This window comes from Solibacillus sp. CAU 1738 (genome assembly GCF_039888725.1).
Taxonomy (GTDB): Bacteria; Bacillota; Bacilli; order Bacillales_A; family Planococcaceae; genus Metasolibacillus.
This window is the reverse complement of the sequence record NZ_JBDQQN010000003.1, coordinates 486,483-544,153: the sequence shown is the minus strand read 5'-3', so window position 1 is coordinate 544,153 and position 57,671 is coordinate 486,483. Positions and strand designations below refer to the sequence as shown.

Sequence of the window (57,671 nt, the reverse complement as noted above, 5' to 3'; positions counted from 1 at the left end):
TCCAGCACTTGCAATAATTAGCTTTTGCTCAACAAAAATATGATCAGATTTTAAATTATTCCATCGTTTTAATTGTTGAATTGTCGTGTTGTGAGCTTTCGCAATCTTCGATAAAGTATCGCCTTTTTGAACTGTATACGATGCTGCGGCGTCTGCTACTGGTGCAACAAGTGCAGATGTTAATAATACACTCGCTAATGCAAATTGCCATTTCTTTTTCATATCGAAAACTCTCCTTTTCTCTAGCAATTATTTAAGAAGTCCCACTAAAAATATTACTATTATAGTAGAAGGCTCATAAATTTAGAATGTATAATAGATGAAGCACTCCGTTAACAACAACTAATCGAATTAGCGTCTTTCTTTGCCAACATTGACATTTAGGACGATTAATCTCAAAGGCTGAAGAAAGTATAAGCTATAAAAATACAGAATCTTTCTATTCACTGTTTCTCGTTATTAAATACCCTCTATCTATTATTCTTTCTATTATTATTTTACCGAAATCTAGCACTTGTCTGCAATGGGCTATTATCCTGTATTTCTAGCTTTTCCGTGATTTTCCAAAAGCAATCAGTCTATTTTCCTAGCTTATTTTCAATGTTGTAACAAAAATAAAATTATTACAAAGTATTTTCGCGAAACTTATATGATTTAACTAAAAATTATGTTAAAATGCATCTCTGTGTACTACAAAATATTGTTCGAAAGTTTCGGCTTTTTAATCTTGAAGGAGTTAGTTTTCATTTATGAATAACACCAAAAGTTTTATCCGTGAAAATCTTGCTGTAGGATTTATGTTATTTGCGCTATTTTTAGGAGCTGGGAATATTATATTTCCACCTTTATTAGGTCAACAGGCAGGAGAACATATATTTATATCAATGCTTGGCTTCCTCATCACTGGAGTAGGTTTACCATTAATCGCAATTATTGCAGTAGCAAAAAATGGTGGCGATTTACAAGTTCTTGCAAGTAAAGTCCATCCCCTTTTCGGCATAGTGTTTACTTCTATTGTTTATTTATCAATCGGCCCACTTTTTGCTATTCCTCGAACTGCTGCTGTTTCGTATGAAATCGGAGTTGCCCCATTTTTAACCGAGGCAATGAGAGATAGCTGGCTACCATTATTTATTACATCTATTATTTTCTTTAGTATTACGATGTATTTAGCGTTTAATCCAACGAAACTTGTAGACCGAATCGGCAAATTTTTAACGCCTACATTGCTAATCATTATTTCATTATTAGCGGTGAAAAGTGTTATTACGCCTATGGGGCAAATTGGTGAAGCACAAGGAGTCTATAAAACAGCAGCATTCTCTGAGAGCTTTATCCAAGGTTATTTAACGATGGATGTGCTTGGTGCTTTAGTTTTCGGTATTGTAATTGTCCAAGCATTGCGCGCACGCGGTGTGACTAATAGCGCTCAACAAGTAAAAATCGCCATTTTCTCTGGTATTGTTGCAGCGATTGGATTAGCGTTCGTATATATTTCGCTTGCCTATATCGGTGTTACAAGCACTAATGCAATCGGTTATTATAATGACGGTGGAATAATTATTGCCGAGGCAGCAAAAGTGTTATATGGTCAAGCTGGTAGTATCATTTTATCGGCAACTATTATTTTAGCCTGTATAACGACTGCTGTTGGTTTGCTTTCAGCGAATGCAACATTCTTTGCTAAAAACCTTCCAGGAGTGTCATACCAAGCATATTTAATCATTTTCACGCTATTCAGCTTAATCATTTCAAACTTTGGATTAGAGGATATTATTGCGTATTCATTACCAATATTATTAGCTATTTATCCAGTTGCCATTGTGCTTATGGTACTAGCATTATTTGCGAATCTCTTTAACCACAATCCATTAGTATACAGCTTAGCGTTAATTGCAACAGCTTTGGTTAGTATTTATGATGGCTTGAAAAAAGTTGGTATCGAAATTCCCGCATATGAAAAAGCACTAAGCTATTTACCTTTTTATGAGCATAATTTAGGCTGGCTAGTTCCTGCCATTATTGGTTTTGCAATTGGTTATATCGTTTATCGCAGTCGAAAATAACATGTCTAAATGCTTCACGTGCTGTATATAGTGTAAAGGGAGAGCTATAAACCTAGCTCTCCCTTCTTTTTTTGATTTATTATTTTGTGAAAATTTTACATTTTATTAATTTTCAAATGATGTATATAATAATATCAACTCAAAAAAAGGTGTGGATGAAATGAAATTTATTAAAGGTATACTTTTTTGCTTCGCATTCTTACTTTTATTACCATCAGGTGCAAATGCTGAGATTTTAGATGAACTAAAATCGTATATACAGTCTGATTATGTTGGAACAATTAATGGTGATTTAAAAAAAGCAAAATCAATTGATGAAGTAATGGAGATGCTCGATGCATATTCTACTTACTTTACCGCTGAGGAATTTGAAGCGTATATTAATTCTATAGAAATGACTTCAGTAGGAATCGGCGTTGTTATTGAAAAACACGAGCAAGGCATAGTAATTATGCAAGTCATTGAAGGTGGAAGTGCCTATAAAGCTGGCATTAAAACTGGGGATATTATTGTGAGCATTAATGGACAATCAGCTGTCGACATGTCTGTACAGGAAGCATCTTCACTTATTTTAGGTAAAAAAAATACAGCAGTTAAAATAGATCTTTTGCAAAACGGACAAACAACTTCGAAAACACTTGTACGTAAATCTTTTACTGTGCCAAATGTTACAACAGAATTATTTTATGGAAATGTCGGCTATATTCATTTAAGTTCCTTTTCAGAAGATGCTGCACCATTAGTCAAAAAAGCATATGACAAGTTAAAAAAGGAAGGCGCAAAAACATTTATTGTTGATATACAAAATAATGGCGGAGGTTACGTATCAGCTGCTGAAGAGCTAATTGGTATGTTCCCGAATACTCCTCTTGCCTATAAATTACAAATGGCAGATGAAACATCTGTTCACAAGGCGGTAAAGCAATCCGTGCAATTTCCTAGCAATACGCGTGTTTTAGTAAATCGTTTTAGTGCAAGCGCCTCCGAAATGATGGCAGCAGCACTTGTCGATCAAGAGACAGCAATTCTTTATGGAGAACAAACGTATGGTAAAGGCTCTATGCAAGGCTTTTATGAATTATCTGATGGAAGCTATTTAAAGCTAACGATTGGAAAATTTACTGGGCCAAAAGGAAGCCAAATAAATGAAGTTGGTGTGAAACCTCAAGTGTCAACTGCTAAGCCAATTATGACTGCCCATTTCGATGCGCTTGTAAGTAAATTTAGTTCATATAAAGCTTTGTCACCAATCACTGTGCAAGCAACGAAATCATTTACAGTTGCTTTTAGTAAGGATGTTTCAAGTGATCAGCTTGCAAATGCGATTGAACTCGTAACACTTGGTGGCGATACAGTGCCGTTCACAATGAAACAACAAAAAAACAAGTTGCTCATTACACCGAGTAAGCCGTTAACAGAAGGTGCACAGTATATGCTTCTTGTTCACCCTTCTGTAAAAGATGAGGCCGGCAAAAAATTGAAAAGTGGTCGCTACGTACATGTAACTGTCAAATAAAGAGTATGTCTTCAAAAATAAAAATACGAGGTGGCTTACGCCAACCTCGTATTTTTTTATGTAGTCACTAGCACACGTTCTTCTACAAAGTAAATATTGACTATATCATCTGCTAATTGTTGTGGCTCACGCTCATGTGTTAATAAATTTGTTAACGTTAAACGTTCAATTGTGCCCATTAAGCTTTGCGCTAGTGTACAATTATCGACTTGTTTTTGCACTATAAGTTGATTTGACTCATTATTTAATATATCCACTAAAATCTTTACTAAATTTGCTTTTAAGTTTGTTGCCTGCTCGGAATCATAAAAGCCAATTTTCGATAAGTTCGGGTTCTTAACAAAGTATGTAAAAATTTTCGTTAAATTACTATGTATTATTTCCTTTACACTAATCACATCACGCTGTAATTCCGCTTCTTTGTTTGAAAGAATCGCATATAAATTTTTTTGGAAATTTTCATGTAAATCATTAAATAAAGATTCTTTGCTTTGGAAATACAAATAAAATGTCGGCTGAGTTAAATCAGCAGCTTTTACAATATCGCTAATTTTAGTCTGATGGTAACCATTTGATGAAAAGAGTTCCATCGCCTTTTCTAATAATAACTGTTTACTTTTTTCACCACTCGAATTTACTCTTCTTCCTCTTGCCATATTCATCCACCTTTATTTCTCTTTATAGATGTATTTTCATTACCATATATTTCACATTCATTATATATTAATTTTTTTTCAAAATAAAGGATTCCGTCACAAAAATAACAAATACCCTAATATTTAGTAGTTCCAATATATTAATACGTAGTAATTTCCAAATAAACAAACAAGCTAGAATTCGCATTAATATACGGAATCCTAGCTTTTATAATGTGTTATTTACAAAAAAGCTTTCATTATAAACTTATTTCTTCATTATCTTTTTCTTCACTTTATTGAATATACTATCCAGCTCTGTGAATTTCATGACGAATAAGAGTGTAATATAGCCTATTACTGTCAATAGGAATGTGACGATAACATGAAGCCATTTATAATCAATCGTGATATACGTTGACACGAGCCATGTTACAGCGACAAAACCAATTGTTAATAACCCAAACTTCATAAACTGGAAAGCATTCTTATTAATAAGCAATAGCTTGTACTTTAATTGTAACCAAGCAACGAGCAGTACAAAATTTACTATCGCACTAATTAATGTTGCCCATGCAATTGCATCCGCTCCGTAAGCATCTATCATCGCATAAATAACGGCTATATTAACACCAAACACTGATATTAAACTAAATAGTACAGGCGTCATGGAGTTCCCTTTAGCGTAGTAGAAACGCGTTACATACATATTTGCAGCTAAGAAAAACATCGTTAAGCTGAAAATTTTCACGAGCGGTGCTGTTATAGCTGTTGATGCTGCGCCGAATTTTCCATATTCATAGACGATACGGACAATCGGCTCTGCCTGAAAGTAAAAATACACCGAAATCGGCATAACAAGAATGTACAGCAATCTTAAACCGCGCAAATATAACTCTTTGACAGCAGCAGTATCGCCCTCTCCTTCTTTTTTACTAAGGAGCGGGAAAATAACCGTTGTGACAGCTGTCATTAAAACTGCTTGCGGGAACTGTGACATTTTCGTAGCATAGTTCATTGCTGACACGACACCTTCTGCTAATCCGTTCGTAAAGAAACGCTGAATTAATATATACATTTGTGCTGTTGCCCCACCAAGCATAATCGGCAATGCGACTTTCCATAATTCCTTTTGATCATCAGCATTTGGAAGCATCGGCTTAAATGACATATGTGGGATATTTCGTACCCCAAATACGAGGAAGAAAAACATACACGCAGCACCGATTAACGCACCAACTCCGTATCCAATCGGCCCAATAATTAGAGAAAGTCCTACTGAAATAATGAGGAACGATAAGTTATAAACGAGTACAGAGAAACTTGATAAATGGAATTTCCCTTGTACATTCAGCACACCACTTAACCAAGTAGATAGCACAAGCATAATTGTTGAAGGCATCATCCATATGTACAATGATTTTAATAAATTATATTCCTCTTGGAAGTTCTCAATATTTTTACCTTGAAAGAAATACCATTGTAAAATCGGATCAGCTAGTACAATAAATAATATCGAAAGTATCGAAATAGAAACTAAAATAGTCGTAAACGTACGGCGAATATAATGTTCTATTTGTTCATTCGTTTTATGATAAATCGAAATAAAGGCAGTAGTAAACGCTCCACCAATAACTAAATACAATAAATTTGGGATTGTATAAGCATTCACAATACTATCAGCAAGTGTTGTCGTACCGTATTGCACACCAATAATTATTTCACGTAAAAATCCCAAAAGTCGTGCGAGCATATTAACAACAACTACTGCCCCGACAATTTTAATAATACGGTTCAAACTAAATCACAATCCTTTTGCTGTTCATTTTGCAAATTTGTATACCTCAACAATGTGAGGTGGAAGTTGTTACTCATTTTGCAATCTGTTTATAAAGCGTAGTTAAACGCTGTACAATATTTTTTGCATCATGTGTCTCAAGTAGTTGCTGCACTTTTGCTTCATCTACTTGGATGCCTTGCAATGCACTAGACATCGCCTGCTCGAGAGCTGACGCGTCTTTCGGTGATACAAGCACACCTGTGTTATTTGCTAGTATATATTTTAAGCCACCCACTTCGGAAGCAATGACTGGCGTGCCACAGCTCATTGCTTCAAGTGCCACAAGTCCAAGTCCCTCAATGTATGATGGCAAGACGAAAATGCTAGCCGCTTGGAAATATCGTGCCAGCTCTGTTTGTGGCATTGGCTCAATAAAGTGGATATTATCGCTTGTTTTGAGTTGCTTCACTTTAGTTGTAAAGTTTGCATCCTTCGTTGATCCAATACAATATAATGCAGATTTATTCGGATGTTGTGCATCTAGTGTGTTAAATGCGGTTACTAGTTCCTCAACACCTTTTTCTTGAATAATATTGCCGACAAATAAAAAATTCGTACGTTCCGGATCCATCCCGAGTGCCAGCTGTGCAGTGCGTTTGTCTGTTTCTTTAAAAACCGTACGATCAATGCCCATACTCATTACGGTAATGCGATTTTCCGGCACATCGTATTCTGATTGAATCGTTTGCGCAAGCTCTTCTCCAACAGCAATGACATGATCTGCGTTTTGCAATATATTTGCCGTATAATTTTTAATACGTGAATTTTTTTTCGCCATTTTATTAATATCGCCGCCATGTGCTGTTACAATATACGGTACATTATAACGCTTTTTCAAGTAATAGCTAAACAACCCACTAGGAAATACATAATGCGCATGCGTAATACTTATATCACGCTTATTTTTTCGAAATGTGGACCACACATTGAGCGCCCATTTCGAATATTTTTTTATGACATTTTTCTTCCCTGTTGCCGGATCATTATTTACTGCCAATAATGTTTCAATGCCTGCCTCATTTAATTGCTGAACTTGGTTTTTCACGAAAATACCGTATGATAAGTGATCCTGCGATGGATACATATTACTAATGATCAGCGCTTTTTTCATCGCTTCACACCTTCTTTTAAAAGCTTCAAACCTAAACTAGATTTTTCTTTAAAAGCTTCGTTCGTTGCATTTGCAAGCGCTTGTGCAGCTGGCCAATTAGCATTCATTTTCTCGTATAATGTTGTGAAATAATTATCTTTCTCATGTAGCGTATCTATCCCAATCGAATAATCTCCAAGGCCTGCCATTTGTAAAAAGTCATTCACTTTTACATGATAAGATACCCCAATAATTGGTGTTTTCGTATCAGTTGCTAAAATTAGCGAGTGGAGGCGTGTACCAATTAATACATCGAACGAACCTGTTAGTTGTAAAATGCGCTGTGGCGGGCAGTTTTCATCGAGTATTGTCGTACGCTCACCATGCTGCATTAGCTTTTTAATATCTTTTGTTACATCGGCATCTTGCGGGAATTTAGTTGCGAAAAATAATATTTCTGTATCATATTCTTCAATAAGTCGGTCTAAATTTTTTGCCATGCCTATAATATAATTTTGATATTTTGTTTCATCACCTGTTGGCCAATAGGATGCATTGTAATACGGTACTGCTGTCACACCAATTTTTTTCGGCTGTTCGCTATAACCATCACGCTCCACCTCTAAGCTAAATGCTGGATCTCCAATTACATGTACGTCACGCTTCACACCGATTGATTGTAGAAGTGCTTTCGATTGTGGGTCACGTACAGATATATTTTGTGCATGCTTTGCCATATAGCGGATAAACCACTTACCTAGCCCCGTGTTTAACGGACCTGCCCCACAACCATACACCACATATGGCACACCTGCATTTTTGGCCATCATTGCGTAGGAGCCGTACAGTGGCGCCTCACGCTTGTAAAGATCCATTAAAATACCGCCCCCACCGATTACGACGAAATCCAGTGTTTTAACGACTTTTGAGTTTTCTTTATAAGTTTTGAAAAATGTTTTCGGCGCATTACCATTTTTATAATAAAGGGGGTAACTTTGTACGTTATAACGCGCAGCTGTTTGTTTCGGGTTATTACTAAATACGACTAAATTTTCTGTAGGAATTGAAAAAGCTTTTTCTAGCTGGCGAATAATGCTTAATAAAATCGCCTCATCACCATTATTATCATTTCCATAGTTTCCAACGATTCCAATTTTCACGTTCATTCATCCTTTTGTTAATCAGTTTATAATTTGCTGTGACGTTTCCTGAGCAGGTTTGGTTCGACAAAAGCCCCGAAAACCCGCACTTTCATTCCATTTTCATTTGGTATAAGTATAGCATAATGTCTTTTTATTCGTTGCATTTAGCATGTAGGTAAACCGTGATTTGTTTATTTTGACGGCTTTTCTGGAGAGTGTTCGCTCTTTCTCGGGGGATGCGCTCACTTTCTCGAGGCTTGTGTTCGCTTTCTCGGGCCTTGTGTTCGCTTTCCCTGGGCTTGCGTTCGATCTTCCCTTACGTAAGACAGCAGCCCCACAACACACAAACTTCCTCTAAACTCAATTACCTCGACCGCCCAAAACAAAAACTCCCGGGTTCACACCACACCCGGGAGCCAAAATTATTTTGTAATTGTTCGATATAAGAATAAACTAAAGTGCACGCGTGATACTTCTACTCCTGGTTTAAATGTATTATCTTCATAGCCAGTCGTAATACCGTTCGCCGCTAATGTATGCACATAATCATATGACCAGTGTTTCGGACTTACATCTTTAAACTTCGAATCTGTCGTCCCTTTTAAATCATACGCAACTACTAAAATTTTAGCCATTTGCGCGCGTGTTAATTTCGCATTTGGATCAAATTTTCCGTCGCCCGTACCATTCATAATACCTGCTCCGACGATTGCTGCGATTTCTTTATAATACGGATGGCTTGTTGATACATCTGAGAAACCTGGATTTGATACTTCTTTTGTATTTAATTTAAGGGCGCGCGATAATAAAACAGCGGCATGTGCACGCGTTAATGCTTGCTCTGGTTTAAATGAACCATCACCATAGCCACTAATTAAGCCGTTTTCGACTAAATAACGCACTTCATTTTTATAATTATGTTTTGCGCTAATATCTGTAAATAATGCTTCCTCATAATTAGATGAATAGATAGCTTGTAACTTGTCGAAATACAATGTACCCGCTTTTTGCTTCGCTACAGTTGGCTGCACGATATATAGGGATTCAAATGAAATTGGCTTCGGAATATCTTTTGCAATATCTGCTTCGATATATTTCCACCCTGTCCATGTTTGACCGTTTTCAGCCGTGAAATCAACTGTATGCTTACCACCTGCTGCATCACGAATTTGGCCTCTTACCCAAGTGCCTTTGCCATCTCCGTATACCCAAACACCTAGCTTAATCGGCTCAGCAGGCAATCGTACAAGAGAATTTAAACGTAAATAGGCAGCGGCTGTTCCTTCACTATTGCCCGTCATATCATACGTAAATTTCATTGAATGTTTACCTTGTTTGCCAATTGTTTTCGCGTCCTCTAACGTCGCTTTTGCTGTAGCTAATGACGCTTCTGTACGCCATTCATCTTGCTTTTCAAAGTTAGAAATAGCAAAGACTTGTTCTGTAAATGTTTGTTTTACTTCTATTTCTTTCGATACTGTTTTCGTACCTAGCTGTGCTGTAATCACTGCTTTTCCTAGCTTGCCATTAGAAGTAAATAGCCCTGTCTGAGAAATCGTACCAATATCCCCATCCACAGACCAAGTCATTTGCGAAGGCGAATACACTAGATTCTCATTGTTTTGACCAGTTACATGTGCTTTCATTTGTAATGATGCACCTGGCTCTAATGTTGTTGTTGCTGCCGATATAGAGAAGCCTACTGGTGCATCTAACACATTAAAGGTAATTGTTTGTGATGCGCCACCATTCGTTACCGTTACGCGTTCACTGCCGGCACTAACTGCTGTATAGCTAAGACCATTTACATCAATCGTACCATTTTGTGCAGTGACATTAAAATCGCTAGCATTTACTGACAGTGGATTGTAGTGCTCATCTAATACATAATCAGGCTTTAAGTTAACCGTTGCACCGACAAGTAATGAGCCTACTTGATCACGTGTTACTTTTATTGTTTTTGGAGCACCTGTTGTCCCTGTGCTCACTGCTTGTAAAATGGCAGAAACACGGCGCTGCACTCCACCCGATGGACTATTCGCTAGGACGACTGTGTTACTACCATATTTACGAATACCCATAGCCGTTGAACCGCCACCATCTAAATTAATTGCACGATCCACACCAAGCTTCACTAAATAGTTTGCAAACTGTGATAATGTCATCCCTTTACTAGAGCCTTGTCGACCATCTACTGTTATTAAATGCACTGTTTTTTTATCTTTACTAATAGCAACTGCTGTTCGTGGAGCAATTTCTTTTGCACGCGAGCTATTTGGATCCATTGTTAAATTCACTTTACCGTCTAATACTAAAAGTGGACCGCTCGCCATCATAAACTGTGCGTCCATCCAACGATTATCTATCGCAAATGTAACAGAAATTTCTTCTCCTACTTTAATGTTGCGGAATTTATCGCCCCACTTCGATCCGTTGAAAGATAAGACAAAGCCGTTACGAGGAATTTTAGCTTTTTTTTCATCGTCATAACCACGTATTGCTGTTACTTTACCAGTTAAAGTTTGGCCAAATTTTGTTGCTGACACAGTAGAACCTGTCTCAACGATAAACTCCATTCCTTTACCGCCATTTGGAGTTTGTGAGCTATGGTTTTGTGGTGTATAAATAACTGCTTCGTCTGTTCCACGCTTCACATTTAACCCATCTACTTTAATTCCTTCGCCCTTATAATTTACAATAATATCACTATTATAATAGGCAATCTCAGCATTACCATTTGCCGTAATTCCGAATGCAATCGGTTGGCTTACAAAGTTCGAGCTCGAGTCTGAAATGACGCTCGGTGTTACGATAGAATTATATTGGGAAATTAAATAGAGCGGATAACCATCGCCCATATTGTAAAAATTTGAGTTAATCGCACCAACTACTCGATTACCTTCTTTTGAATTTTTATTCGCATGATCTGTCGTCGTCATTACTGTATTAATTGGCGTCGGTAGACCAAGAGTAAGTTTTGTATATGGATTTGATAAATCAACTTCTAAATGATTCACAACATTCGCGTTGGATTGCGCATATGTATAGTTAGAATAATTTACCCCTTGAGATACAGGATACGTTTCATTCGTTGTTTGGAATGCTGCGTAACCTGTACCAGAACCCCCTAAAATTAAAAAAAACATTAGCAATAAACTACATAATAATGATAATTTAACCTTCATTGTTATCGCTTCAAAGTTGTCGAAGCATGTCACCTTCCTCTCTTAATATAATACTCTACTACCTTAACAAATTTTTGGTATTGTTTCTATTACAATCATGTATCAATATATGAAAATAAGCTACTTAATGTATTAAAATGTTAATTTCTCTGTAAGAAAGGTGGGCTATAAAACACAAAATCGCTATTCTAATATTTTATTAGAGTAGCGACTTTTATTTTGTACTTCTATTTCGCAATTAGGAATGAAGTAAACGCGGTTTTTAAATTCCCCAACAGAAGGAAAAGCCAATTTTTTCAATAGTTTACTCGCTGCATGAGGACATTCTATACATAAAAAATCCCTAAGTTCTTTATTAGTGATAGTCGGATTTACAAGATAATAATAATCCGTTAATGCTTCAGATAAAGTAACATTGGATTTTTCGCCGCAATCGCATCGGAAAGCGCCTCTTTTGTATAGCATGGTATGTCCATTTCTGCACTGTATGCCTTTTTTTATTGGATAGATTTGAGTAGGACTCCAAGATGAAGGTTGATATCTTTTCATTAATTCATTTTTAATGTGTTCTATTTGGTTATGGTCAATTTGAGTAGTGTAGTTAGTATTAAATTGCGCTAACTTAGAGGAAAGTCCTGATAAATGAAAAATCGGAATTGTATTCGAGGTTGTTTGAATGACTGATGAAGGGTTCGTTAAGATAATTACTTTAAGAATGGGTAGCTTTATTTTTAGCTGAATCAAAATGGAGTGTATGTACTTTTCATGGCGTTCAATTTGATCCACTGGGTTTACAAAATTCTCAACTCTACCATCAGAGGTCGTGCGTAAAAATTGATGATGTTCCATATCTATTTTCATTACCCCGGCAATATTTTTAATTTCGACAATCAATAAATATTTTGTAGTTAAAAATATCGTGTCAATTTGATGTGTATATCCATACTGGTTTACTGTTTCGTAATTATAAAATAAGTAATGCGATTCTGGCCATTCTAGCTCTTCCCAGTACCGGTCCGCACGACATTCTCCGGCATAGCCGGCTTCAAGTCTTTTTAACTGTTCTTCATATTGCACTCGTTGTGATGGCGATAGCTCAGCTCTTCGTAATATACTTTTAAGCACTCGCATCTTTTTTGACGCCTTTCTAGGTAAAATAATCAATTCATCAACCTCCTCCTTTATATCATTTTAAAGAGTATTTAATCAAAACTCTATAGGTCAAAGCAGTTAAATAAATGCTTTCAAAATTTCCTTTTGGCATTTTCATATAATAAGATTTTGTTATAGTATGGTTAACGGTGAGGTATATGAAATTATTCGCTCTTCACAGGTTTTTACTCACCACTTGATGCTTTACTAGCTGTTCCAGTACTTTTACTCGCTCTCCCATGTGGTTTACTCGCTCTACACAGGCTTTTACTCGCTACTCCCTGCTTTACTAGCTGTTCCACCGCTTTTACTCGCTCTTCCATGAGGTTTACTCGCTCTTTGCAGGCTTTTATTCGCTACTTCCTGCTTTACTAGCTGTTCCACTTCTTTTACTCGCTTTCCCATGCGATTTACTCGCTCTTCACTCCCTATTACTAGCCCGCCACTCCACATTCAATGGGCACAAAAAAACTGCCTTCGAATCAAAATTCGAAAGCAGTTCATTATCATTCTCCGTCTTTATTCAAATCAAGCATTGGATAAAGTGCTCGATTGCTTGCAAAAATCGCAAATATCATAAAGTAGAACATCGTATATACTTTTAATTCCCAAATATTATAGAAGAATCCGCAAATACCTGTTGCGAACCAGAGCGCGATCATGTATTGACCGAATGTTGTATGGCGCTCCTTCCAGAACATCCATAACATCATCAATAAGAAGCCAGCAAATAATATGACCCCAACAGTTCCCGTCTCAGCGATTACTTGGATATATTGATTATCAGAGTAGAAGTTTTTACCTCCGTAAATGTCAGAGCGAATTCCGTACTCTTCATAAATTGGTGAATCATAGGTTAATGTCGCTGAGCCACCAAAAGTACCGAAGCCTGCGCCCGTAATCGGATAATCTTTAAACACTTCAAACCCTTTTTTAATATAGAAAACGCGTCCACTTTCGTTCATTTTCGTTAAAGTATCTTCATTAAATGTACCTGCAAAACGACCACTAATACTAGTTGTTGCTTCCTCAGGTGCGATTGAATTCTCTACTCCAAGATTTTTCAGCAAGTCTACACCTATATTAACCGGAAAGTACACAAAAACAATACTCGCTACAAAAGTAATAGCGATACTTTTTAATAACTTCCAGTTGCGTGAAAGTAACATAAAGAAGACTACAAACGTAAATGAAGCAATCCACGTACCACGCGATAATGTAAGTATTAATAAGCCCGAAAATGCCACTTGTGAAACAATTAATACGTATTTAAATTGCCCATCTTTGTATGCCCATCGCAAGAAAAATGCAGCACAAATCGCGAAAAACATGACAAGTGCTAATGAGTTCGGGTTATTTAGCAAGCCGTAAATACGCGCAAAGTTTGTACCTGACAATACTTTTTGTGTCCATGCTTCTGGCATCCACATCATACGCAACGATAATTTCTCAACAATGCCTTGAACAAATAATACAATTCCTGATAAAACCGTAATCCACGCTAGCTTTACGAAAAAGTTTTGTGGAAGTTTGCTGCGACTTAAAACGTAATACAAAATATACATAATTAAAAACGTACGCAATTGGAATATAACAGAGGCTACACTTACGCCGTTCATATAACCAATGATCGCTCCAAAAATTAAGAAGGCAAAGAAAAACCATTCAAACTTTTTAAAGTGGAACCACGTTTTGAAGCCTTTAAGATTAAATAATAATAATCGGGCAAATACGACGAATGTTATTAAATCCCCAATTAGCTTCATACCTGGATTCAACTCGATAAAGAATGAACGGAAAATCACATATGGTACTAAAATAACTAAGCTTTGGAATGGTTTGAAAAATGCAAATAGCGTAAAGAACACAGCCGTGCTAATTAAAGCTATTTGTGAAGGAATTATTGTTGCAGCTATAAGTACGGCAATTGCGAGTAATAGCTCAAGCCACTCTTGTTTCCTTACCTTCACTGAAATGTCTGTCATCGATGTGTCTACCCTCTCTCTATATTAATATTCTATGAACAGTTCTCTGAGCTCTAGTTGATAAGACGATACTAAGTATAATATGGTTACAAATATATTACAAACCTTTTAAGTGCCTCGATTTTTCTATTATTATACGGTAAGAATTGTTAAAATAATACTAGATTGAAAGGAGGTCCTTTAAGTGATCAAAAAAATAATAAGTATTTGTATAGTCATGATCTTTGCTTTAACCATTTCAACACAATCAGTATCCTATGCAAGCGATATTGAAGGGCATCAAATGGTGAATGAACTTACGTATTGGGCAAATTTAGGGGTTATCTTACCTGATAGCAAAGGAAATTACAATCCAAATCGCCCAGTAACACGTGGAGAGTTTGCTGCGTACATAACACGTGCACTAAACTTACCAGCCTCAGACAAGTATCAGTTTTCTGATTTAAAAGCAAATAATCCAATCACATTGGAAATTCAAGCTGCTGCTGGTTCTGGTATTTTGAGTGGGTATCCAGACGGTACATTTAAACCAAATGAAAAAATTACGCGTCAGCATATGGCAGCAATGCTATATAAAGCGCTACGTTATTTAAACGTACCACTTGAGGTAGCGCCGCTTACTTTTACAGATAACAATAAAATAAGTAAGCAATTCCATAATGCCGTTTCAACATCTGTTTACTACAATATTATTCGCGGATCTCACGAGAAAAACGGGGTATTTTTCAAACCTCAAGGCTCTGCAACAATTGCCCATGCAGCAGCATTTTTATTCCGTATGAATAGTGTAGCACAACAATTTGGACAAGATGGTAGTGACACTGAACCTGAACCGCCAACAACACCACCGACAGTAGATACGAATAGTTATTATGTCGGCTCAATTTCAGGATCGACTGTAAAAAAACAACCAACTGTTTACTTAACATACGAGCAAGCAGAAGCAGCATTCAATGCATCTAAATCTGTTAATTTAATTTTCAAAGGTGATAAAATTATTAAAATGAATGCAGGGATTGCTTCAGCAGCAGATGTGCAGGCCAATACCGTAACAATTTACGGCAATAAAAATTTCACTAATGCACTAACATATGTTGTTGAAGGCTCTGAATTTAATTATATCGGCAGTAATGATACATATGCTATCGTACAAGTAGCTGATACGAAAGGTTATGTAAAAACGACCGAAGTAACATTAACGCCAACTGAATTAATTAAAGGCCGTGAATACTATTACGTAGCAGGTGGTTATTTAACGCATAAAACGTATAACCATATTAAACAGGCGTATAATGGGGATTATGTTGTAGGGGAAGCACCGAGCTTTATGTCTGCAGGTGTCCACTACTATAGTCAAGATGGCGTGAATTTCTATAATGAAAACGGCAAATTAGTAGGCACACACTATCCATATTTCCAATTTGCATCAATCCGTCAGCCTTCCAATTATACGGCAGATGAATTAAATGCCATTATCAATGCATTACTTGAAGAACGTCTTGCAACTGGACATGCGCGCTATGCTAATATTTTAACAGAATCCCGTTTACTTGGCTTAGGTACTTTCTTGAAAGAAGTAGAGGCGACACATCATGTAAACGCGCTATTCATATTAGCTACAGCGATGCATGAAAGTGATTACGGGATTAGTAAAAACTCCTTAGAGAAAAACAACATTTTCGGTATTAAAGTGTATGATTCAGATGAAACACTTGGCTCAACCTACGATACACCGAATGACAGTATACTCGCATTTATTAACCAATATGTGAATAAAAACTATGTACCACAAACAGGTGGATTTGCAAAAGGTGCTTCCCCAGGTAATAAAACAGCTGGAATGAACGTCCATTATGCATCCGATCCTTATTGGGGAAGTAAGATTGCTGGTCATATGTATCGCATGGATAATCGCTTTGGCCGTAAAGATTTTGGACAAGCGCGTCTTGCAATGGTTGTAAATGGCGGTAGTTCAGTGAACACTCGTTTAGAACCTACTACATCATCAGCTTTAATGTTTACTTATAAGGCAAAAGTTATCGGTGAGACAGGTATGTTCGGCTATCCTGTTGCAATCGTTGATGAAACGACTGGGGATGACGGCTACGTTTGGTACAAAGTGTATTCAGACGCAAACCCTCCAGCAGACTATGTATGGATTCGTTCTGATTTAGTGGAAGTTTTACCAAAATAATTTGTTTTTGAATCCCCCTATCCAAATGTGATAGGGGGGTTCTTTTTTGGCTTTCTTTGTTGGAGGCTTATGCAGTGACGCTAGAAGGTACATTCTAACACGAATGCGCACGCTAGCTCCCTGTAGACGCACTCAAGGGGATAAAAAGCGCACGCAAGCAGTGACAATGCGCGCTCAAATGTTAGGTGGCCGCACTATATACTCGAATGCGCACTCTATTCGACAATAACCGCACAGTAATACACGAAACTTACCTAAGCCTTTACCTTTCGAAAATTGTCCCAACAAAAAAACCACTCTCCCTCTACAAATAGAGGAAAAGTGGTTGTCCATATTATTTACTATAGTACTCTACAATCCCGTCATAAATAGATTGTGCGTAAATATCAATGTATTTGCTGTCTGTTAATTTGTTGCGATCTTCGGCATTCGTTGCGAAGCCCAGTTCTACTAAAACAGCGGGCATGATTTGCCCTTTTATGACTACATAATCCGCACGTTTTACACCGCGGTTATTCATATGTGCATTTTTTACAATTTGATTATTAATAGCAGTTGCTAATGCGAGATCTTCTTTTTCATTTTCGTTATTAGACACGCTGTAATACGTTTCTGTCCCTTTAGCTGATGTATTTGTTGCAGAATTCACATGGACACTGACAAACATTTCACCATAGTTTTCTTTCGCAAAGCTTACACGCTCTGGTAATGTCGGATACGTATCGCCTGTACGAGTCATTTTCACAACCGCGCCTGCTTCTTCAAGTTTCTCTTTAACTAAAGTTGAAACTTTTAGAGTGATTGCTTTTTCTACTGCATTACCACTTGAAGTACCACCATCTTTACCGCCATGGCCTGCATCAATAATAATAATACGTCCAGCAACGGCTGAGCCTGTTTGATTTATTAAACGTAAATATGTTTTATGAATATAACCATCTATTCCGTTGTACGTGATTTTCGCCCAATTCTCTGAAATCGAATGAACTTCCACTAATGTACCACGATCAATTTTCCCTAAAGAATCAGATGATCCAGAAGCTTGTGCACGAATATGCAATCCATTTACTGTTACACTACCGATTGTTTTCGTATTTAATTGTGGAATTTCAGGTTGTTCCGGTGTCTCCTCGCCTGGATTTTCTGGTTCACCTGGATTTTCCGATTCACTTGGATTTTCTGGTTCACCTGGGTTTTCTTCCTCTACTGTGTTATCTGGAGGAGTAGTAGGCTCTTCTTCATCTGGTGGAGTAACAACAATTTCAGTCGTTTGAGAAATTCGTACATAGCCTGGTAACCCATCTATTTCTGTTAAATACCAATTCCCGTTTGTACCGTAAACGTTAATTGTTGCATCTTCTGCAAATGTACCGATTACTTTGCTACTTACATCGCGCGTTTTATATAAGCTAATCTCACCAAATGATTTCACTTGCTTGTCCGCTGCACCTAATACATGTCCAGACTCTTCAAGATACTGCACATATTCTTTAGAAACATAAGCATATCTGCCTTCATACGCTACTTTTAACCATCCATTTGACAGAATTTCGTATAACGTAAATTTTGTACCGGTATTCACTTTTCCGATAATATTAGTGCTTTGTGATGAATCCGTAGACGAACGAACATTTAAATTATTCGTTATTGCACTTACTTGTCCAATTGCATCCTTAGAATCCGGAACCGTTACTCCTTGAACCGGTAAATCTAATCGATATTTTTCATTATTAGCACGAGTTATAAACGAAGCAAACTGTGAGCGTTTTACCGCTTCGTTAGCATTATATTTTGTGCCTGTTGTATCGCCTTTCGTTATACCGTTATAGTATATTGCTGCAATATATTTATAATAAGGATCATTCGGTTTTACATCAGTAAATGGAAGAGCGAGTTTGCTATACTGATCCTCATTTAATTGAAACGCCTTCGATAAAATTTTACTCATTTCATTACGAGTAAGTGGTACATTCGGTCCGAATTTTCCGCTTGAATATTCTTCAAAATAGCCTAATTTTATCGCACTTTCTACATAGCCTGATAATTCAGTACCAACTTGCACATCAGAAAACGATGATTTTGATACGATAAGTGGTTTATTATTTGTCGATTCAATGACCATTTTTGCAGCTTGTCCACGTGTGACGAATGCGTTCGGCTTGAAAATCGTTTTATCTTTTTCTGTATAGCCTTTAATTACTCCTAAATCGACTAAATAATTAATCTCTTCATACGCTCCGTGCGATGAAGGGACATCAGCAAAACGCTGACTTGCATACACATTATGTATACTGAACATTGACATGATGACAACAACTAACAACAGACTGAACTTTTTTAAATACAATGTTTTTTCCTCCCTTCAAATTATGCAACTTTCATTCTATCAAAAATCATCACCGGAAAAATCAGGCTTTTCTACCTTATTTAACAAGTTTCAGCGATTATTATTCTTTTTCTATAAGAAGCTTCGATTAAAAAGAAAGCGAAATATGTATATAAAGCAGGCTTTTTGCAAAACAGACGAATCTACCTTGTATTTTGTTGCACTATTTGTAATTTAATTGTACATCATAAAAATATAGAAATACACTACAAAAAGATGTTAAGAAGAATTGGGCAAAAACTATGCTCGGTTCTTGCAATAAATTCTATCACTGTGACACATTCTGTTTTTTCTACACCATCTACGCGTCCCCGAACGAAAATCGATTTTCTGAATGCAAAAAAACATCATTTTTCTAATTGGAAAAATGATGTTTTATTATTTTGTCCCAGCCTCTGTGCCAACTTTTTTTACTTTCTTATCTTTAATAAAAACCAATCCCCTCTTGGAAATGTAAGGGAATTGGTTTTTGGTTATTTTCTATAATACTCTACAATCCCGTTATAAATTGATTGTGCGAATATATCTACATATTTGTCACTTGTTAGTTTATCGCGATCTTCTGGATTCGTTGCGAAACCTAGTTCTACTAAAACTGCAGGCATGACAAGCCCTTTAATTACGAAATAATCCTCTCGTTTCACACCACGATTTTTCATATTCGCATTTTTTACTATTTGATTGTTAATAGCAGTCGCTAATGCATAATCTTCTTTTTCATTGGTGTTATTAGATACGCTATAATATGTCTCTGTTCCTTTAGCAGACGAAGATGCTGAGTTTACATGAACGCTGACAAACATTTCACCATAGTTTTTTTGTGCGAAGCTTACACGATCTGATAAGGTCGGATACGTATCACCTGTGCGGGTCATCTTTACAATAGCGCCTGCTTTTTCAAGCTTCTTTTTAACTAAAGTAGCAACATTTAAAGTAATCTCTTTTTCTATTGCATTACCACTTGCAGTACCAGGATCTGTACCACCATGGCCAGCATCTACAATAATAATACGCCCTGCAATTGGTGAACCTGTTTGATTTTTTAAACGTAAATATGTTTTATGAATATATCCATTGATACCGTTATACGTAATTTTAGCCCAATTCCCTGAAATAGAATGTACTTCTACTAGCGTACCTCGGTCGATTTTCCCTAAAGATTTAGATGAACCCGATGCTTTTTCACGAATATGTAATCCATTAACAGTGGCACTACCAATTGTTTTCGTTTTTAACTGTGGCTCTTCTGGTTTCTCCTCAACAGAATTATCTGGTGGAGTTGGTTGTTCTTCTACTATTTCAGTCGTTTGTGAAATGCGAACATACCCTGGTAATCCATTAATATCCGCCAAATACCAATTTCCAATAGTACTATATACGTTAATTGTTGTATCAGCAGCAAATGAGCCAATAACCTTACCATTTATATCACGCGTTTTATACATACTAATGTTACCGGATGCTTTTACATGCTTTTGAACTTTACCTAACTTTTGTCCATTTTCATCAACATATTGTACATAATCTCTATAAACATAAGCATAACGGCCTTCATATGCTACTTTTAACCAACCACTCGGCTGAATCTCAAATAAAGCGAATTTTTCACCTGTTTTTACTTTACCTATAATATTCGAGCTACTTGAAGAATCGGGTGTTGAACGAACGTTTAAATCGTCCGTCGTTGCACGTACTTGTCCAATTGCATCTTTTGTATCAGGAATTGTTCCCCCTTGTACAGGTAAATCTAAACGATATTTTTCATTGCTAGCACGAGCAATAAAGGAAGCAAACTGTGAACGTTTTACTGCTTCTTTAGCGTTATACTTAGTACCCGTTGTATCACCTTTTGTTATACCATTATAGTAAATAGCCGAAATATACTTATAGTATGGATCGCTCGGTTTCACATCGGTAAACGGTAAAGCTAGCTTGCTATACTCATCTTCATTTAACTGAAATGCTTTCGATAAAATTTTACTCATTTCATAGCGTGTCAGTGGAACGTTTGGCCCGAATTTACCAGGTGAATATTCAGTAAAGTAACCTAATTTTATCGCACTTTCTACATAGCCAGACAATTCAGTACCAACTTGTACGTCAGAAAAAGAAGATTTTGAGACGATAAGTGGCTCATTATTTGTCGATTCTATAACCATTTTTGCAGCTTGTCCACGTGTGACGAATGCGTTCGGCTTGAAAATCGTTTTACCGTTTTCCGTATAGCCTTTAATCACTCCTAAATCGACTAAATAATTGATCTCTTCATACGCACCGTGCGAAGAAGGGACATCAGCAAAACGCTGACTCGCATACACATTATGTATACTGAACATTGACATGATGACAATAACTAACAACAGACTGAACTTTTTTAAATACAATGTTTTTTCCTCCCTTCAAATTATGCAACTTTCATTCTATCAAAATATTTTTCGAGAAAAAATCAGTCTTTTCTACAGTCATTCGATAAATTTCCGCTACTGTTCTTCTTTTTTAATATATTCATTAGGTAAATGAACTTAAAATATGTATAAAAAATAGGTATTTTGAATTAAATTACACATACCACAAACCGAAGACTGTAGTTGTGACAAAATTTATCCGTTCTTATCTTTAAAAAAAATAGGAGAGGCGCCTGCTTGCTGCCCTCTCCTACTATCAATATGTTAAAGAACTTTTTCTGCAAGTATAAATTTACGGTAGCCCTATCAATTTATAAAAAGTTGCTATTAACAATGATTATCGAGTTGCGCGATCAATAAATGCCGCTAGTTGTTTTAAAGTTACGTTTTCTTTTAAACCAAATGTACCGTCGCCTTTACCTACTGTAATGCCTGTAGAAGCTAAAGTTGATACATATTCATGTGACCAATGTGATGCAGGTACATCTGTAAATGATGGTGCATCGCCAGCTTGTTTTAAATCAAATGCAATAACTAATACTTTTGCCATTTGTGCACGTGTCAATGGTGATCCTGGGTTGAATTTACCATTTTCATCACCTGTAAAGACACCTTCTTTTTGAAGTGCTGCAACTGCTCCTGCATATTTCGATGTTGGTTTAACATCTGTAAACGAAGAGTTTGTATTAGAAGTATCAAGTCCCATAGCTTTAGCTAATTGAATTGCTACTTCTCCACGTGATGCATAGATTGAAAAGTCGATTGCCGCATCTTTAACTTCCCCTGCTGACGCTACAGTTTTGCCACTATCAGAAAAAGTTGTTATACGTTTTGCGCCAACATATCGTTTACCCCAGTAATAAGGATCATTAATGTTTGTTACACTTACACCATCACCAGTTTGAGAGTGAATGAACTTATTATTACCTATGTAAATACCTACATGAGAAATTCCTGAACCTGAAGTATTAAAGAATACTAAATCTCCAGTTTGCAAATTTCCTTTTGAAACGGCTTTACCTTCTTGATATTGTGATGTGGATGTACGACTTAATTTTATTCCTAAGTCTGAATATACTAGACGAGTATAGCCCGAACAATCAAGCCCACTTGTTGTTGTCCCTCCGTAAACGTAAGGAACCCCTATATATTGATATGCTGTAGTTGTTAATTCATTTGCTGATGCTGCTTCTGCTGTATTTGAGTCCGTTCCTGCAAAAAGCATAAATGCTGCAAAAATCGGTAATAAATATTTCTTTTTCAAAGTAAATTACTACTCCTTTCGAAACCTCTTGGCTTTTTGGCCTACTAAAAGATTAACATAGAAAGAAGTATAGTAATTTTTCACTTCTGTAACAGATTGGTCGAAAACGAAAGAAACAAAATTTCTATCATTAAACAGAAATTTTGTTCCTTAAGCAGAAAAATATTAACTTTTTATTTAATCGCGTAATATTACTGTAATATTGAAGGCTAATATTTTCCATATTATTTACTAGAAAATAGTTGAACCCAGTAAAAATTACCATTCCGCGCTTGCTTTACACCAATGCCGATATGCGTGTAGCTTGATTTCAATATATTTTCACGGTGTGTTGGGGATGCCATCCATGCATCAACAACCGTTGTTACGGAATTAAAATTACGTGCGATATTTTCACCAAAGCTAGTATAGTCATAGTCAAATAATGTCGCCATATCCCACGGGTTTCCGTAATACGATGAGTAATGATCGAAATAATTGTGCTCAATCATATCCTGCGCTTTAATAACTGCTAGTTGCGATAAAGCAGCATCATATAGTAAAGGCTTTAAACCTTTTTCTATACGTATCTTGTTTACAGCCTCTATACTCGTTTCTCCCCATTTTTTTCGATCTGTAACCGTTGCAATATAGTCTTTCGACAAATAATCGTAAATTACTTCATGCTTTTTTACTTTCTCGGCAAATTTCATACCTCTCACTGTGAGCGCCGCAACATGTGCACGTGTGACATAGCTATTTGGCTCGAATGTAGTAGTTGTTTTCCCCGTTACTACACTAGCATCTGCTAATGATTCAATGTAATGCTTTGCCCAATAATTTTTAGGTAAATCTTTAAAGTTCACTTTATTTTTCTCATCTACCGTTATGTTATACGCAAGAGCAATCATTTTTGATATATGAGCACGTTTTAGTGGCTCATTCGGGTTGAACCATTCACTGTTTTGAATAATACCTAATTCAGCTAATTTCCGAATCTCAGCATAGTATGGATGTGTTGTTGGTACATCTATTGCTTGCAATTCAAAGTCTGATTCAAGTGAAGTCCCCATTGTGCGTGCAATAACTGCTGCGGCTTCTGCACGCGTTGTTATAGCATTAGGTCTAAATGAACCATCTTCATATACATCCATTTGTCCAGCATTAACTAGCGTCATAATTTCTTCCGCTGCCCAATGTGTGTTCTTTACATCTGTTAAATAATGTGTAGAAGTTTGTTCTGCATAAACAGGAGCATGCTGTACGAATAACAGCGCAAACGTCCCAGCAATAAGTAATTTCTTAATCATTCAGTACCCCCCTTGCCGATTATAAACAACAGAAAAATAAGCCTTCCACTTGCAATAAGTGAAAGGCGAAAAACGCTTTATTTATATTACCAAATTTCCACTAAAATACAAGGGAAATCGAATGTCTATTTCTCCTTATTGTAACCCTAGCTCCAGCTCATATTGTGTTAAGAAGATATAATTCGAAACTAATGGCTTTTGCTCAGCAGTCAATCTGTCATACGCTTTTCGAGCCGATCTCACTTTTGATTCGAAGCTACGTACATCTGGATCGATTTGTTCAATTTGCTTTATGACATTTTGTGCTGCTTTCATATTTTTTTCAGCTAGCTTTAATACATCATAGTTTGTTACTTGCTTTTTCAGGGCAGAAGGTAGCCCTTTATATTGATCCAAAGCTTTCTCAATATCTGCAAAGTATGTGCTTGAACTAGAAGAAAGGCCAGCAATAATATTGATCACTACTTGAATACCATCTACATTCGTAGTTGCCTCTTGTAATTTATAATAATTTGTTACACGCTGCTTTTCCTCCGGTGATAGCTTACCATATGCCGATTGTGCAGCTTGTAAATTCCCGATGTAATATTTATCAGATGGCTTTAATTTTTCGATTAACTCGTAAACATGGACAACATTTGATAAATAAGTGTAATCATCTAAATTGGTAATTAAAGATTTTTGTTCATTATTAAGCTTGGCCATTGCCTTTTGAATGCTTGCCACTTGTTTTGTTAAGTTATTGCGCGGATTAGATAAACCAGAAATTAAATCAATAACCGTTTCAACTGGTTTAATATAATTTTCTTCGGCTTTTAATTCATTGACTAATGTAACAGCTTTCTTGTTGGCTGAGCTTAACGCGTTGTATGCGTTTCGTGCAGCTTTTACATTGGCAATATAATCTTTCGGCTCACTTGATTTGATTGCTCGAATTAAGTTATCGACCGTTGCACCACCTTGAACATTCAATTCATGATCCGTTAATGTCACATAGTTTGAAATTTGTGCTTTTTGCACTGGCGTTAATGCATTATACGCTGCACGCGCTTTTGACACATCTTCAACAAATGTTTTGCTCGATTGACTTATTTTCGAAATTTGCTCCATCACATTGTAAATTGGCGCTAATTCAATAGTTAAACGTTGCTCATTCGTTAATAAAACACGGTCTGCATAGCTTAATTTCTCGTAGGCTTTCATAGCAGACTTGTACTGGCTAATGAAATTTTTCGCATTTGCAGGATCCAGCTTATTAATATCGTCAATTAAATCTAAAACAGGCTTCAACGCTTTTTCACGCGCTGTTAAATCTTTAATATTTGTTACAAGATTTTGCTCTACTTTACTTAATGAATTATAGGCATTACGCGCTGCTACAAGCTTGTCCAAATAATCAGTTGCAGTTGGGACCGCAATATTAATTAAATCAATAACTTCCTGTACTGACGCTTCTGTGCTCGCACCTTCTGTTAATAAGTCCGCATTGATAACCTTTTCCTTGTCAACCTCTGTAAGTGCATCATATGCCGCACGCGCTGCTGCTAGCTCAGTTAAATAATTTTTGCTAGACGTTTTTAAATTTGCAATAACGCCAATAACTTTTGCCGCTTCAACTACCGATGAAAGATTTGCATAGTTCGTTACATAAATATTTTGGACATTCGTTAATTTATCGTACGCCTTTTTCGCATCCTCTACTTTTTTCGCATAGTCTTTAGCATTTGCTTTTGTAGCAGTTGGGATTTTTTCTATTAATATTACGACTTTATTTGCCGTTGAATAATTTTTCTCGATAATTTTAAAATCGTTGTAATTTGTGACAAGTGATTTTTCCTTCACTTTTTTATAATCTGCTTTAATTTGCTCGATTAGTTTACCAACCTCAGCACCTGAAGCGGTTTTTAATGCATTAATACTATTAATTACAGTAGTCGCCGCAGTAATACTCGTTGTTGCTTCATTTAGTTTTTTATAATACTGGTCTGTTAATAATTTACGTAATGGCGCATATTCTTCATCCGCAAAACTTGTTAATAGCTCATTATATGTTGTAGTTAATGCATTCACTTTTGCTTCATAATTTTCATCTTTTGTTTTTAATGCATTCACTTCTGTAATGAATTTCTCTACTGGCGCCAGAGCCTTTAATACACCTACATTATAGACAGATGATTGCATTGAGCCTAAACTATCATAAGCTTTTTGGACAGATTTAATGCGACTTAAGAGTGACGTTTTACCGTAATATTGCGGTAAAGCGTTAATATCATTAATCACTTTCATTACTGTTTTATATTGCTTTTCAAGATTTGTTAATGTTGCAATATTGTATACTAGTCTTTTTGCATCTGCAGACGTTCCAACTGCCGGTTTTTCAGCTGTTGCTGCAACGTATTTTTCATTATACAAGGCGCGCGCTATCGCCATTCGCTCTAGTAAAGGTGCTGCAGCCGGGTCCGTACTTGATAGTTCATCAATTGCAGCGATAATTTGCTCTGCACGTGTAATATCCGTATTTGCAGTTGAGATTTTTTTATTGGCGTCTGCAAGTAATTTTTCCAGTGCTGTTTTTGTAGTAGCTGGTAGGCTAGAAATATCTACTGTAAAAGCCTTCGCATATGCTGTAGCCGCTTCTGTTACAGCTGTTTTATAAGCTGCTACACTTTCTGCTGTTGCTTTCGGCATTTTTAACCCAAGTACTTTGGATGTGACGTCAGAGAATTGTTCAAGCGTTGTTAACACTTGAATGTTTGTCACTAATTTCTGGCTATTTGATAATTTTGGTTCTTCTCCTTCGACAACCGGGTCGCCTAATTTTTCATACGCAAGGCGTGCCGCATTTACTTTCGATACAAAGCTAGAGCTTAATGTCGGTTTAATCGAATCAATTGATTTCACTACACTTGTAGCACTCGTATTATTTTTTTGCATCGCTTGTAAAACTTCGTAATTGTTGACGATTTTCTTTTGCGTAGGACTTAATGCATTATAACCATCTGTTGCAATCTTTAATGTTGTCGCTGCATTTTCAATGGTCATAGCAGCGATTAACTCTTCTGCTTTTACTGCTTTATCAATATTTGCTTGTGCTTCTAATAAATCTTTATGATTCGTAACAAAGCTTTTTAGTACAGATGTTGAAATTGAATCAAATTCAATTAATAATTTATTAACGTCTTCACGATATGTTTCTTCTGCTGAAGGCTTTAGCGCATCAATACCATTAATAACTTCTAGCACTTGTAAGTAATTCTGGATTTCTGCTACGTCATTTTGCATTAAATGAGTATAATCTTCCCCAACAACTTCCACCGCTTTTTGTAGCTCTGTCACTTTCGTTTTAAAAGCAGCTGCAGAAGTGAAGTTCGTTTTTTTTATCGTTTCAAATAATGCATCAGCCTTTTCGACTGCTTTCTTTATCGCTTCTGCATCTTGGAGTAGCTTGTACGGTGTTACTTCTTCATCGCCAACTTTCACAGCTGCTAATATCTTTTTCTCATCTGGTGATAATCCAGCATAGAAGTCGCTCGCTTCTTTAATATCCGTAGCAAAAGTGTCTTTTTCAAGCGTTGTTAGCTTATTCGTATCTATATAATCTTCAATAAACTGCTGTGGTTTCTTAATCGCTTTTTCACGACTTGTTAATGTATCTAAATTAGTTACATATTTTTTTATGTATGCAATATTCTGCTCTTCCGTATTGTTCAATAATGTTAATTTTTCCGTGAGTACCGTTTTGTCTGCTGAAGTATTTGCTTCAATCGCCTGTTTCATAGTAGTTTGCGTTAGATTTAGCTCACCTTGTAAGCGATCATATTCCGCCCTAGCAGCAGGAACATCCGTCAAAATCGTTGGGGATGTTAATGTTAGTTTATCAATTTCAAGCTTTAATGTTTTTAGTTCCTCTGTTAATGTAGTAATTTCCGCAACATAGGACAATTTAGCATTGATTAATTCGATATCCGTCGCTTCTAACTCACCATCTTTTAAACCGTTTAGTAAATCTCGTAAACTAGCAATTTCATTAACTGATGAACCTTCATGAAACTCACTAAAGCGACTAATTAATATATCGCGATCTGTCGCATTCGCCAATACATTAAACGGAACCTGCTGTTGTTCTCCCTCTTGTATGACAGGGGTTTGCTCGGTATTAACTTCTTCATTGGCACTTGCTAATGTTGCTGGTACTAATAATAGGCTTGCTAACATACCTACACGTACATTATTATTCACTGCCCTCATCCTTCCGCAATATGTATATATTTTTATTAATTCGTGACATTATTCTAACATTATTATCGACTGCAATTAGGGATTTATTAGCAACTCACTAGAAGATGCCAAAATAAGCATATATTTATTGAAGGTAACTAAAAAAAAGCTACTAAGTAACCCTTCATACTTAGTAGCCCATTTCAGTTTTATAAAGCGTCTGTGTGTAAAGATCCTTGCGGTAAATAGTGAGACATATTAATCGCCTCTAGACCATTTTTAATTTTCATCGTATAACCAAAGTTGTTTATTGATAAATAGCCAGACTTCGAAGCTATCATTTCTTCTAGAACCGGTAAATACGTTTCATCAATGTTTTGCCATAAGCGATACGCTTGAATTAAATCTTCTAACGTTAAATGCTGATAATCCTCTCCTGCAAACTGACCTTGTTTATTCATTCGGTACCAAATATCACCATTCGGTCGAATCCATTTATCTTTTTCAAGCGCAATTGCTTTTTGAATGGCAGTAGCCGTTTCTATATATTTCGCATCACCGAATTCGTTGTACGCCATCAATAATAAGTTCATCCCACCAAGTAAATGGTTCATTGACGTGTGTGTTGTGACGTTTTGTTTAATTGGGAAGTAATCCGGAATGTAAAACGCATCCCCACTGACAGAAATCACATTGCCGTTCGTTTTTTGTGAAACAAGTAAATCCGCATAGTTTTTCAGCGGTTGTTTATAATTCGGTATATCAAAATCGGCACCAGAATTATAGTAGAACAGCGCAATTTGTTCATTGAAGCGCGTATCGATAAACGGTGCATGAATACCGTATAATCCTTTTAAATACGTGCTTGTAACTTCTGTTTCCCAGTAAGTTTTATCACCTTTAAATTTTTGTAAGTTTACGAACGAGTTTTTCACTAAATTCGCAAAATAACGATCACCTTGCTCTTTATAAAGAACTAGCGCTCGGTCTTCTTTTACAAGCAGTAAATTTCGTCCAAAGCCTTGTTTTGATGCAGGCATTGGCTCTGTTGATGTCGCCATTTTATTATAAGGACCTTCTGCTGTGTACCAATTGTTGCGCTTTTTAAAGTTGACTGCTGTTTCAACCATCCAGTCATTCATATGTTGATCTGATATAAATAGTTTTTCAGTTGAATCCATATACCAAGTATCTACAATATCTTGCCCTTTTGAAGCTAGTGTGTAAAATGCAATTAAATCTGTGCCCATCCATGTGTAGGATAAAGCTTCATACTCTGCTTGTAAATCACGCATATAGCTAATGCCGCCATTATCATACGTTTGTTTTAACTGCTGTGAACGATACGCTTGTCCAACCATGCGATCTCCTGCATGTTTGTCATTTTTCATGAAACGCATCATACCAGTAGGATACGTAGATGAATCGTATCCGAATACATCAGTTGAATTTTTTTCGATTGGGAAGCGGTCATAACGATACAGTCGGAAGTTCGTCACATCTGTTTCCTTTTGGAATAAATCAACTGTTACTTTTGTTTTGCCCGTATTGTTTAATGTCGAAAAGACAAATTGATCGCCATTCGTTAATTCACGCATTGTTACTTTTAATGTTGCATGTGATCCAATTGTGTAGTTATAAACTGTATCCGTTGCGACTCCGTAGCTTTCAGTTGTTTTCCCTTTAAAAGCAATGGCAGAAGCCGATCGAATATAAAGAGGATTTTCACCTTGTGTTACTTGTACGAAATTCGCTTCATTACGGAATAACGTAAAGTTCGAACCTTGTTGTGGAATAATTGTATAGTCATTTTTTGCAATTTGGTTTGTTGCTACTAGCGCACGATGCAACATCACTGAAAATGTCACACGATTTACTGTCGCTTTCGGATCAAAAGTACCGTCTTCACGACCTGTTGTAATCCCATGTTGCGCTAAAATTTTCACGTTTTCACGGTGAGAGACGCTAATTTTGTCCCAATCTTTAAACGTAATATTTTCACCAGTATCTTGTAAATTAAACGCTCTAACTAATGTCGTCGCCATTTGTTCACGTGTTAATGCGTCGGATACACCAAAACGACCATCTGGTTTCCCTCCGAAAATCCCTGCATTGTAAGTCGCTAATACCCCTTGCGCAAAGCTAGATTTACTACTTACATCGGAAAACTTAGGTTGATATGCTGCTTCAGGCAATTTCAACGCACCTTTAAATAGGTTTGCTGCCTGTCCACGATTAATCGCTAAATTCGGACGAAATTCGCCATCAGGATAGCCGTTTATAACACCCATTTCCACAAGCTGCATAACTTCATTTTTTGCCCAAAAAGAATTTGGAATATCGGCTAGTTTTTGATTTACCGTTAGCAGTTGAGAATCTTCGCTAGGATTTTCCGTAGCCGGTTGGTCCTCTCCCTGCTCTGGGTCTTGATTTATTTCTGGCTGTTCTTCATCTGTTGAAGGTTGATCTTCTTTTGGAACCTCTGATTCTTTCTTTTCATCAGCAGGTAATTCTTCTACAGTAACTTCCCCTGTCACTGTCGTGTCATCAGGAGTTTGTGTTTTAACAGCTTGCTCTTTTGTTTGTTCTATAGATTGTGCGGTATTTTGTTCTGCGGTGTTGATTTGCTTTTCGACAACACCAACAGATGCGCTAACTCTAGTAGGTAAAGTTACCGAACTTATTAGTGCTAGCGATAATAAAATGGAAGCCAATTTATTCATCTTTCCATTTATCCTCCTTATATGTACAATTTTTCGCGATTTTTTCAACTTGTTTAGTATACATGTTTTGCATCATTTATTCATGTGAAAAATAGGTATTTGACAGTCTTTGTAGATTTGTTAGGGATTTACGATGACTGTGCGGTTTTTTCGTGTTGGGGGCGCTTCCCTAGAGCTAACATGGGCTAAACGCGTGCTCGCGTTCCCTTTCCCCACCCAAACTAACTTGTTAATCAATTGCTTTTTTACGTTTAGTAGCCGTAAGCACCCTTGAACGACATCCATTTTCATTATTATTTTATACTAATTACTTCAAATTCATTTACCGCATTCATTGCATTAAATAAAAATGTTGCTAATTGACCGCGCGTTAAATTTTGATTTGGACTAAAAGTAGTTGTTGTAGTACCACGCGTAATATTATAGTCGACCAATGTTTGAATATAGTATTTCGTATTTGCATCTGTTAACCGATTAACGTCTGTAAATTTCGTATTTGCATTCGACGCTTTCTGTAAATTAAATCCAATCGTAATCATTTTTGCTAGTTGTGCCCGCGTTAATGTAGTGTCCGGTCGAAACATGTCGCCATAACCACCTACAATCCCCGCTTCATATAATGCCGCAATAGCCCCGTAATATTCACTAGTAATTGGCACATCTTTAAAGCCTGGATTGTTTACATTTTTCGTATGTAATTCTAGTGCATTCGCTAAAAACAGAGCCGCTTCACCACGAGTTGCTTCTTGATTTGGTTTAAATGTAGAAGAAGAAGTTATTCCTGTTATTATATTATTCTCATATAGCGATGGCTTCATAATGTGAATTAGACGGCTTGACATCGGTAAAAGGGATCATTGCACCTACTGCAGGTGTAACGACATATGCCGCTGTCGTCGCCAATACCGCTGTTGCAGCTATGTATTTTGCAATACTTTTAGATTGGATCATTATAGAGTCCTCCTTTAGATTATTTTCTATTATATACCAGTATTCATAAATATTCGTCACACATATGCCTTTTGCTAATTTAGCTACATAGTCGCTTTAATTTCATTTTAATGCAGCTACAATACCTTCATATATCGACAGACAACCATCCCCATCAATATACCTATTCACCAATCAATATTCACTATAATTAACTGTTTTCACAATTTTATTAAACCTATTTACTTACAAAAAGCATACATAATTCTGAATTTTCTTAAATAAGCTTGTCTTTTTTGCTTTTCGTCCTATAATGAGATATAAGGAACCGGAAAACTGATAATCAAGTCAGAAAATGTCCAAAAACGTTTTTGTTTGTTCTTACGTGTGGAATTTGATGCCTTCCATTGTTCGGAGTTAACAACAATTTACTATACCAATCTACCTAGTCAACTAATAATATTCACACTGATTATTTATTTTCATAAACCAATTTTCATATAAAAATATATAATATTTCTGAAAATTATCAAAAATGATTGTCTTTTTTGTTTTTTGTCTTATAATTAGACATAGGAGTGGATGAATTGATAATATTACAGCGCAAAGTGCCTGAAAATTTCCTAGTTCTTTCTTCTCTTTTACGCCGATTACATAAATCCAAACATAATTATCCTCTCTACGACGAGCAACATGCCCGCATTAAACATGGTCTAATCGGTGAATTGCGTATTGATCAAACTTGGCAAGAACTTACGCATCCATGTAAGCATTACTTATTTCATAACTACACATTTCTCAATAACTCAGGCTTTTCACATCAGATTGATACATTATTTTTATGTCCATTTTTTATTTTAATTGCTGAGATTAAAAATATCCATGGGCGCATTGATCTCCAAAAACACCACCACCAGTTTACCCGCACTCGCCCAGATGGCACTATCGATGGATTTTTTAGCCCTCATGATCAACTACAACGACATCATCGCAATCTCCAACAACTTTTGACAATGCATGACTTTAGTATTCCAATAGAATCTATCATTGTCCTAGCATCGACTAAGACAATTATTGGAGAATTCCAAAGTGATATTCCAATAATTCATGCGAGTGGTTTGCAGGCACATGTAGACAAGCTATATAAAAAACACAATACTGCGGTACTAGAAGTTCAGGAAGTACAGCAGCTTGTCGGATTACTTTTACAACTTCATCAGTCAAAGCCCTATCAAATAAAATTCAAGCACGAACAAGTGATTAAAGGTGTATTGTGTTCTCAATGCTTTTGTAAAAAGCCGATGAATTATTATCACGGAACTTGGCACTGTACCTACTGCGGTTGGAAAGATAAGAGAATATTTCTGGAAACATTACAAGATTATCGCTTATTATTCGGACCCAAAATTACAAATGAACAGCTAAGAGATTTTTGTTTTCTTGAATGTAACCAACAAGCAAAACATCTCTTTAGAAGATGGAAACTCCCTTCAGAAGGTGCTAACAAAGGTAGATCTTATATTATCCCTGATGACATTTTGGATTATGAATGAAGATTTCACGATATATCATTGGGATTTTACGATATAATCATAGATTTCACGATATATAATATACATTTTACGATATACTATAAAATTTCACGATATTTTATAAATTCTTCATGATGTCTAAGGATTTCATGAGTTATCCGTTGAATTTATTGACATATTTCCGAAGATTCACTGACTATCACCTCAAAACTCTTCAAATACCTCTCACCACTACTCCCTCAAGACGAAAAGGCACAGCGACTTCTTCGACCCCTGCGCCTTTTCTATAAAATTATTAGGTTCCTCCTGCACTTGCCGAATTCCTAGGTTTCACGATATATCACATGAATTTCACGATATACTCAATAATTTTACGATAAACACTCTAGATTTCACGATATTTTCAAAAATTTCACGATAAATTATTAAGTCCCCTTGGTAACAAGGATTTCCCCAAAATCAAAAAAAGCACAGAGACTTCTTCGCCTCTCTGTGCCTTTTCCATATTATTAATACAATGTTTGATTTGTTTGGAATGTAAAGTATACCGGATTGAATAGTAGCAAGTTTTTCGCTGCATCGCTTACTGTTGAGTTCGGCGCTAGTTCGATTGTTACGTACTCATCAGCAACTAGATTTCTTCCTAATTGCAATCTTACTTGATTATAACCATTGTAATCTACAACATTATATGGAGTAGCGTTTAGTACATTCACAGCATATCCATTTACTTTTACGATAAACGATGTCGTTAAAATATTGTGCAACGGCTCAGTGAATGATAATACTATTTCATTTGCAGATGGTACAGATATATTGCCTACATTTGTAGGTCGTACGTTTTCATTAAAGTATACAATGTGACGAGATGGCTCCATCGTTAATATTGAACCCGCAGCTTTAATATTGCTTACAGTCAAATTTGTCCCATACTGCATTAATACCGAGCTATCTTTTACTTTCAATTCTACTTTATTTGGCTCAAGTGCACGGACTTTTGCGCTTTCAATGACGGCACCGTCTAATACAAAGTTAGCAATATTAAAACCAGTTAGTCCATCAACAGCTTGCGTAAATGTAATAACAATTGTTTGGTTATCAAGTGTCGACCCTGGATTTACTGCTGTTTCAATTGAATACACGGCAATTTTATTTTGATTATAGCTAGTATCCATTCCACGAACAAACGATATGTTATCCGTATTATTTACCGGTTGACCATATTCACTCGAAATATTTGTGAATTTTGCATTTGTGAAATATGTTGCGCCATTTACATCTACTCCAGCAAGTAGCGTACTAAGTTTGACACGTAGCACTCGGTCATTTGTCGCATGCTTTGTCGTCACTGCAAAAAGAGTAGTCGGTAGATCGCGTATTAATCCTTGGTGTACATAGCTGCCAGCAATTTGTACACGCGATGATGGATTTACTTCTACATTACGATCAAACGTAATTTCTAAATATTCTTCACCTAAATCTGATACTACAGCTGCCGAAAGAACATTTGGTTGCGCATTATCTGCTACAAAATTATAAGCAGTAGAGAACACATTCGTTTCTCCTGATAAATCAGTAATATATTTGCCAGGTGCCGTAGTAATTGTTGCATAGCCATTTAAATAGCCATTTACCGTTACGATATAGGCAGCAGGATTTTTTTCATCTTTGACAACTGAAGCAACGCCTGGAGAATAAGTGTTTTGCGAAACAACGATATCATTTGTTGCAAGTGCTCGGATTTCTTCAGAGAAAATAAGCTTGAATTTTTTTGCACCTAATTGCTCTACATTTAATAAAGAAGGAAGTACCCCATCTTTATTGCCAACTGTAATGTGAGTCGTCAACGGATTTGGTGATGATAAATTATTCGAAATATCAATGATTGAACCAAATGTTACAGCTACCATTGTACCCGGCGCTAATAATGCCCCGTTCACACGCGCATTTGTTAAATCATAAATAACTTCTGTCGCATTAGTACCGATCGTGCCTACAACACCAGAAACAATCGAACCAGATGGTATTTTGAATTGAGTAGTTCCAACAGGATTATTGATCGGTTCTGTAAATTTAACCTTTACTTTAGTTGCACCAACATTTTCAACAGAAGCAACAGCTGGACCTGTCGTATCTTTCGTAAATGTCGCAATATCATCATATTTAGTAAGAGTTAAACCTTTATCTGTTTTAATGCCGTCTACCATAATACGGTAACGTCCCTCTAACGAAGTCGTTCCTTTTAATGAAACAGTTAAAGTTTTCTTATCCTCACTTAATTCTGCTTTTTGTAAGGCAACGCCACCTGTTTTATCAATACCCGTTGCTACTACGAGTTTATTAATCTCTGCTTCATTGAGTGTATTCGCTAGTGTCACAGATTGGTTAAATTGAATTACAAACTGACCACCATTTGGATTTGTAATCGAAGCAACTTTTAAGTCTGCAACTTCATATTTCACTTTTGCTTTGTAATCTTTTTCAGCGATTTTAAACGATATTTCAGTTTCAACGTTTTCAACTAGCGGTGTAGCCAGTGTAACGATATATGATTTATCATCAGATAATGTGACACGCACTTTATCAACAGCTTGAACTTCGACTTTTTTAATAGTTAGTTCTGGTTCTGGTTTCGGCGTCTCCACTTGCAACATATTAAATAGGAAGGATGCAAACTGGCCACGCTTTGTGACATCTTTAGGACTAAATGTCATTTGCTTCGTAATGTCGTAGTAATCGAACACTGTAATCGATTCTTGATGTTCCGCTGTCGTTCTCGATAAATCTGTAATGCTTGATTTAAAGTCTTGGTCTTTTACATGTGCTACATAGTCAAAATCATTTATTACTTTGAATGCACGTACAAGAACTGTTGCCATTTGATCGCGACGAATTTCATCACGGTGCATCAACAGGCCATTGCTACCATTGAAAACACCTACATCCTTAACAAGTGCCGCATATTGTAATAGCTCGTCCTGTGATTTCGCTGTAAGGTCTGTAAAACGCATTTTTGTTTTATAGTCTGTTGGAACTTCATGACCTAGTGATACTAAATACTTTCCTAGTAATTTCACAACATCCGAACGTGTTAGTGCTTGATTAGGACGGAAAGTGCCATCCGGATAACCATTAATAATACCCATATTGACTAAAGAAAGTATTTCATCTTCATGAACATGGCCTTTTAAATCAGAAAATGATGCCGCATTCGCTACTGGTGCAACTGCCGATGCCGTTAATGTAACTGCCGCAGCTGCTGCGATAAATTTATATTGTTTTTTCACTTAAATTTCCCCCTTTGGCAGAATCAATATATTTCAATTCTACCTTATTATAGAGATAAGTTCTAATTATTTCCTAATATTTTTTCAAACCATTGATAATTGGAATATATTATTAAGTCTTGTGTTAAATAATAAAATTTCACAAAAGAAAAAGCAGTTGAAAGTCCGATTTATTCGAACTTTCAACCGCTTATTTTAATATAGTGGTCTTATTAGCACCGCTATCATTTCAATATTTACCTTCAGCTTCGATGTTAAAGCATCAGGTAGAGTAATAACTAATTTGTTATTTGCAATTGTACCTTCTGTAATTGTTAAAGCAGTTTTAGAATCGCCAAAGAATAACTCGTAGTTACCACCTACACTTGTTTCAACTACATTTTCAGAAAATGTTAAAGTTAGTTGGTTAGTAGCTGTTAATTCTACTGCTGTAATAGTTGGAGCTACTTTTCCTTTTAATTCAACGTTACCACTAAACGTTTTAATAGCTTGCACCTGTCATAGATGTTGGAGCTTAAACATGGATATAATATATTTATTTTATAATAGGTTCATTACAGCAAAAGAAAAAGCTTGTCGAAGAATATTCTCCGACAAGCTTCTCTACTCCGATTCAGGAAACTCTCGTCTCATGTAGAATCGTTTATTAAATAGTTACAATAAATTAGTTTAATGTTACATCTAATGTAGAAGCTACATTGCTATTAGCATCTTTAATATCAAATGTACTATTTGCTTTTAATACTACTTTCTTAGTAGAAGCGATATCAGAAGATAAGTCTAATCCTGTAACTGTTACACGTACGACATTTGCACCATTTTGAGCAGTTGCAACTGTTGCAGTTGATTTAACACCATCAATGTATAAATCAAAATCAGTACCAGTTAAAACTGTCACATTTTCATCAAATGTTAAATCAATTTGAGTGCTGTTAGTAGCAAATGTAATAGAATGTGATTTCACTTTCGCAGCAACGTTTTCTTTAATTGCTACAGTTGCTGTAGTTTCATCAACAGCTGTGATTGAAGAGTTGAATCCTTTCACATTTTTAACAGTTACTTGGTAATTACCTGATAATTCCACTGTATCTGCAGTTAAGTAAACTTTTACTGAAGCACCAGTAGATGTGTTTGAAGCTAATTTAGCTTCTTTTACAGTTGCACCTTCAACAGTATAGTTTGCTGCTTCTTCTGCTGATGTTGGGTCAACAGTTTTATCAAAGTTTACAATAATGTAACGTCCATCTTTATCTACACCTTCATTACCAATTGTAGCTACTAATTTAGTAGAAGTTGATTCTGAAGAGTTGTTTACAAACTTAACAGATGTTTTTTCTAAATCATTTAAGAATGCATCTTTAAAGTAACCTTTTGCAAACTCAACAGTGTATTCAGTACCAGTTTTTAAGCCAGATACGTTTGTAAGTTCAATTTTAAATGATTTTCCGTCTGTACCATTAGCAGTAATAGCACTTGCAGGAGATGCTAATGTAAGTGATTGTTCAACACCATATTCATCTTTATATTTGAATGATAAATTAGAGCTTCCAACTAAAGTTACTTGTTCAGAGAAGTTTAATACTAAATAGTTTACTCCGCCGATTTTTTGTACAGAATTTGAAACAATTGTAGGAGCTGTTTTATCAGCATTGAATGCAACTAATTTAGAAGTAGCTTCTAAAGTATTACCTGAAAGGTCTGTTGCTGCACCAGCTAATAAATCTAAGTAAGCAGCCGTTTTTTGATCTGCTGCTAAAGTAACAACAAATTTAGTTTTTGTTGTATCACCTGTTTTAGCTTCAACGTTAACGATTACTGTATCAGCTGTAGAGCCATTAAATTTGAATTTAGTTTTATCAATAGTTACTGCTTCATCAAACGTTACTTCAATTGTTCTAGCAGATGTTGCTACAGCTGAAACAACTGTTGGAGCCGTAACATCAGAATTTGATACTTTAACTGTTTGAGTAGTTGGTACAGAAATATTACCAGCGAAATCTGTTAATGAAGGAATAGTAATAGTAACTTCTTTTCCAGCATTTACAGCATTATTATTGTTTACTAAAGTAACTTGGATCGTTTTGCCATTATTAATTAATGTAGCTGAACCATTAATTACTGAAGTTCCATCCGCTAAAGTAGCAGTAATAGAAGCAATATCTTTAGTAGTTACTGATTCAGTTAAGTTAATGTTGAACACATATTTGCTTTCGTTTGTCACGCTCTCAACTGCTGCACGTGTAGTATCTTTAATATTGAATTTAACTTTTGATTCTGGTAATGCTTTTGAACCGTCAGCCGTTAATACAACATCTTTTGTAACTGTTAATACATAGTTACCTTCTAATTTTGCAGCGTTATAAATTGTTAGTGTTTTACCATCTTCAGATAATTCACCAAACTTTGCATCTAATCCATTGTCCGCAGAACCTGCCGCATCAATAGCATATTTAAATGCACCATTTACTAAAGTACCATCTGATTCGATAACTGTAGATTTTTTCACAGCTTTAGTGAATTTAACTTGGATTGTTGAACCGTTAATTGCAGTTACTGAATCTACTGCTAGAGTTGAAGCTTCAACAACAAATGCAGGTGCAACAACTTCGTTTACAGTGTAAACAACTGATTGTTCAGTAGTTTCTTTTGCTGCTACTGTATCAACCGTTAATGTAACTGTTAGTCCATCTTCAGAAAGAACTGCAGCAGAAGGAGTTACTTCTGTAGCTGTACCGCCGTTGATAGCTTGAGTTACTGTGAAATCTTTAACATCAACCGCTTCAGCTTTTTCAGCTAATTTAACAGTTAGTGTACCGTTAACTGCAGTTACTGATTCAACTTTTAGTTCAGCTGGAGCATCAGCAACGTTGATTGTACGGTATAAGAATGAAGCGAATTGACCGCGAGTTACAGTGTCTTTAGGGTTGAAAGTATCAACATTAGAGATACCTAGGTTACGTAAAGCTTGGATTGCTTCGCGAGCTTCAGCTTTAGCAGTAGCTAAGTCAGTAACTGTTAATTCTTCAGCACCTTCAGCAACTTCTACTAAAGTTTTACCGAATACTGCTTTGTAAGCACGGTCTAAAGTAAGAGCCATGTTTTCGCGAGTGATGTCGCCTTTAGCGTTTAAAGAACCATCAGCTAAACCGTTGAATACACCAGTATCTTTAACTAATGCAGCATATTTAACTAATTCTTGGTCGTTAGCATCAACAGCTAAGTCAGTGAATCGAGCTTTTGTTGCATAGTCAGCTGGGATTTCGAAACCTTGAGCTTCAACCCATTTACCTAACATTTTAACAACGTGGCCACGAGTTAAAGTAGCGCCTGGTTTGAATGTGCCGTCTTCGTATCCTTTGATGATACCAGCTTCAACTAATGCGTTGATCGCTTCAGCGTGTGAGTTTGTGTCAGCAACGTCCGTGAATGATGCAGCAGATGCTACAGGAACGATTGCAGATGCTACTAATGTAGCAGTCGCAGCAGTTGCTACGAATTTTTTATATTTTTTTGGTTGGTTAGCCATAATATAAGTTCCTCCTAAATTGTATGTCAAATTATTACTATATTAACTATAGCAGTCTCGTTATGTACGATAACAATTAAAAGTATATTAGTATGGTATTTTAATGTCAATGTGTTTTTCACAATTAACACCAATAGTTTAAAAACATTGTACATATAACCACTTTTATCATGTTCTTTCATAAATATTATTGGTAAATAGTATTTGTCATTGTAATATTTACTATTTAAATATAATGTTTTTCCATTTATAACAACATGTGAAATATTTAAAAATTCTTTAAATATAGTATTTTTTTGACTATAATAGCCACTATACTTACATAATTGTATCGTTCTACCAAAACTTAATGCATTACACGATTCGAACCATTCCATTTTGCTAAAATACGCATTTTTGAAAATAAATAAAGCATGAGTCCATTTGCAATCATGAATGCGATGTAATTTACTTGCAGCTATAGCTGACATTGTAGCGTAGTAATTTACCTCACCTACTCCATAAGCTCAACAAACAAAAAAAACGAAGCAGCTAAATTTCTAGCTACTTCGTACTTGTAATCTTTCGTACTTCTCCATGAACGGAAGAATCGTATCTACTTACCCTATCGAATAGAAATTACAGTCCCAATGGAATGTAACCAGTTATAAAAGTGGCGTCAGTTAATAGAGTGTTCTCAGTAATAGGAGTATCATCAGTTATTAGATTATCATCAGTTATTAGATTATCATCCGTTATTAGATTATCATCCGTTATGAGTGTGTCATCAATTTTAAGAATGTCATCAATTAGAAGACTTTCGCTAGTCATTAGAGTACCATCAGATGTCATAAAGTTCCCAACAGTCACTTTAATTTTTAATTCATTCTTGCCGTATTTTACAGTAATTGTTGTCGTACCTTCAATTTTTTTCGGTCTTACTAAACCATTCAAAACAGAAACCACTTTGTTGTCTTCCACTTTATATTTTGCAGCAATTGTTACATCTTTTTCTGTTACTGTCCCATCTGGCGCTGTTGTTACTTCTGTAATAATTAGTTGTACTTCATGATTAAGGTTCAGATTAAGTTCGTCTTTGCTTGCAAGGAGTGTTACTTCAGGTTCTGTCACAGTCACATCTACTGTGAATTCTACTTTATTGTATACTACTGTGATTGTTGTACTACCTGCTGCTTTTGCTCTCACTAAACCGTTCGTGACAGTAGCCACTTTATTATCTGCTATTTTATACTTTGCAGCACTTGTTACATCTTTTTCAGTTATTTGTCCATCAACTGAAGTGGTTACTTCTTTAACAGTTAGTTGTGCTTCTTGTCCAGCTCCCAATTCAAGTTGTGTTTGGTCTAAAGTAATTTCCACTTTTGGTTCTTTCACAATTACATTTACAACTACTTCATTTTTTCCGTACTTAACTGTGATAGTTGTTTCTCCTGCTGCTTTTGCTCTTATTAATCCCTCGCTTACAGTAGCTACTTGTTTATCTGCTACTTGATACTTAGCGTTTTGAGTGACATTTTTTTCTGTTGTTTTTCCATCTGCAGTTGTTGTGATTTCTTTAACTTTTAGGTTCGTTTCCTTACCAGCTACCAATTCAACATGTGTTTTGTCTACTTCTAATGTCACTACCGGTACTGTCACATTCACATCTACAGTTAATTCATTTCCACCATATTTCACTGTAATTGTAGTATTACCTTCATTTTTAGCTCTTACTAGACCCGTTTTTGATACAGAAGCGACTTTATTATCTGCCACTTTATAAGTAGCAAAATTTGTAACGTTCGTTTCTCTTGTTTTACCATCTGCCCCAGTTACGACTTCTTTAATCGTTAATTGATCTTCTTTCTGAGGCTCTAAATCAATTTGTGTTTTGTTTGCCGTTAAGGTTACAACCGGCTTTATAACCGTTACATTTACCGTTAGTTGGTTTTTACCATACTTCACAGTAATCGTTGTACTTCCAGCTTCTTTTGCTGTTACTAAACCAGCCTTTACAGAAGCGACATTCTCATCTGCTACTTCATACGTTGCAGATTTTGTTACATTTGTTTCTTTTGTAGTTCCATTTGGCAATGTTGTTACTTCTTTAATCGTTAATTGTGACTCTTTTCCATATTCCAACGTGATATCTGTTTTGTTTGACGTTAACGTTACGCCTCGTTCAGTAACCGTCACGTATACAGTTAACTCATTTTTACCATACTTCACAGTAATCTCTGTGCTTCCTGGATTTTTAGAAACGATTAAACCATCATTTACAGAAACTACATTTTTATCTGCTACTTTATACGTAGCTGCTGTTGTTACGTCTCTCTGTTTTGTTGTACCATCTGCTAATGTTGTTACTTCTTTAATGACCAATTTTTCTTCTTTTCCAAGCTCCAAATTGATATCTGTTTTGTTCGAAGTCAATGTTACAACTGATTCTGTAACCGTTACTTTTACATCCAATTCGTTTTTACCGTATTTAATATTAATTGTTGTAGTCCCAGCATTTTTAGCTTTGATTAAACCATCCTTTACAGAAGCAACATTATTATCTGCTACTTTGTACTTAGCAGCTTTTGTTACGTCTTTCTGTTTTGTTGTTCCGTCTGCAGCTGTTGTTACTTCTTTAATGACCAATTGTGCTTCTTTACCCTTTACCAAATCAAATTCAGTTTTGTTTGCAGTCAGTGTCACGCCTGGTACAACAACTACAGGATCCTCTACAGTTACATTTACTTTTACTTCATTGTCACCATGAGTAATAGTAATTGTCGTAGAACCTTGAGCTACTGCAGTTACCTCTCCATTTGCAACCGTTGCAACCTTTTCGTCAGCAACAACATACGTTGCTTCAGTAGTTACGTCTTTGTTTGTAGGATCTCCTTTTTCCGGAGTTGTCGTTTCAGTAACAGTTACTTGACCTTTTTCCCCTGTCTTTAATTTTAGCTCTGTCGGGTTAACTGTCAGTGTTACGACTGCTTCAGATTCTTCTTTTTCATAAATCAATGCTTCTCCAACGTTACCTGCTTCATCTTTCACGATCACTTTCACAGCTTCCATCTCATCTGTTACAGGGAATGTGAATGTGCCATCTTGTGCTAATTTGAATGGAACAGCTGCTGCTTCTTTTCCGTTAATCGTTGGAACATACGAAGCGTGTAGCTTTTCATTTAAATCATAATCCAATCCATAAAAATATAACTCTTCATTATAGTCAAGATATTTATCAACTACTTTACCAGTTGCGACTTTTCCAGCAACCGAACCTGTAATTACTGGTTTTGTTGTTTTAACGAAAATAGGCCCCACATAGTCACCTATGATTCCTGTAGCTGCCTGTGCTGTAAAGTCAATTGTATACAGACCATCTGGAATCTTTGCTACACCTGTTCCACCCCAAGGTCTATATTGACCATTAATATTTAGCGTATACGATCCTTTTGCAAGAGAATTAGCCGCATGTAAATACCCAATGTAGCCATCTCCGTATTCTCCGCCTTCAGGATCCATAATATCCCAAAGCTCAATATAGTTAGTTGCTACATTGCCTGTTATTGTGAATGAAAGTACAGCCGAATCTTTTACACCGTCCCCATTAAAGGATAGGTCTGTTTCAGTAATAGCCATATTCGTAACTTCTGTTGTAGGTGCTGCGGTACTAAAGTCAGCCGCAAATGGCAATGAGATTGCAGAATCTCCACCGTTAATGTGGATATATCCTAAAATTTCCGAACCTTTTGGAGCTGTAGCTTTTGAAGCTGTTAATGTCACATTTAGCAATTGCTCTCCAGCTAACGTAAATGTCGGTTTGTCAACAGTCACTGTAGCATCCCCAAATGACTTCGTAACATCAACCGTCACATTATAATTCCCGCCGCTACCATTTGTATCTTTTACAAGAATTTGTTTCGTAACCGATCTATTTTCTGATAGTGGCTGAGGACCGAATGTCACAGTGCCTTTCAAGTTATCAACAATTGAGCCACTTCCGTCTTGCACCGCTTTATCAAGTGCATAGGCAAGTATACTTGGTCGTGCAGCATCATAAGCGTTCACTCGACCAGCACCTTGAGCGAATACATCATATTTAGATTTATCAAGAACTTTCGCCGTATTCGAAAGTGCCACTTTTACATCAAACGCATTCCAATCCGGATTTGCCTGTTTTACAAGTGCAGCAATACCCGCGATATGTGGAGTAGCCATTGACGTACCTGATTTACGGTCATACGCCTCGTCGTAATTTACGTCAGGGAAATCTGCTTTGTACATCGGAATCGTTGACATAATGTTCGTACCAGGTGCAGTAACGTCAGGTTTAATATCAAAGTTCGGTGTAGATGGCCCACGTGAACTCGAATCGCTTACTTCGTCCCCAGCTGTTTTAGTAGAGCCAAAGTTACCAAACGTAACCGTTCCCGATCCATCTTTTAATGCTGCGCGAATTGCATCACCATCTGTTTGAGACATATCAAACGTTGGTAAGAATTCAAATGAATCCCCTAGGAATGTTCCAGATGCATTTGGAGCATTTGTACCACCCGCAAAGTTATGAATAATTGTTGCTACTGCACCATTATCTTTTGCATGTGCAATTTTATCAACAAATGCAATACTTCCTCGAGAAATCAATGCAACTTTCCCTTTAACATCGATTCCAGTATAATCTTTTGCTTCCCCGTTCCCAGGAATAGCAACAATATCAAACTGGCCTTGAAGTTGTGTTGCTAAATCCTTCCCAAAAGTTGTCCCCATCAATTGCAGTTGTTTCGATAGATTATAACTTCCAACTGTAAGATTGATTTGTCCGTTATACATTACTTCTGGGTTTGTTGTGTTACCAACTGCAATTCCTAAACGAGATGTTGATGGCGTACCCATTGTGCCACGATTAGGACCTGAATTTCCTGTTGCGATAACAGCAATTGTGCCGGCCATCATAGCGTTATTAATAGCAAACGATCCACTATCTGTCTCTGTGTTAGACCCGCCACCTAGTGAAAGGTTAATAATATCCATCTTTTCAATGACAGCTGTATCAATTGCTTTTACAATACCAGAACTAGATCCACTTCCATATGCACCTAGCACACGGTATGCATATAAATCTACTTTAGGTGCAATTCCTTTAATACCATATTCGTTCGCACCGATTGCAGCGATTGTCCCTGCCACGTGCGTACCATGTGACGTATAGAACGCACTTCCTCTGCTATCAAATTCAGGAACACCCGCTGGACGCTCCAAAGGTGAAGTTTCTGAAGCATCATCATCCGCGCGGTTTTTTGTATAAGTTGATGAGTTTGGAATAAAGTTTTTTCCACCTTTATAAATTCCTGCGAACTCTGGATGGTCTGCATCGATTCCTGTATCAAGTACAGCAACTTTAATGCCTTGTCCTTCAAATCCTTCGTTCCAAAGCTTTTCAATTCCTAGGAATGAAATACTTGTATTCATATTCGCATTAACTTGTGTTTCTTTTAGTGGATTAGATGTTGTAGGTGTAGTTGGTTTAGTTTTTAGTGGTTGTTTTTGTTGTTGCGCGTAAACAATTGTGTCAGGCTCTACTAGCGTAATGCCTTGAATTGTTAGGAGTTTGTCTAGATCGTCGGCTTTTACTACTGCAGAAAAACCATTTAATACGGTATCGAATGTATATCCTTCTTCAATATTTATATTATTTATACTTAACTCTTTTAGTACAAAAGCTTGCTGTTCTTGGACTTTCGTTCGCACTTGACTTTCCTGTGCGGAAGAGAACGCTTGACCACTTAAGTTGTGTATGCCTTTTTCAAGGGCTACCGGTTTCTCAGATAGGTGAATAATTACTGCAACGTCTTGATTGCCAGATAGACCTTGTAACTCTTGGTGTAGTTTCGGTCCGCCTTCAAGCACATTTAATTGTTCGGCAATCGCTGCCTTTAATTGCATGGTGCTCTCGTTTTGTGTAGCTGGTTTAAATGGTTTAAACTCATTTGCTGATGCAACATTTATTGGACTAAACAACGAAAAGACCATAGCTAGTACTAAGAACGAACTAAATAATCGATTAATAAGTTTCCTCTTCACTAAATACCCTCCTAGGGACAGATTATTTTGCTACATGAATTTCTTAGTTTATCGACCTTACTTGCTGCTAGTATTCTATAATGAACGCATCCTTTCTAAATATAGAATTTCTATTCTTGTAAATTGGTGCTTTGCCAATGTATGCCCCACTCTACTTTTCTATGACTCAATTCAAATATGCAGTCCTCACAGACCCGTATTTTCAATTTAAGATGCTATCTGCAAAACTGTCGAATCAGACATTTCCCAAATTAATTCAACCCACTCTGGATGATCTATGAAAGGATTGCGATTGCCTTGCCACTTGAAGATAACTTCATTTCGATTTCTCTCAAACTCGTCTACTGGATCCAGTTCATGCCATTCTAATAGAACTGATAGCTTCCCGTGATATGGAGCCGACCCGTTATTAAGCTTATCGTTCAATTCAAGATCTACACGGTCGCCTGCTTCATATCTAGTAGCCATGTAAAATAGCATTCTTGCTACGTCCCCTTTGACACGATCAGGTGGTTCCCAAGAATTTGATTTTTTAAAGCAACCATCACAGCCTTTAACAGGACTTCCACCGTTGTCAAAATCAAGATTTCCTCTGGCACTGTTCACCTGAACATCCGTTGGGCGTAGATGGTGGATATCCGTTCCAGGTCCTTTACTTGTGCCGAAGTTGCCATGGGATTTTGCCCACACATGCTCGCGGTTCCAATCTCCGACATTGCCGCCGTTCCGACTTTTTGAGCGCGACTCATTTGAGTAAAACAAGATTACGTTATTCGCATTATTCGGATCTTCGTCTGTTTCTCGCAACGCTACCCACACTTCTGAATAATCGAGCTGCTTGTGACCTGAAATAATGTCATGAAGAGAAGTTTTAAGTGCCTGTCCTTCTTTCCCAATCGCATCTTTATAGTAGTCATCAGTTGGGTTTGGTGGTAACACCTCATCCGATACCGTTACGCTGAAATTGATTGTGACTGACTTCGCTCTATCGCTTGCCGTGACACCAATGATATGGCTACCTTTTTCGAGCTTAAGCGTTAATACGTCAGTTGTAAGATTGATAGACCCTTTCGTCGCAGAATATAACAGTTTATCTCCGTTTGGATCTGCGAAATGGTCGGAGAGTACTATTGAAAGAGTCTCACCTACTTTCACTTGTTGATTAGCAATTGTTTTTTTGACTATAGGTGCTTCATTATTCGTTGGATTGTAAATTCGTTTCCCATTCGAATCATAAAATACGATATTTTCCGAATTGGCTCCTTCTACATACTCGATTTTTAGGATGTTTTCAGCACCCTTAATTTCTACTTTATTTGGGCCCTCAACAATGATAAGACCCATCGTTGTGCCTTTCATGTCGACTCTTAATCCATTTTTCTTCGGTTGCAAAATAACACGATTCGTTTTGAAACCTTCACCAGTCAGTTCAGCATAATCGCCTTTGAGATAGATGCCTTCCTTCAGCTGTGTAGATGCATCCATATACACCGAGACACTTGGTTCTGCTATCACCACTTGCTTTTTCTTCTCATTTACCAAGTTATACACTTTTCCAATTGGCACCGGCTCCCAAATAACTGGCGAATTGAATCCGATTTGTACTAATATCGGATCATGGTCACTTGCACGCCCCGCCATATCCGTGAAGTCGGCATTAATATGCAATATGTCGATTTCAGTTTGTTCTACTAAATTATTAGATACTAAAATATGATCTAACACTTGTGAATTGCCTTGATAGACATACGAGTAGCGATCAGCTGTCTCTACTTTATTAATCATATTCGTCATTAGATCGCCTTCATGGATTTTTAAGCTATCAGAAAACTGGAAGTCATTGAAGTCGCCGACAGATACGATATTAGCTTCCGGATTTTCCGCTTTAATATCTGCAATAAATCCATAGACAATATTCGCAATTTGTTTACGTTGCACTTCACTACCATAGATTGGAGGTTGTGTCGATCCAAATAATGGCGTATCGCCCGATTTTGAATTCCAATGATTCGCTATGACAATGACAGACTCTCCTTGGAACTCAAACTGTGCCACTAACGGTTTACGACTACTCTTAAACGCTGCATTGTTCGGCTCAATTCTACCTGGATTATGCGTCAATTTGCCATTTTCATAACCTACCGCGGTCGTAGCATTCCCTTGAGGAATCCCTTCCGTTAAAGTCACACGTGCCGGATTGTAAAGGAAACCTACACGAATATTAGCATTCGGTTGTCCACCATCTTCGTTGTTCACCGGATCGATATTGACGTATTCATACTGGACGCCACCCGCATCTTTGATTGCTTGAATCAAACGCTCATAACTTGCAGCTGCCTTTGAATCTCCGGCGTCTGGTCCGTTATTATCCTGAACTTCCGTAACACCGATAATATCAGGATTTTGCATATCGATTGCGAAAGCGCGTGCCAATTTTCTTGCTTTGTCAGCCGTTGTTGTTTTCGTGTTATTCGAGAAATTCTCCAAGTTATAAGAAGCGATTGTTAATTTATCCTCCGCTTTGACAATCGTTGTTTTCTCTGGCGTAGCATTTCCTTTTCTATGCGCTACTTTCATTTCATCCAACGATACGTAAATCTTATAGTTTTGGAATGAATAACCGACCACTCCGGTAATCGGACCATTAAATGCATCCCCTGTTGCCACTTCGAAATCTCGTCCAGGACCATTCGGCTCTAAACGGAACTGAATGCGATTAGCATTTTGGTTGTTCTGTTCTAACAAAACACCGCCATGTAGCGTGTTTGTTGCTGCGCTTTCAAGAACCGTAACTAAATCACCATGCTCTTGAGGTGCAGTCGCTTTCACATTACCAACTTGTACACGCATACCTTCTAAACTCTCCCAAAAGTCAATTGCATCGACATCTGGGTTGAAAATCGCTAAGTAATCACTATCGATATACTCTGTTGGTAAATTAGTTTCATCAATAGTAATCGGCTTAGGTAGTGCCACACCTCTTTTTAGAACAGTAACTCTCCCACCCTGATCATCACGGACATTAATTTGCGTTACTTTCATATCTGTCTGCTGGCGATCATCGTATCCATCAATGGCATATTCACTTACTTTTCCTGTAACAGAGACGAGATCCCCAACTTGAATTGGCCAAGCATTTCGTCCACTGTAAAGAATAATCGCCTCAGACGTATTTGGATCTTTATCGACTAATTCATCTGGCGTTTGAATGTGATAGTACGTAGAACCGCTTAATGTAAATGAATACGTAACTACCCCTTCAATCCCTTCTACTACTTGATTGTCAAATGGAGACGTATGACCCGCACCTTGAATATCATGAATTTGGAGACTTTCAGCTATCACATACGTGTACGTACTCACTTCACTAAAGCGATGATCCTCAGTTTTCACAACCGCTTTAAGCACAGTGTCTTCTGTAATTTCGATTGGAGCTGTATACGCTACACCGTTTTCAATCGGATCAGTTCCATCAAGCGTATATAAAATTTGTGCATTAATCGTTCCAGTAGTTAATGTAATTGTTATCTTGCCAATGAAAGTCCCACTGCTCGGATTCGCTAAAGCAGGTTGGATAATTGTACTATCCACGACAACATCGGCAATGGATCGTGGTATTACTTGATAATCGTTATCGAACTGCTGGACAATGCCTGTGATCGAATCATACGCCGTTCCAACTGATAAACCTAACGAAGCATTTTCGTCTCGAACAAGGAATTCATGCCCATCTGTTGCTACATAATTTGCCCAGCCACTTCCAGCCTGCACATCAGACAGAATGACATTGTGGACTGTTACAAGCTGCGATTCATTCGCTTCCGATACTTCTGCACCTGTGATAACTTTTGGCGTGGGTGCTCCAATATTTTCGACCTTGTCAACAATTGTCGCCCCATCCAGTTGAAGCAATCCGCGGAAATTCGCCAATGTACCAGATAATGTGACCTCATCGCCAATATTCACATTCAAGCTAGTTGGCCTAACAGCAATACCACCTGTCTCATCTTGGACTGAAATTGTATTTTTCAAGATGGCAGCGACAATCCCTTTAATTGCAACGGTTTCACCAACAGGTAGTGCACGCGCATCAGCAATTGAAAGAACATCTATTGGTTCCGGTTCTACTGGTGAAGATCCATCCATTTCATGGAACCCCAAATACTCGAACGTATCTTTAGGATAAACAATCCACTCTTCATCCCTATTAAAAGCATCATTCGGAATTTGATCGCCTTCTATTACTGTAGCTTTTCGAACTAACGTTACATCAGTTCCCCAGTTACTTCTTGCTCCTACTTGTCCAAAAGAATCGATTACGTTGCCGGATTTTTTTAAAACAATGGCATCATCACCATTAAAGTTAATAACACTTACATTATCAAGGTTACCCTTACTTCTTAATTCAGGGGCTGCATCTCGATGATAGATTACATATGTCTCTCCATTGTTTAGACTTCCCGACAAAGCTAGTTTTGCTGTGGCAGTCACCGCACCATTTGCATACAATTCCAGCGAATAGTCACCCAAGTCAACAGCCGTTCCCGTCCCGTTATACAGTTCAAGAGCTTTGTTGAAACTGCTCCCCTCCACATACTCGGAAATAAATAGATCTGAAGCATTTGAAGTACTCATAGCAGTTACTGTTTGTGGAAAGGCTGGTGCTATTAAACTCACAACTAAAATGATAGACAAAATAGTGCTCATATACGCTTTCAATTTCCCGCAGCCCATTAAGGCTATCCCCCTTTCAATATTAATTTGATGAAGCAGCTACTAATCAAGTACAAAACAGGAAATCCAACCTCATAACGATATACCAGCGCTCCCTTTCTATTTAATGGCATCGAATATACAAAAAATTCATATGCCTATATTAATGGTAGCATCGCCAATAGATGAACTCCATAAGACCTTTTGAAACCTTATGAGAGCTTTTAAGATATTTTGGCGATACCATAAAATATATTTCGACAGTAACTTTCCAGTGCTAGTATCACTCACAAAACTTAGACAAATTCCGCCGAATAAGTAAGGTACCTTTGAATCTATGAATCGAATGTTAGGATAGGGGTTATACGGGGATTTCGGTCTGCTTGCGTACACTTTCTAGCGATATATACAAAGAAAAACTAGTAGGACAAACCTTTATTGGCTTGTCCTACTAGTTCTCTATCTTTTTACATTATTTCAACACTATATTGTCAACTCTGACATCCTTACCCTCGCCATCTAAAATACCATTAACAGAGACTGTTACACTCTTTGCTTGTTCAAAAACTTCGCTCTCAGTATATACAATAACTTCCACTTTATTGTCCGCGATTAAACTAATATCAGAAAAACTATAAGCCCATTTACCATCAACTTTCATATCAACAGTAGGGAAATCTGCCATTTTTACATTTTCTGAAAATGATAGAACAATATTATGCTCTAATTTAGCTTCTTCGTACACAACAGCGTTAGGATTATTAATGACTTTTATACTATCTTTTGTTACTTTATCGCCCTTCATAATAAAGCCATTACTGTATTCCTCAATTGATGCTGTTCCATAATAATTTCGTAATGCCGCGAATAGCTCTTCCTTATTTTCATAAGTTCTCGCTTCTTCTTGACCCATTTGAATTTGAGAAGCCTCGATAAATGGTTTTAATAAATCTACAGTCAAAATAATATATTTGTATCCATTTTCCGTTGTATTCGTTGCTAATTCAATTGCACCTTTTGCAAGCGTTGATATATTATCAGTAGTCACATCTGCATCTGATTTTGAAATGCTATACTTCTCTACATACGCCCCAACTGCAGGAGGAATTTCTTTCACTTCATAACCCGCAGCCTTTATCGTTTCAATTAATAATGATCTATCTTCATACTTATGCTCTACTTTATCAATCGTTACAATACTACCTTGCTGTTCTTCTAAAGAATAATGAAGTTCATATAGTAGTAAACTTGCATCTATTGGTGTTGTCTGTAAAGTAACTTTGGTAATCTGTACATTATCAGAAGCTGCTTTCATACTATCAATTTGATCTATTAATGACTGTGTAAATGCATCTACCTCTTTTTGAGATGTGTAAACGTTATTCAATAGATTTCGTGCAGTTTCCAACATTGTTTGTAAAGTATCCCAGACAACCGAAGTATATTGATTCTCATCTAAACTATTCGCTCTCTGAATAGCTGCTTCAAGAGCTGCCATATTTACGGGATTCGTCACAAACCGTTCTAACAATTGTTCTGCGTATGCAATTTGATTAAGTAAACGAGTTCTCTCTACCAATTCCCCTGGCAACTCATTCACTATTGCTTTTACCTTTGCAATTTTCTCAGCTGTTGTGCTTGCCGCTAAACGCTCTGCTTCAGGAAAACCATTATAATCTTCTACAAATAGCCCGTTAACTTCCTTTTCAGCTGTAATAAAAGCATCTACTGCCGTAGCATATTTTTTATTTACATCATCCATCATAGCTCGAATATCTTCAGCATTCGTATATGAATTAGCTCTTAACTGTTCAATATAAGCATTTCTAGTAATTGATAATGTATTATACTTACTAATATACTCATTTAAAGAGTGATCGTAATACATACTGATGTCATTTAACACCCAGTCAAACACGAAATTATTATAATACTCTTCTATATCACTGTTGTTTTTCAAATCATTAATAATCGCTATATTAGCCAAATCACGTGCCTCAATAGAATAATTAGAAGGTTTTATCCATACTTCCTGTGAATAGCCATTTAAACCGATGAATACACGATTTAAAGCTGTACTATCTACAGTTAATGTTGATGGTAATGTTACACTTACTGTTCTAATGCCATCATCCTTTGTTGACCATTTTGGCAACTCAGAGGTAGGTACTGAATATATTTGACTTCCTAAACTAATATATAATTTTTCAAAGTCATACGTTGTAAACTCGTAAACTGGCTTCGCTACAGAGTCTATCGTTAAAATATTCCCATCCACTTTTATATCAAATGCTGGAACATCTCTATATTCATATACATCGATTACGTAAACATCAATTACATTATTTTGTGCATCAACTTTATAAACCTCAATATTATGGTTTTTCCAATCAATGAACTGATCGCCTTTGTTGTATTTGATGGCATTGGATGGTACTTTTTCACCAACTTTCGCAGGTTGATTGTCGCCCATCCAATCCTGTGCAACTTGGCGATATTTAATCGTCGCACCTTCACTATTTAACACCGAAAGCGTAACATAACCGTATTTGCCTTCCACAGGAATCACTTTAGCGGTAATGTATTGTTCCTCATCGTCAATATCGACGTTTACATTGTCTTTCACGTCTTCAAAGTTCTCGATCATGTCTTTAGCAGATTTATCTTCACCACTAGTCGAAGTTGTTTTTCCTACTTTAACATGGTCACCAAGTGTTATATTAGCAGAATCACTAGCTAGTTGTTTAATTGATCCTGTTGTTTTTAAAACAACTTTTTTATCAGTATTAACTTTTACTTGATCAAAGTTCCCTTTACCGCTAATTTGAATATCATCATTTGACTCAATTTCAACTGAAGCAATCGAGGCATTTAACTCAATATTCGTAACACCTTTTGAAATCGTTAGTTTTGGTAAAACAACATCTGGGTCTGTTGTAATTGAACTATTGGCCATAACTAAAAGTGTCGTAATTTTTGATGGTCCATAAATACCTAATTCTAAGTCTTTTTTCGCAATTTCCATATAGGCAACTGTCGAATCTGCAAAGACGATTTTTAATCGTGTAACTGGATTTTCAACTAACGGAACCGTCACACCTTTACTGTAACGCGCAACCGCTTTTTCTTCTTCAGCTAATACTTTGCCTTTGACATCTACTTTTTCAAAATTAATGCTTGTTTTAACGTTATTTGTAATCGTTACATTCCCTGCAACAACTAAGTTTTTAATAACAAGTTGATCGCCATTTACTACGAGATTACCTGTAACAGCTAACCCTTTACCATCAACTACTTGGTTAGATGAATTTAACGCTAGTGAATTAACTGCTGTTATAATTCCATTTGTTAATGTTGCCGTAATATCCGCATCAATTAAGCTTTCGCTATTTGTAGAGAAAAATGCTTTTACATTACTAGCTATAGAATATTTTGCGCCATTTATGATAACTGTTGCACCATCAGTAGTTGTTACTTTTCCAGTGACTGTAGCAATTGAAGGCTTTTCAACGCTTGGCGGAGTAGGCGTTGAGCCATTTACCTTTTCAATATTACCGATAACAGCAGAGTAGTTCGAGATGTATGATTCTATCCCTACGTTTTTTGACGTAATAATATTATTAACTTTTGTTGATAGTCCTAACTGAACCGCCGCTTTTGCATTTACAAATGATAATGTTGAAACTGTACCTACAATATTTAGGTGTAGCGGTTTTTCAGATTCTACAACTACAGTGCTCACGTCACCCGTTCCATTTATTGTTGCTTCTACATCTTGTTGAATTGTTAATTTTTCTAACGATTCATTGAAGGAGAATTGCTTTACCGCGCTCGTTAAAATTACTTCGCTTTTAAACTCAATCCCTTTGAACTGTACATAGTTTGAAGCAACCGTTACAACACCACCAAAGCTCACTTTTGAAGACGTAGTAGCAATTGACTTAGTTGATGCAGCTGCATCGGAAGCACTATCTTTTAAAATAACCGGCTGCTCTTTTGTTCCTTGTGCAGTAATTGTTAATGCTTTTACATCAACAATTTTGCCCGATTCTACAGTTGCAGTAATTTGAGCTTTTTGTAATGCTGCTGCATTATATGGAGCAAACACTTGCTGTAAGCTTTCAGACACTTCATATGTCCCGTTATCAAGTACTAATTTACCTTCTTCTACCCCAACAATTGTCGACTGAATTGTATTAGGGTCTTCAGTCGGTGCTTGTTTTGCATTTTCTGCACGCACTACAAACGATGCCATTTGTCCACGTTTTACTGCTGCACTTGGTGAAAACGTTGTGCTTGAAGTACCTTCTGTAATTTTATAGTTTAACAATGTTTGGATAAATGTTTTATAACCATTTTGTGCTGACACATCGGTAAATGGCAATTTTACTTCACTAGCTTCCTCTAAGCCAAACGCATTGACGATAATTTTCGACATTTGTCCGCGTGTTAAAGGTGCACCTGGTTTAAAAGTACCATCTTCATAACCGTTAATAATGCCTTTATTAGCTAATGCATTGATTGCGCCAATATACTCTAAACTAACTGGTACATCTGTGAACTTTTGTTCTTTTGAAGATGTATCTAATTGTAATGCGTTAGCTAATATTTTCGCTGCCTGTCCACGTGTTAACGTAGCATTTGGGCGATATGTATTGTCCTCATACCCTTTAATAATTCCGCGCTCTACTAAATTTTGAATCGCTTTGTAATGAGAACTGCTTGGAGATACATCAGTAAAAGACGTATTCGCACTCGCTACTGGTACGACAACTGATGCTGCCACTGTTGCTGCTGTAAAAGCTGCTAATGTTTGTTTTTTCATTCTTTCCATCCTCTCAAATAAAACAGGAATACGAAATTATATTACTCACTATTATCATAAAAATTAGTAATTTTTTGATTCATATTCACGATTAGACATTATACTATATAACTATAATATTTATATATATAGGAAAATTTTAACGCTGTGTTGTCATAAAACAAAAAAAATCACTAAATTTCGAGATAAATTTCCTAGTAAAAAAAACACCTACCCGAGTGATTTAGCAGATGCTCTAAATATTTGAATTTGTTTAAATAATGCTTTGCTTCACAACTGAAAGCATTCACTTTTAAAATAGTCTCTATTATAGGGTACTAAAATCTATATAATTTTTTATGTCATACACAAATATAAAAACCGTAGAATTAGAAAAACCCCGAACAAGTCCACTTTCTTCAAGTGTCCACTATTCGGGGTTAAGTTCATTTCTGAATGATTACAAACCTATACCACTGTAACCGCTCGGAGTAATCATAATTTCTCATATCACATTCCTTCTAAATTAAAAATAGCCCTAATCCCCCGAAAGGAATTAGAGCTGGATAAGTTAGAATCACTTTATTCGGAATAAGATAAGGTAGAATTATTGGTTGATACGGTATTTAAAGATAAAGCTCTGCAGAAATGTTACTACCCACAGTGCCGTACCTAATCAATAGCAAATCTTAATATAAAGCCTGGAGTAACAGAAAACGTTTCCTTATCTTTATTTTGTAAAAGTATAAGTAATTGTATCTAGAACTTCCTCTTTACCTTGCTGCAATACTTGAACCGTAATTGTATATGTTCCTACCATTAGCTCATCTAACGGTTGTAAAGTCATCTCAATTGTTCTAAGATCATTAGCATTAAAACCAACTGTTTTAGTTCCAACAGTATTATTCTGAATTAAACCGTAAAATACATAGTTACTACCACCAGGATTAGGCAAATTTGTTACTTTACCCCCACCATCTCCATTCCAGTCAGCAAGTTCTCTTAACGAACCATCCATATCATTTACATCACCGGAATTAGTTTTCAATGTCATACCACCAATTTTGTTGTTTCCGTCAGATATAGTTTTAAATACTTCTGCAAACTTTTTGATAGCGTCTCCTTGCTTAACTTGGAATCGTAAGTAAACTCCATCAGTATAATAATTATAACCACCTGGCGAACCAGATATTTCAACTCCTTCATTACCGATTCCTAAACTGGAACCCCAATTAAAAGAAGTAGAAAATACTCCGTCATTCTCTACCAACTCCTCACCTTTTTGCAGATGGGATAATAAGTTGTTAACCTCTTTAAATCTATTTGCCGGATCAGTAATAATCCAAGCATCGTTATCTAAAGTAAACGTGACCTGAACTACTTCACCAGCAATTGATAGTGGGATTTTTACAGTTTGGACTGTTTCTGCTCCTGGAGCAAAGGAAATAGTCAATTTAATTCCATCTTCTGAAATTGAAGCTGTTACTCCGTCGGTATTAATAAAATCAATAGTCCCATTTTCACCAATGGACTCAGAGAATGTGAAGATGACAATATTTGCAGAATCTCCCGTGGCCACACTGTAAGTGACTGGCACTTGTGCTTCGTATGCTTTCGCCGCGATTGATCCTGTTACTACTACTGTTGTCGTATTGTCATCTAAAGTAATCGTTACTTTAAATGATCCCTTTGTACCCGCTGGAGTAGTTTCAGTACCATCTACTGCTGCTTC

28 protein-coding genes (1 of these 28 only partly in view) are annotated in these 57,671 nt (G+C 36.6%); 4 read left to right on the top strand and 24 right to left on the bottom strand.

Features of this window, described 5'->3' with window-relative positions:
- A protein-coding gene (locus AAFN87_RS11940) for a C40 family peptidase (RefSeq protein WP_347791292.1) crosses the window boundary here: on the bottom strand, positions 1 to 222 show its start. The gene continues 774 nt to the left of window position 1, outside the view; only the first 222 of its 996 coding nucleotides appear in the window; it begins with the start codon at positions 220 to 222; its stop codon lies off the left edge, out of view.
- A 527-nt stretch (positions 223 to 749) separates the two neighbouring features.
- Here AAFN87_RS11940 and brnQ point away from each other — a divergent pair.
- Together brnQ and AAFN87_RS11930 are read left to right on the top strand one after the other, a co-directional pair.
- Positions 750 to 2,066 (top strand): branched-chain amino acid transport system II carrier protein, encoded by a 1,317-nt coding sequence (gene brnQ, locus AAFN87_RS11935; protein ID WP_347791291.1) that lies wholly within the window; start codon positions 750 to 752, stop codon positions 2,064 to 2,066.
- 160 nt (positions 2,067 to 2,226) lie between these two features.
- Positions 2,227 to 3,582, top strand: a complete 1,356-nt coding sequence (locus tag AAFN87_RS11930) for a S41 family peptidase (protein ID WP_347791290.1) — start codon at positions 2,227 to 2,229, stop codon at positions 3,580 to 3,582.
- Between the two features lie 56 nt (positions 3,583 to 3,638).
- Here AAFN87_RS11930 and AAFN87_RS11925 read toward each other — a convergent pair whose 3' ends face one another.
- The 8 genes from AAFN87_RS11925 to AAFN87_RS11890 all read right to left on the bottom strand — a co-directional run bounded on the left by AAFN87_RS11925 (position 3,639) and on the right by AAFN87_RS11890 (position 14,611).
- Positions 3,639 to 4,238 carry a TetR/AcrR family transcriptional regulator gene (locus AAFN87_RS11925; protein WP_347791289.1) on the bottom strand — a complete coding sequence of 200 codons (600 nt, stop codon included), beginning with the start codon at positions 4,236 to 4,238 and terminating at the stop codon, positions 3,639 to 3,641.
- Positions 4,239 to 4,485: 247 nt separating this feature from the next.
- Entirely contained in the window at positions 4,486 to 6,015 is a 1,530-nt protein-coding gene (murJ, locus tag AAFN87_RS11920) for a murein biosynthesis integral membrane protein MurJ (protein WP_347791288.1), read from the bottom strand.
- Between the two features lie 73 nt (positions 6,016 to 6,088).
- On the bottom strand, positions 6,089 to 7,168 hold the full coding sequence (locus AAFN87_RS11915; RefSeq protein WP_347791287.1) for a glycosyltransferase: 1,080 nt from the start codon (positions 7,166 to 7,168) through the stop codon (positions 6,089 to 6,091).
- Positions 7,165 to 8,313: a polysaccharide pyruvyl transferase family protein gene (locus AAFN87_RS11910; RefSeq protein WP_347791286.1), complete on the bottom strand. Its 1,149-nt coding sequence runs from the start codon at positions 8,311 to 8,313 to the stop codon at positions 7,165 to 7,167. The genes AAFN87_RS11915 and AAFN87_RS11910 overlap by 4 nt, the downstream gene beginning before the upstream one ends.
- A 398-nt stretch (positions 8,314 to 8,711) precedes the next feature.
- Complete coding sequence (locus tag AAFN87_RS11905; RefSeq protein ID WP_347791285.1) at positions 8,712 to 11,474, bottom strand: S-layer homology domain-containing protein; 2,763 nt, start codon at positions 11,472 to 11,474, stop codon at positions 8,712 to 8,714.
- A 183-nt stretch (positions 11,475 to 11,657) separates the two neighbouring features.
- Entirely contained in the window at positions 11,658 to 12,638 is a 981-nt protein-coding gene (locus AAFN87_RS11900; RefSeq protein ID WP_347791284.1) for a nuclease-related domain-containing protein, read from the bottom strand.
- Between the two features lie 255 nt (positions 12,639 to 12,893).
- Complete coding sequence (locus tag AAFN87_RS11895) at positions 12,894 to 13,031, bottom strand: hypothetical protein (protein ID WP_347791283.1); 138 nt, start codon at positions 13,029 to 13,031, stop codon at positions 12,894 to 12,896.
- A 101-nt stretch (positions 13,032 to 13,132) separates the two neighbouring features.
- Positions 13,133 to 14,611 carry an O-antigen ligase family protein gene (locus AAFN87_RS11890; RefSeq protein ID WP_347791282.1) on the bottom strand — a complete coding sequence of 493 codons (1,479 nt, stop codon included), beginning with the start codon at positions 14,609 to 14,611 and terminating at the stop codon, positions 13,133 to 13,135.
- 184 nt (positions 14,612 to 14,795) lie between these two features.
- Here AAFN87_RS11890 and AAFN87_RS11885 point away from each other — a divergent pair, with 184 nt between their 5' ends.
- Entirely contained in the window at positions 14,796 to 16,805 is a 2,010-nt protein-coding gene (locus AAFN87_RS11885) for an S-layer homology domain-containing protein (RefSeq protein ID WP_347791281.1), read from the top strand.
- A gap of 334 nt (positions 16,806 to 17,139) precedes the next feature.
- Here the strand turns inward: AAFN87_RS11885 and AAFN87_RS11880 are convergent, their stop codons facing one another.
- The 8 genes from AAFN87_RS11880 to AAFN87_RS11845 all read right to left on the bottom strand — a co-directional run bounded on the left by AAFN87_RS11880 (position 17,140) and on the right by AAFN87_RS11845 (position 32,041).
- Complete coding sequence (locus AAFN87_RS11880; protein ID WP_347791280.1) at positions 17,140 to 19,152, bottom strand: N-acetylmuramoyl-L-alanine amidase; 2,013 nt, start codon at positions 19,150 to 19,152, stop codon at positions 17,140 to 17,142.
- Between the two features lie 512 nt (positions 19,153 to 19,664).
- The gene (locus AAFN87_RS11875; protein WP_347791279.1) at positions 19,665 to 21,575 is read right to left on the bottom strand and encodes an N-acetylmuramoyl-L-alanine amidase; all 1,911 of its coding nucleotides are present in this window, start codon (positions 21,573 to 21,575) and stop codon (positions 19,665 to 19,667) included.
- Between the two features lie 358 nt (positions 21,576 to 21,933).
- Positions 21,934 to 22,860: a C40 family peptidase gene (locus tag AAFN87_RS11870; RefSeq protein WP_347791278.1), complete on the bottom strand. Its 927-nt coding sequence runs from the start codon at positions 22,858 to 22,860 to the stop codon at positions 21,934 to 21,936.
- A 224-nt stretch (positions 22,861 to 23,084) separates the two neighbouring features.
- Complete coding sequence (locus AAFN87_RS11865; RefSeq protein ID WP_347791277.1) at positions 23,085 to 24,149, bottom strand: CAP and S-layer homology domain-containing protein; 1,065 nt, start codon at positions 24,147 to 24,149, stop codon at positions 23,085 to 23,087.
- Positions 24,150 to 24,284: 135 nt separating this feature from the next.
- Positions 24,285 to 28,388, bottom strand: coding sequence for a hypothetical protein (locus AAFN87_RS11860; protein WP_347791276.1), 4,104 nt, complete (start codon positions 28,386 to 28,388; stop codon positions 24,285 to 24,287).
- A 188-nt stretch (positions 28,389 to 28,576) separates the two neighbouring features.
- The gene (locus AAFN87_RS11855) at positions 28,577 to 31,090 is read right to left on the bottom strand and encodes an S-layer homology domain-containing protein (protein ID WP_347791275.1); all 2,514 of its coding nucleotides are present in this window, start codon (positions 31,088 to 31,090) and stop codon (positions 28,577 to 28,579) included.
- Positions 31,091 to 31,383: 293 nt separating this feature from the next.
- Complete coding sequence (locus AAFN87_RS11850; protein WP_347791274.1) at positions 31,384 to 31,908, bottom strand: S-layer homology domain-containing protein; 525 nt, start codon at positions 31,906 to 31,908, stop codon at positions 31,384 to 31,386.
- Positions 31,889 to 32,041, bottom strand: coding sequence for a hypothetical protein (locus AAFN87_RS11845; protein WP_347791273.1), 153 nt, complete (start codon positions 32,039 to 32,041; stop codon positions 31,889 to 31,891). Before AAFN87_RS11845 ends, AAFN87_RS11850 begins: the two co-directional genes overlap by 20 nt.
- Before the next feature lie 566 nt (positions 32,042 to 32,607).
- On the opposite strand from AAFN87_RS11845, the gene AAFN87_RS11840 reads away from it, so the two are divergent.
- A complete protein-coding gene (locus AAFN87_RS11840; protein ID WP_347791272.1) occupies positions 32,608 to 33,573 on the top strand; it encodes a nuclease-related domain-containing protein in 966 nt (321 codons plus the stop codon).
- A gap of 488 nt (positions 33,574 to 34,061) precedes the next feature.
- On the opposite strand, the gene AAFN87_RS11835 is transcribed toward AAFN87_RS11840, so the two are convergent.
- The 7 genes from AAFN87_RS11835 to AAFN87_RS11805 form a co-directional block, all read right to left on the bottom strand.
- Positions 34,062 to 36,839: an S-layer homology domain-containing protein gene (locus tag AAFN87_RS11835; RefSeq protein ID WP_347791271.1), complete on the bottom strand. Its 2,778-nt coding sequence runs from the start codon at positions 36,837 to 36,839 to the stop codon at positions 34,062 to 34,064.
- 195 nt (positions 36,840 to 37,034) lie between these two features.
- Positions 37,035 to 37,334 carry an Ig-like domain-containing protein gene (locus AAFN87_RS11830; RefSeq protein WP_347791270.1) on the bottom strand — a complete coding sequence of 100 codons (300 nt, stop codon included), beginning with the start codon at positions 37,332 to 37,334 and terminating at the stop codon, positions 37,035 to 37,037.
- A gap of 169 nt (positions 37,335 to 37,503) precedes the next feature.
- On the bottom strand, positions 37,504 to 40,365 hold the full coding sequence (locus tag AAFN87_RS11825; protein ID WP_347791269.1) for an S-layer homology domain-containing protein: 2,862 nt from the start codon (positions 40,363 to 40,365) through the stop codon (positions 37,504 to 37,506).
- 618 nt (positions 40,366 to 40,983) lie between these two features.
- Positions 40,984 to 46,422: a S8 family serine peptidase gene (locus AAFN87_RS11820; RefSeq protein ID WP_347791268.1), complete on the bottom strand. Its 5,439-nt coding sequence runs from the start codon at positions 46,420 to 46,422 to the stop codon at positions 40,984 to 40,986.
- 207 nt (positions 46,423 to 46,629) lie between these two features.
- Complete coding sequence (locus tag AAFN87_RS11815; protein WP_347791267.1) at positions 46,630 to 51,156, bottom strand: endonuclease; 4,527 nt, start codon at positions 51,154 to 51,156, stop codon at positions 46,630 to 46,632.
- A 451-nt stretch (positions 51,157 to 51,607) separates the two neighbouring features.
- Positions 51,608 to 55,960, bottom strand: a complete 4,353-nt coding sequence (locus AAFN87_RS11810) for an S-layer homology domain-containing protein (protein ID WP_347791266.1) — start codon at positions 55,958 to 55,960, stop codon at positions 51,608 to 51,610.
- A 709-nt stretch (positions 55,961 to 56,669) separates the two neighbouring features.
- Positions 56,670 to 57,671, bottom strand: a 1,002-nt coding sequence (locus AAFN87_RS11805) for a hypothetical protein (protein ID WP_347791265.1), incomplete at its 5' end; no start/stop codon positions are given.

Excerpts from the sequence above, each read along its gene's own strand:
- AAFN87_RS11815 (WP_347791267.1), bottom strand. The coding sequence starts at position 51,156 with ATGGGCTGCGGGAAATTGAAAGCGTATATGAGCACTATTTTGTCTATC.
- AAFN87_RS11865 (WP_347791277.1), bottom strand. The coding sequence starts at position 24,149 with ATGATTAAGAAATTACTTATTGCTGGGACGTTTGCGCTGTTATTCGTA.
- brnQ (WP_347791291.1), top strand. The coding sequence starts at position 750 with ATGAATAACACCAAAAGTTTTATCCGTGAAAATCTTGCTGTAGGATTT.
- AAFN87_RS11930 (WP_347791290.1), top strand. The coding sequence starts at position 2,227 with ATGAAATTTATTAAAGGTATACTTTTTTGCTTCGCATTCTTACTTTTA.
- AAFN87_RS11910 (WP_347791286.1), bottom strand. The coding sequence starts at position 8,313 with ATGAACGTGAAAATTGGAATCGTTGGAAACTATGGAAATGATAATAAT.
- AAFN87_RS11890 (WP_347791282.1), bottom strand. The coding sequence starts at position 14,611 with ATGACAGACATTTCAGTGAAGGTAAGGAAACAAGAGTGGCTTGAGCTA.
- AAFN87_RS11825 (WP_347791269.1), bottom strand. The coding sequence starts at position 40,365 with ATGGCTAACCAACCAAAAAAATATAAAAAATTCGTAGCAACTGCTGCG.
- AAFN87_RS11855 (WP_347791275.1), bottom strand. The coding sequence starts at position 31,090 with ATGAATAAATTGGCTTCCATTTTATTATCGCTAGCACTAATAAGTTCG.
- AAFN87_RS11915 (WP_347791287.1), bottom strand. The coding sequence starts at position 7,168 with ATGAAAAAAGCGCTGATCATTAGTAATATGTATCCATCGCAGGATCAC.
- AAFN87_RS11895 (WP_347791283.1), bottom strand. The coding sequence starts at position 13,031 with ATGGGAAAGCGAGTAAAAGAAGTGGAACAGCTAGTAAAGCAGGAAGTA.
- AAFN87_RS11850 (WP_347791274.1), bottom strand. The coding sequence starts at position 31,908 with ATGAAGCCATCGCTATATGAGAATAATATAATAACAGGAATAACTTCT.
- AAFN87_RS11905 (WP_347791285.1), bottom strand. The coding sequence starts at position 11,474 with ATGAAGGTTAAATTATCATTATTATGTAGTTTATTGCTAATGTTTTTT.
- AAFN87_RS11845 (WP_347791273.1), bottom strand. The coding sequence starts at position 32,041 with ATGATCCAATCTAAAAGTATTGCAAAATACATAGCTGCAACAGCGGTA.
- AAFN87_RS11810 (WP_347791266.1), bottom strand. The coding sequence starts at position 55,960 with ATGAAAAAACAAACATTAGCAGCTTTTACAGCAGCAACAGTGGCAGCA.
- AAFN87_RS11925 (WP_347791289.1), bottom strand. The coding sequence starts at position 4,238 with ATGGCAAGAGGAAGAAGAGTAAATTCGAGTGGTGAAAAAAGTAAACAG.